Here is a 54,538-nt window from a genome sequence, read left to right on the forward strand (position 1 = left end):
TCGGTCCGTTCGCCATCGACATGTATCTTCCGGCGCTGCCTTCGATCGGCGCGGATCTGCAGGCCAGCACCGCTGCCGTGCAGATGAGTTTGCTGATCTTCTTTCTGTCCATGGGTTTTGGGCAGATCGTCGTCGGGCCGATCTCCGACATGGTCGGGCGCAAGCTGCCGCTCTATGGCGGTCTCGCGCTGTTCATGGTCGGCGGCATCGGCTCGGCGCTGGCACCCTCGATCGAATGGCTGATCGCCTTCCGTTTCCTGCAAGGGCTCGGTGCCAGCGCAGGCATGGCGGTGCCGCGCGCCATCGTGCGTGACCTGCACACAGGCACCGACGCTGCCAAGCTGATGTCGCTCTTGATGCTGGTGTTTTCGGTGTCGCCGATCCTGGCGCCGCTGACCGGTAGCGTCATCATCGAGAATTTCGGCTGGCGTGCCGTGTTCTGGACGGTGACCGGTGGGGCGGTGCTCGCCACCATCCTGCTGGCGACCTCGCTCAAGGAGACGCGGCCGCTCGAGGCGCGTGCAGGCAGTTCGTTCGGCACCGCGCTCTCGGCCTACCGCTTCCTGATGGGCGACCGCAACTTCCTTGGCCTGACGGCTATCGCCGGCTTCGGGATCGCGAGCTTCTTCGTCTATCTGTCGAGTTCCTCCTTCATCCTGATCGGCCATTACGGGCTGTCGCCATCGGTCTACAGCGTGTTCTTCTCGATCAACGCGGTCGCCTTCATCGGCATGTCGCAGTTGACGGGGGTCCTGTCCGAACGGTTCGGGCTGAGGCCCGTGGTGCGGGTCGCGGTGGTCGGCTATGCGACGACAATGGTGGTGCTGTTCGCGGTGATGGCGTCCGGCGTCGACCGGCTCGACGTGATGGCGGTGCTGCTGTTCGTCGGCTACGGGTTCCTCGGCCTGGTGATCCCGACGACTTCGGTGCTGGCCATGGAAGAGCATGGCGCGATCGCCGGTACGGCCTCGGCGCTGATGGGCACGCTGCACTTCGCCATCGGTGCGGTCGCCATGGGTATCGCCGGCGTGTTCTTCGACGGCACGCCGCTGCCGATGGTGGCCGGCATCACGCTTTGCGCGGTGATCTCGTTCATGCTGGCCAAGGTGACGCTCGGCCGCAGGCGGGAGGTTGTCGAAGCGCCGGCGGAGTAGATGCCTTCCAGCGAGAGAGTGAAAAAGGCTGGGTCAGTCCCGGCCTTTTTCATGTCTGGGGCTCAAGTCGCAAGCCTGCCTTGGCGACGACGAATCGCAGTCGCGCCTCGACCGGCGCCAAGGGCAACGGAACCAGCTTATAGCCCAATTCCGTGTAGACACTGGTCAGCGCGTGGTAGGTGCGTTCGGCTTCCTCGAGGGTCTGCTTCCGCTCGTTGTCCTGGCGAAAGATCTCCGGCCATGGTGGTGCGATGAAGACATGACTGGCGTAGCGGAAGCGCTCGGCGGCGTTCCTGACGTGGTCGGGAACCGGCAGGCCAGTGAGGCGCAGATAGCCAAGCGTGTCCGGCGCGCCGCGATCGAAGAAGACCGGATCGTTCTGTTCGAGCGCGGCTCGATAGGAGCGCAGTTCCCAGGACAGCATCAGTTCGGCGAACTGCGCCGGATCGTGCCAGGGCAGGGCCGGCCCTCCGATCGCCGACTGGTCGCGGATGATGCCGCGTCCGGCTTCGGGCGAGGTTGCAAGGCCGGCCGACCGCAAGGCTTCGATCAACGTGGTCTTGCCGGAACCCGGACCGCCGGTCAGCACGAAGAATCGATCGGAATCGTTTTGCATTTTTCAATCCTTTGGATGGATGCAGCCACCCGCATTTGCCAGCAAGACAGCTTCGCGACCGGCAACTGGCGCGGCGCAAGAATCCGGCCAGCAAGCCTGCTGCCGCGACAATATCGAAGGGGAGAAGCGGGAATCGAAGGGGGGAGAAGTGGAGGTTTCTGTTGCCAGGTACCTCCGAACCCCGCCTAGAAGTGCGAACCACTAGGGCTTGAATTGAAGCTATCGCACCGCTTACGCGGCGAGACGTGCTTCCGCATAGTTGTCGTTGGCAACTATAAGTTTAGCCCGATAACGGTGGTACAATGCCGGGCAAAAGTACGATCTTTACACCTTCGTCGATCCTATTTCGCCCCCAGCAAAAGCCGCTCTTCGACAAGAGCGGTTTTTGGTGGAGGCGCCGGGTACCGCCCCCGGGTCCGAACGGCTTATTTCATCGCCTGTTTATCGCCATAGTCGGTCAAGCCGACGATGCGAATATAGGGATCGATCATGGAAAATGAAAGGCCTCAACGGTGCTTTGTCGCTGTGTCAAACAGCATCGCCAAGGGTTGACTTGTGAACGGTCTCAACCGAAGCTTTGCGGCGGTGAGGAGTTACCGACCTAGCGCACATTTTGCGGCAGCGCGCCACAACCCTCATCGACCGGATCCGTGGCGCCGACGAGGGGAAATTTGATGGCCGACTATCTCGCAGACGTGAAGAAATACGATGCCGCGGCAGATGCCGACGCGGTCGCCAAGATCGTGAAGCATTTGGGCATTGCGCTCAGGAACCGCGATTCCTCGCTGGTGTCCTGCACGGATCCCAAGGAACTCGAGCGCGTCAAGGACAACTGGGTTGCCAAGAAGCTCGGCATCGCCGACGGCAGCAAGGCGGACGCGGCCATCGAAAAGACCTGCAAGGCGATGGAGGCCGACAACACCAAGAGCCGCGTGACCTTCTACTACCTCGTCGCCAAGGACCTGGGCAAGCTCGCCAGCCTTTGACAATCATCCTGCATCAGGCGGAATGCTGGCGCGATTTCGGCGCCAGCCCAGAGTGTAGCCGCTTGTTGGAACATTTTGCGCTTTGATATGTTCGGCCGGCAGCCAGTCGGTTATGATGGCCGGTAACCCGAATCGAGCCGAAGCCGATGCGCCAGTATCTCGACCTCTTGAAGCACGTGCTGGAAAATGGTGCCGATCGCGGCGACCGCACCGGCACCGGAACGCGCTCGGTGTTCGGCTGCCAGATGCGTTTCGACCTCGCGCGCGGCTTTCCGGTCACCACCACCAAGAAGCTTCACCTGAAGTCGATCGTGCATGAACTTCTGTGGTTCCTGGCCGGCGACACAAACATCAAATACCTCAATGACCACGGCGTCTCGATCTGGGACGAATGGGCCGACGAGAATGGCGACCTCGGCCCGGTCTACGGCAAACAATGGCGCTCATGGCCGGACGGCCATGGCGGCACCATCGACCAGATTGCGAATCTTCTGAAGGAGATACGCAAGAATCCTAATTCCCGACGGCTGATCGTTTCGGCATGGAATCCGGCCGAAGTGGAAGCCATGGCGCTGCCGCCCTGTCATTGCCTGTTCCAGTTCTACGTCTCGGAAGGCAAGCTCTCCTGCCAGCTCTACCAGCGTTCCGGCGATATCTTTCTCGGCGTGCCGTTCAACATCGCCTCCTATGCGCTGCTGACGCTGATGGTGGCGCAGGTGACGGGGCTGAAGCCCGGCGATTTCGTCCACACGCTTGGCGACGCGCATCTTTACGCGAACCATTTCGAGCAGGCACGCGAACAGTTGCGGCGCACGCCCAAGGCGCTGCCGACGCTATGGATCAATCCGGAGGTGAGAGACCTCTTTGCCTTCCGCTTCGAGGATTTCCGGCTGGAAAACTATCTCGCCGACGCGACGATCAAGGCGCCGATCGCGGTGTGAGCCGCAAACACCGGCTTCTACCTACTCAATCTCGAAATTGCTCGGCTGCGGCGCTGCCGTCCGCCCGTCGATGCCGACCACGACATCCGATGCCTGAAGGTGACGCTGTATCCACTGCTTTATCGCGGGCGGTGGCGGCAACACGCAATGCCGCTGATAATCTCATTGGCTGGGCCATTGTCCCGGTCAAGTCTGGCAAAAAGCCTTCCTTTGTTATATTCATGCGGATATATCGATTGGCAGGCTTGCGCCGATCGGATTTTCAGACCCAGGAGAGTTTCATGCTGGTGCGCGACGGTTTCGGATTGAAGGCGGCCGCCATTGGCGGTCTCGCGACCATGTTGATCGCGGCGGTGCCGGCGGCCCACGCGGATGACAGACTGATCGTCTTCGCCGCGGCAAGCATGAAGAACGCCCTGGACGCCGTGAACACTGCCTGCGAGGCCGATGTCGGCGAGGCGGCGACCATTTCCTATGCGGCAAGCTCCGCATTGGCCAAGCAGATCGAGGGTGGCGCGCCGGCCGATGTCTTCATCTCGGCCGACCTCGACTGGATGAAATATCTCTCCGACAAGAAGCTGACCAAGCAGGATAGCGAAGTGAAGTTGCTCGGCAACGAGATCGTTCTGGTGGCGCCGAAGGATTCGGCGGTCGAAACCAAGATCGAAAAGGGTTTTGATCTCGCCGGGCTGATCGGTGAGGGCAGGCTTGCCATGGGTGATTCCAAGGCGGTGCCGGCCGGCAAATATGCCAAGGCGGCACTTGAATCGCTCGGCGTTTGGTCCTCGGTGGAAGGCAAGGTGGCACAAGCCGAGAATGTGCGCGCGGCGCTCAAGCTGGTTTCATCAGGCGAGGCAGCACTCGGCATCGTCTACGCCACCGACGCGCGCGCCGAGCCCGGCGTGCAAGTGATCGGCACCTTCCCGGAGGATTCGCACCCGCCGATCGTCTACCCGGTTGCCCAGACGGCGGATTCGAAGGACAAGGATGCGCCGGCATTCCTGAAATGCCTGCAGTCCGCCAAGGCAGGCGAGCTTTTCAAGGCACAGGGTTTTACGGTCCTTACGCCAAGCAACTGAGGCACGACGCCAAAAGATGAACTGGCTGCTGGACCTCACTCCCGACGAATGGAATGCGGTCCGGCTGTCGGTCAAGGTGGCGACGGTGGCGATGATCGCCAGCCTGCCGCCCGGCATATTGATCGCGCTTGTGCTCGCCCGTGGACAATTCTGGGGCAAGACGCTGCTCAACGGGCTGGTGCATCTGCCGCTGATCCTGCCGCCGGTGGTCACCGGCTATCTGCTGCTGCTCTCTTTCGGCAGGCGCGGCCCGGCTGGGGCCTTCCTGGCCGAGCATTTCGGCATTGTCTTCTCCTTTCGCTGGACGGGCGCCGCATTGGCCTGCGCTGTCATGGGCTTTCCCTTGATGGTACGGGCGATCCGGCTGTCGATCGAGGCGGTCGACCGCAGAATCGAGGCGGCGGCCGGGACGCTTGGCGCCAATCCGCTGTGGGTGTTCGGGACGATCACGCTGCCGCTGATCCTGCCTGGCCTGATCGCTGGTGCGATTCTTTCGTTCGCCAAGGCGATGGGCGAATTCGGCGCGACGATCACCTTCGTTTCCAATATTCCCAACGAGACGCAGACGCTGCCGTCGGCGATCTACACGTTCACGCAGGTGCCTGGCGGCGATACCGGCGCGCTCAGGCTTACGCTGATCTCGATCGTCATCTCGATGGCGGCACTTGTCGCGTCGGAGGTGCTGGCGCGTCGCGTCGGGAAGCGGATGGACATCGAATGACGGTGGTAGTCGATATCAGCCATCGGCTCGGCGATTTCGGGATTGACGCCCGCTTCGAGAGCGCCGGACGGCTGACCGCGCTGTTCGGGCCCTCGGGCTCCGGCAAGACGACACTGATCAACATGATTGCGGGACTGATCCGGCCCGATAAGGGGCGGATCGAGGCAGACGGCCGCGTGCTGGTCGATACGGATGCCGGCCTGTTCGTGCCGAAGCACAAGCGCCGCATCGGCATGGTGTTCCAGGACGCGCGGCTGTTTCCGCATATGAGCGTGGCCAGCAATCTGCGCTACGGTCGCTGGTTCACGCCGACGGCGGAACGCTATGCGGAGATGAACGCCGTGGTCGACCTGCTCGGCATCGGTCCTTTGCTCGACCGGCGACCGGCAAAGCTCTCCGGTGGCGAAAAACAGCGCGTGGCGATCGGCCGGGCGCTGCTCGCCAGTCCCAGGCTGTTGCTGATGGACGAGCCGCTGGCCTCACTCGACGAAGCCCGTAAGACCGAGATTCTGCCCTATATCGAGCGGCTGCGCGACGAGACAAAAATCCCGATCGTCTATGTCAGCCATTCGATCTCGGAGGTGGCGCGGCTGGCAAGCGACGTCGTTGTGCTGGCGCAAGGCAAGGTCGCTGCCAGCGGCCCGACCGGGGCAATCATGCAGCGGCTCGACCTGTTGCCGACAGAAGAGCGCGGCGAGGGCGGCGCGGTGTTGAATACCGCGGTGCTGCGCCATGACGAAGTCTTTGGCATGACCGTGCTTGGCTCGGCGGCGGGCGAGATCCGCGTGCCGCTTCTGGCAACGCCGGTCGGTGCGCCGGTCCGCCTCCGCATCCGTGCCCGCGACGTGATGATCGCCACCGAACAGCCGACGGGCCTCAGCGCGCTCAACATCTTGCCGGGCACGATCGTGGCGATAGAGCCGGGCGAGGGGCCGACGGTCGAGATCAGCGTAGACTGCAATGGCGCAACCGTGCTTGCCCGGATCACGGAGCAATCACGACAGACGCTGGAACTTCGGCTCGGTCGACGCGTCTACGCTGTGGTCAAGACGGTGAGCTTCGACCGGGCGAACACGAGCGCCGGCTTGCCTGTCGAGGCGGATGGATGAGCGCCGGATGATTGTCGCTATATCATTTTGGAATAGCGGTATCGCCGGAGAGCTTCTAGTATTGAGGTGGCGTGACTGCGGAGGAGCAAATGCCGTCGCTGAGCTTGCGGATAAACCTCGATCCGGACGGCCGCATCGGGCCGGGCAAGATCGAGCTTCTGGAGCAGATCGCCGCCTTCGGCTCGATCTCGGCCGCGGCGCGCGGCATGGAAATGTCCTACAAACACGCCTGGGATCTGGTCGAGGACATGAACCGGGTGTTCGGCAAGCCGCTGGTCGCGGCGCAGACCGGCGGGAAAAAGGGCGGTGGCGCCCAGTTGACCTCGGTGGGGCTTGCGGTGGTCAGCCGCTTTCGCGCCATTGAACGGGCTGCGGCTTCCGCGGCGGCGACGCATATGGAGGCACTACAGGCGGAAATCGACGCCGGGTAAGAGGCCTGCGCAAACTCTACCCCACCGGACTCTACGCCACCGGATGCCCGCTTCCGGTGCTGACGGACTTGAATGTCCGCTCCGCTCCGGTTCTCGAAAATCGCGCCATCCATCGCGGCGGAGCGAATTTTCGAACGGCCTCTTGGGCTGAGCTATGAATCAGCATCCTCCGGCTCACCGGGCTTGCGCAGCAGATAGGTATCCATGATCCAGCCCTTTTTCTGGCGGGCCTCTTCGCGGATCTTCATAATCTCATCGCCGACATCGCCAAGGCGGCCGGAAATGAGAATCTCGTCGGGCGTGCCGAGATAGGCGCCCCAGTGGATGACGAGGTCCTTGTCGTCCAGCGTGTTGAAGGCGCATTTGCCGTCCAGCATGACGACGATGCTGCTGGCATTGTCGGGCAAACCTTCTTCAGTGAGCCGGCGGCCGGTGGTTATCGCAATGGCATCGCCGATGCGGTTCAATGCCATCTTGTGGCCGGCGGCAAGCGCCTGGACAGCGGTAATGCCGGGGATCACCTCCAGCTCGAAGTCGACATTGCCCCTCATGCGCACACGCTCGAGGATGCGCAGCGCGCTGTCGTAGAGCGCGGGGTCACCCCAGATCAGGAAGGCGCCGCAGCCATCTTGCGAAAGCTCGTCGCGAATCAGGCCTTCATAGATCGCGGCGATCGCCTCGTGCCAGTCATCGACGGTCGAGCGATAGGAGGGCGCCGGCTCGGCCCGCACCGGCACGTCGAATTCGACGCGGCGCGCGTTCGGGTTGGTGACGAAACGATCGCAGATATGGCGGCGCAGTTCGGCGAGATCGTTTTTCTTCGCGCCCTTGTCGGGAATGAACAGCACATCGGCGCGGTTCAAGCCGTCTATGGCCTGTATGGTCATGTGGTGGGGATTGCCGGCGCCGATGCCGATGACGAGAAGCTTGCGCATGGGCGAACTCCTGCCCGATCGCAACGTCGGTGTCCAGACAAGCCTGGCATGGCATGTGGGCAAGCGTGCGCGCTGCGCGGAAGGCTTTGAAACACCACGCCGAAACGGCTAGGGTCGAACCGGCATTCTCGCCGAGGGAGCGTCCATGTTACGTTATGTCCTGACCGCAGCGCTGGCGCTCTTGGCCACGCCCGTATTCGCCAATGATTCGATCGCCGAATTGGGTACCGGCGGTCTGATCCTGTCGCGCAGCGACGCCGTCGCCATGGAGAGCGAGGATCTCACCATCTCGCCGGAAAAGGTGACGGTCGACTATGTCTTCCGCAACAACACCGACAAGGATGTCGACGCGATCGTCGCCTTTCCAATGCCCGACATCGAAGGCGATCCCTACGAGATGCCGGCGATCCCCGACGAGGACGACAATTTCCTCGGCTTCGAGGTGACGATCGACGGCGTGGCAGCAAAACCGCAACTCGAGCAGAAGGCGTTTGCACTCGGCATCGAAATCAGCGCCGATTTGAAAGCGCAAAACGTGCCGTTCTATCCGTTCGGCGACGCGGCCAAGGCGGCGCTGGCAAAGCTGCCGCAGGCGGTTGCCGACGATTGGGTCGATCGCGGCCTCATCATCGAGGACACTGCCGACGACGGTTCGGGCATGAAGACCGTCTATGTGCCGTTCTGGCAATTGCGCTCGACCTACTGGTGGCGCTCGACCTTTCCAGCCAACAAGGCAGTCCACGTCGCGCATCGCTACAAGCCCAGCGTCGGCGGCACGTCCTCGGTCAGCTTCTTCTATGACGGCCAGTTCCAGGGCCAATACGCGGCCTACAAGACACGCTACTGCATGGATCAGACGTTCGAGAATGCGATCCGCAAGGCGGCGAAGGGCAATCCCGACGGCACTCCGAGATATTTCGAAAGCCGTATCGCTTACATCCTGACCACTGGCGGCAACTGGGCGACGGGCGCCATCGGCAAGTTCAAGCTGACCGTCGACAAGGGCGATCCGAAGAACCTGGTCTCGTTCTGCGGCGAAAACGTCAGGAAAGTCGGGCCAACGCGTTTCGAGATGACGGCAGAAAATTTCTACCCCGAGCACGACATCGACATATTGCTGCTGGAGCCTTCGGGCGATGGCGGGAGCGGCGGCTGATGGACGTCGCGATCTATGTCGCCATCGCCGAAAATGGCGTGATCGGGCGCGATGGCGGGTTGCCGTGGCGGCTTTCCAGCGACCTCAAGCGGTTCAAGGCCGACACGATGGGCAAACCTATCGTCATGGGCCGCAAGACCTATGAAGGCATCGGCCGGCCTCTGCCGGGGAGGCTCAACATCGTGGTGACCCGCGACAAGGCCTGGCGCGCCGAGGGCGTCGAAGTCGTGCATTCGCTCGATGAGGCGATCAGTCTGGCGAACGTGCGCGGGCGCTGCATGGCCGGCGCCGACGAAGTCTGCGTCATCGGTGGCGGCGAGATCTATACCCAGGCGCTACCGCTGGCTGACCGCTTGCATGTCACCCATATCCTTGCCCCGGTCGACGGCGACGCGCATTTCCCACCGATCGACCCGGAGTTGTGGCGCATGGTCCGCTCGCAGGACGTTCCGGCCGGCGAGAAGGACAGCCATGCGACACGCTATTCGGTTTACGAGCGCCGCCGCAACGTGCATTGAGAGACGACAAAGGGGTCGCGACGGTCCAAACGGACTGCGTCGACGACCGATCGCGTTGAAAGCGCGCCTTTGCGTCCCTATAGAAGGACGATACTGGATTTTTGCGTCGTCAGGCCGGCGCGTGAGGGAGCGAAAGGACATTCATGCCCTGGAATGACAAAAGCGGCGGAGGCGGCGGCCCATGGGGCGGAGGCAACAATCCAGGACCCTGGGGGCAGGGACCAAGGGGACCCAGCGGCCCACAGGGCTCGCCTCCCGATCTCGAAGACATCATCCGACGCGGCCAGGATAGGTTGCGGCGTGCTTTGCCGGGCGGCGGCGGCGCCAGCCCAGCCGTGTTCGGGCTGATCGCGGCAGCGCTTGTCGTGCTGTGGGCGTTCAAGGCGGTCTATACCGTGCAGCCTGACGAGGTTGCGGTCGAGCTCAGATTCGGCGTGCCAAAGGCGGAGCTCTCGCAGCCTGGCCTGCATTTCCATTGGTGGCCCATCGAAACGGTAGAGACGGCTACGATCGCCGAACAACTCGTCAACATCGGCGGCGGCACGGCCTCCGGCAACGGTTCAGGTCTGATGCTTTCGGGCGACCAGAACATCGTCAACGTCCAGTTCTCGGTGGCCTATCAGGTCTCCGATCCGAGGGCCTATCTGTTCGACGTGTCCGATCCCGACGGCATGCTGCGGCAGGTCGCCGAAAGCGCCATGCGCGAAGCGGTCGGCCGGCGGCCGGCGCAGGACATCTTCCGCGACGATCGCGAGGGCATTGCGGCGTCCGTGCGCGAAATCATCCAGACGACGCTGGACGGCTATAAGGCCGGCCTGAACGTCAACGCGATCTCGATCGAGGATGCCGCGCCGCCGCGCGAGGTGGCCGACGCCTTTGACGAGGTGCAGCGCGCAGAACAGGACGAGGACAAGTTCGTGGAGCAGGCCAACCAGTATTCCAACCAGAAGCTCGGCCAGGCGCGCGGCGAAGCCGCACAGATCCGCGAGGAGGCGGCCGGCTACAAGAACCGGGTCGTGCAGGAGGCCGAAGGCGAGGCGCAGCGCTTTATCTCGATCTATGATGAGTATGCCAAGGCGCCTGATGTGACGCGCCAGCGGCTTTATCTGGAAACGATGGAGAGGGTTCTGAAGGATTCCAGCAAGGTCATTATCGAGCAAAGCAACGGACAAGGGGTCGTCCCCTATCTGCCGCTGCCGGCGTTGCAGCAGAAGGCGCCGGCGCCGGTCCTCGGAGGAAACCAGTGATGGCCAACCGACTTCCCGTCATCGCCGTCATCGCCGCGGTCATCCTGTTCCTGCTTTATTCGTCGGTCTTCGTTGTCAATGCGCGCCAGCAGGCGCTGGTGCTCAGGTTCGGCGAGATCGTCGACGTCAAGAGCGAGCCGGGCATCTATTTCAAGGCGCCGTTCGCCTTCTTCGATGCCGACAGCGTGCAGTTGATCGAAAACAGGGTGCTGCGCTTCGACCTCGACAACATTCGCGTCCAGGTTTCGGGCGGCAAGTTCTATGAGGTCGACGCCTTCATCGCCTATCGGATCTCGGATCCGCGCGTGTTCCGCTCCGCGGTGTCCGGTCAGATCGAGCTGGCCGAGGCACGGTTGAGGACGCGTCTCGACGCCGCCTTGCGCCGTGTTTACGGTCTGCGCGACTTCGAGGCGGCACTCTCGGAAGAGCGCGCCGTGATGATGCGTGAAGTGCGCGATCAGCTAAGGCCCGACGCTACGTCGCTCGGCCTGCAGATCGAGGATGTCCGCATTCGCCGGACCGATTTGACGGCGGAAGTCTCGCAACAGACATACGACCGCATGAAGGCTGAGCGCCTGGCCGAAGCCGAGCGGCTGAGGGCGCGCGGCAACGAGGCGGCGCAGCGCATCAGGGCGCGCGCCGACCGCGAAGTGGTGGAGATCGTCGCCGAGGCACGGAGGGAGTCTGAAATCCTGCGCGGTGAAGGCGAAGCTCAACGAAGCGCCACCTTCGCGGACGCCTACCAGCGCGATCCGGCCTTCTTCGGCTTTTACCGGTCGATGAATGCCTACGGAACGGCGCTGGACAATACCGGCACGACGATGGTGCTGTCGCCGAATTCGGAATTCTTCCGTTTCTTCCGCGATCCCGCCGGCGGCGATACGCCGGCAGCGCCGACAGCGCCGCCCGCAGCACCTGCTGCACCGGCAGCGCAGCCAGGCACCGGCCAGTAGCGGCCGGTGCAGGATTTTCTGGCGGCAATAGGCCTGGTTCTCGTCGTCGAGGGCCTGGTCTATGGCGGCTTTCCCGGCCTCGCCAAGAAACTTGCCGGGGAAGTTCTGTCGATGCCGGAGAGTGCGCTGCGGATCGCCGGGCTGGTCGCAATCGCCGCTGGCGTCGGCCTCGTCTGGCTGGTGCGGGGCGGATGACGTGGTCGGTCTGTGATTTCGGGATAACGCAGGATTTATCCTATGCCGATAGCCATAGCCGCAAACGTGCCGTATTTCTTGCCAACATGACTCGACGCAGCGTTTTCGGCGAGCGCTTTTCTTTTCAGAGACACCGGGAGGCTTCTCGATGACATCCAACAGCTTTTTGCGCGCGGCGCGGCGGACGGTCACCGCGGGTGCTGCGGCACTTCTCATCGCCGCCTTTACCGTCCCGTCGCTGGTGTCGCCGACGGCAGCTGCGGATGGCCCGGAATCGGTCGCCGATCTCGCGCAGGGCCTGCTCGGCGCGGTGGTCAATATATCGACCTCGCAGAGGGTGAAAGGCACCGAGGGGCCTGGCGCGGTGCCGATGCCGCAGCTTCCAGAGGGCTCGCCCTTTCAGGATTTCTTCGACGATTTCTTCAAGAACCGTCCCGGCGACCAGGGCAATCCCTCGCAAAAGGTGCAGTCGCTGGGCTCCGGCTTCGTGGTCGACGCCGACGAGGGCATCGTGGTGACGAATAACCACGTGATCGCAGATGCCGACGACATCGAGGTGAATTTCTCCGACGGCGTGACGCTGAAGGCGACGCTGGTCGGTACCGACACCAAAACCGACGTGGCGGTGCTGAAGGTCGATCCGAAAGGGCACAAGCTGACGGCGGTGAAATTCGGCGATTCCAGCAAGATGCGTGTCGGTGACTGGGTGATGGCGATCGGCAATCCGTTCGGCCTCGGCGGCACCGTGACGGTCGGCATCGTCTCGGCCCGCAACCGCGACATCAATTCCGGTCCCTATGACGATTTCATCCAGACCGATGCCGCGATCAACCGCGGCAATTCCGGCGGACCGCTGTTCAACAGCGACGGCGAGGTGATCGGCATCAACACCGCGATCATATCGCCGTCCGGCGGCTCGATCGGCATCGGCTTTTCCATCCCCTCGCAGCTCGCGTTGGGCGTCGTCGACCAGCTCCGCCAGTTCGGCGAGACGCGGCGCGGCTGGCTCGGCGTGCGCATCCAGCCGGTGACGGACGACATCGCCGAAAGCCTCGGCATGGCCACCGCCAAGGGCGCGCTGGTCGCTGGCATCATCAAGGGCGGGCCTGTCGACAACGGCACCATCCTGGCGGGCGACGTCATCATCAAGTTCGACGGCCGGGACGTCAATGAAATGCGTGACCTGCCGCGCGTTGTCGCGGAAAGCACGGTCGGCAAGGCTGTCGACGTGGTCATCGTGCGCAAGGGCGTCGAGCAAACCGTGAAGGTGACGCTCGGCCGGCTCGAAGATGGCGAAAAGCTTGCCAGCGGCGAGAACGGCAACGCCGACCAGGACGATGGCGACAAGGCGCCTGCCGTTTCGACGGCTTCCGTGCTCGGCATGACCGTTGGCGAGCTCAACGACGAGACGCGGACGAAATTCGGCATCGCCGCCGAAGTCTCCGGCGTCGTCATTACCGAAGTCGCCAAGGATTCAGCGGCTGCCGAACGCGGCATCCAGGCCGGCGAGGTGATCACTGAGATCGCGCAGGAATCGGTCGCCACGCCCAAGGATGTCATGGACCGGATTGGTGCGTTGAAGGAGCAGGGACGCAAGAACGCGTTGCTGATGCTGGCGTCGAAGACCGGCGAATTGCGGTTTGTGACGATCCGGATGGATTGAGTCCGGTAAAGTCTTCAGCTCCTTGATTTTTAACAAAAAAAGGCGGCTAGCGAGCTGCCTTTTTTCTTGCCTGCCATTCTCTGCGCGAGAGCCTGTAGAACACATGCCGCTTGAGCCTGGCGTGGCTGTCCGGAATGCCGGGATGATCGAAATCGCTGGCCGGGTCGGCGATCATGCCCAGGCGCTTCATGACGGCGGTGGACCGGTGATTGTCCTCGACAGCGACGGACACGATCTCATCGAGGCCAAGCGTTTCGAAGCCATAGGCGAGCCACGCTTCGGCTGCCTCGGTGACATAGCCACGGCCCCAGAAATCGGGCGCCAGCCGCCAGCCGATCTCGATGGTGCCGGCAGGCAAGAAAGGCAAATAATCGGTTGGCGTTATGCCGACGAAACCGATGCATTGGCCGGTGGCGGCGATTTCGGCGGCTGCGAAGCCGAAACCGTCACGGTCGATGACGGCGCGCAATTCATCCATCTTGGCGTCGGCCTGGGCGCGGTCGCGGCGAAATGGAAAAAACTCCATGACGTGCTCGTCGGAATTGATCCGGTGGAAGAGCTCGCGGTCGCGATCCTCCCAGTTGCGCAGGATCAGGCGCTCGGTGCGGATCGGCGTCACTCTACAAACTCCTCCCGCCGGTAGCCCTGCAGATAGAGAAGCGCGGTCAGGTCGCCGTGGTCGATGCGGAACCCTGCCTCAGCCGCCACGGCCGGCTTGGCATGAAGTGCCACGCCGGTGCCGGCAAGGCGGATCATGTCCAGGTCGTTGGCGCCGTCGCCGACAGCGATGGCGTCGGCGGTCGCCAGTCCGAGGCGCACCGAAATCTCGAGCAGCGCATCGGCCTTCGCAGCGCGCCCCAGGATCGGCTCGGCCACCAGCCCGGTGAAGCGGCCGTCCTGCTCGATCAGGCGGTTGGCGCGGTTCTCCTGAAAGCCGAGCATGGTGGCGATGCGTGAGGTGAAGACGTTGAAGCCACCCGACACGAGCGCAGTCCATGCGCCGTTGGTGCGCATGGTCTGGACGAGCGCGCGGCCACCGGAAGCCAGCGTCAGGCGGTTGGCGATGATGCGATCGACCACGGCAGCGTCGAGACCTTTCAGCAGCGCCACCCGCTCACGCAAGGCCGGCTCGAAAGCGATCTCGCCATTCATCGATCGCGCCGTGATGGCGGCGACGTAATCCTTGACCCCGATCTCGTCGGCAAGTTCGTCGATGCACTCCTGGTCAATCATCGTCGAATCCATATCGGCGATGAGGATTTTCTTTCGCCGTCCCTCGGCCTGCTGAACGATCACGTCGACCGGTTCGGTAGCGAGCGCGGCGCGCAGGCTGGCGGTCGTTTCAACGGCTTCGGCCGCCTCGGGCAAAACGAATTCGCAGGCGATGCCTTCGGCCAGCCAGCGAACGGTGCTTGCGCCGACCGACCGTGACGCCATATTCGCAAGCGCCGGCGACAATGCACGGCCGGCGGGATGGGACACAAGCGTGGCGATCAGCGGCATCGAAAATTCCAGCGGGCAGGCGGGCGAGGGCCGCGTTAAGAACGCGATCCTGATAGCCGGGCCGACCGCCAGCGGCAAGTCGGCCCTTGCGCTCGATCTCGCCGAACGCAAGGGCGGCGTCATCGTCAACACCGATTCCATGCAAGGCTATTCGGTGCTCGACGTTCTGACGGCGCGGCCGACCGCAGCCGAGCTTGCTCGCGTCCCGCATTATCTCTACGGGCATGTCCATCCCTCCACTGCCTATTCCACCGGTGCCTGGCTGCGCGACGTGATGAAGCTGATCGACGAGGGCACGTTCTTCGAACGGCCAGTGATTTTCGTTGGCGGCACCGGGCTTTATTTCCGGGCGCTTGCGGAGGGCATTTCTGAAATGCCCGCCATTCCGCAGTCGATCCGTGACCGCTGGCGCTATGAACTCCAGGAGCAGGGCGCGGCCAAGCTGCACCGCATCCTGCTGCGCGAGGATTCCGCGGCCGGCATGATGCTGAAGCCGACCGACAGCCAGCGCATCGTGCGGGCGCTGGAGGTGCTGGACGCGTCAGGCCGTTCCATTCTGGAATGGCAGGCGGCGCGCGGCCGGCCGCTGATCGACAGGGCCAGCACGCATTTCTTCGTGATCGAACCGGACCGGGCGGCGCTGGTGGAGCGGATCGAGGCGCGGTTCGACCGCATGCTGGACATGGGCGCCCTCGACGAGGTCAGGCGGTTGACCGATCTCGGCCTCGATCCCGATTTGCCGGCGATGAAAGCGATCGGCGTTCGCGAACTCCAGGCCGCAATGGCCGGGAAGCTGGGTTTTCCCGAAGCGATCGAGCGTGCCAAGATCGCGACGCGACAATATGCCAAGCGGCAGGCGACCTGGTTCAGGCATCAATTGGGCCCGGAGTGGCTGCGATTGCACCCCGGAGATCGTGCGGAATCCACGATTTTGGATCTTCTTTCCAGTGCAACCTGAAAAGTTGGTCTTGATAGAAGATTCCCGCCGAAGTTGTCCAAGTTAACCGTCCGTAAGGCCGTCCATGCCATAAGGCCTATGGGAATTTTCCAACGGGGAGCAGATGCGCTTTCATAAGGCGGAATCAGCCTTTTTCGTCTTCATCTTCGTGATCCTGGCTGCTGGCTTGGTGACGCTTCACGCCTATGGGCTTCTGCAGGCCTTCGCGGCCGAGATTGTCACACCGCCCGGGATTGAGAAGATCGTCTATCTCAACAAGCTGTTGTTTGCGACCGGCGTTCTTTTGGCGACCGCCCTGTTCTTCGGCATTTTCTTCATCTACCCGCTGATCCGCAGGCAGGCGACGGAAGAAGGCAAGCTCCGCGCCATGACGGTTTCGCTCAGCGCCCGTTCGGAAACGCTTGAACATGCGGCGCTGACCGACAGCCTGACCGGTATGCAGAACCGGCGCTATTTCGATGACGCGCTGAAGGAGTATCTCGAGGAATTCCGTCGCATCGAGAAGCCGGTCGGGCTGATGATCCTTGATCTCGACCATTTCAAGCAGGTCAACGACACCCACGGACATGATGTCGGCGACGAGGTGTTGCGGGCGGTCGCTAACTGTCTCAAGGACATGACGCGCTATCACGACGTGGTGGCGCGCCTGGGTGGCGAAGAGTTCGCCGTCGTCACGCCCAACATGGATGCCGAACTTCTGTCCAAGTTCGCCGAGCGCATCCGCAAGGCGATCGCCAACATGTCGATACTGTCAGGCAATGTTCGCCTGAAGATCACCACCAGCGTCGGTCTTGCCGTCTGGGACCGCAAGGAAACCGCCGAGGAGTTCTATCGCCGTGCTGACCGCCAGCTTTATGAAGCAAAGAGGCAAGGTCGCAACCGCGTCTGCGCCTGAAATCCCGGAGAAGAATTCATGAGGCCGGCCGACTGACGCAGCTTTCTGCGCTTCCGGTGCTCACGGACTTGAATGTCCGCTCCGCTCCGGTTCTCGAAAGCCACGTCATTCGATCCGGCCTGATGAATTCCTTTCCGGGATTTACCCAAGTTTAGAGACTGAAAAAGTCGTCGGGATTTATCGGCCGCCGGGCTCAATCGTTTTGTGGGCGCAGGCCGAAGGTCGCCGGCTTGAGGCCATAGCGCATATCGAAATCGTCGTCCGGCTGGACGCGCGCGACGGGCGGCTTGCGATAGTCGGGATCGCCGGCCTGCCGGCTTGTGTCAACGACTTCGGCGAAGGCCATCGCCTGCTGTGGTTTCGGCACATTGCGCAGCCTCTCGACGATCGCCGCCAGGTCGACATCGTCGTTGGTTTCGGACGGCAAGGCTTCCTTGCGCTTGGCCGTGCCGGGAACCAGGTCCTCGGACAGCTTTTCGAACTTCAGCCGCATGGTCGTTGCCACGCCTTCACCGAAGGCAATGGCTTCGCGCTGGCCCATCGAAGACAGGAATGCCAGCGTTGAGGCCGAGGAATCGGCGATCGCCGAGCGGATGATTGCCTGGTCCTGCTCATTGGCAAGCCGCATGGCGAAAAAGGTCGAGCACTGCGACAGGATGGTGGGATCCAGCTCGCCCGGGCGCTGGGTGACGACGCCGAGATAGCAACCATACTTGCGGCCCTCCTTGGCGATGCGCGACAGCGCGTGCCGGGTTGGCGCGAAACCAAGGCGCGGATCGGCCGGCATATAGCGGTGCGCTTCCTCGCACAACAAAAGCAGCCGCAGCCGGCCTTCGCTCCACAGCGCCAGGTCGAAGGCCAGGCGCGCCAGCACCGAGCAGACGGAATTGACCACCTCCGACGGCATGCCGGCCATCTCGAAGCAGGTCACCGGGCGGCCGTGATGCGGCACGCGGAAAATATTGCCGATCGTCTCGTGGATGGTGTCCTCGATCAGCCGCGAGTTGAACATGAAGCGGTAGCGCGGATCCGAGGCTGCCGATTCGATGCGCGTCTTCAGCGATTTGAGCGTGGGGCGGTCGTTCTTGCTTTCCAGCAATCCGATGCGCTCGTCGATCTGCTTGATGAGATCGGCAACGCGATAGGGCACCGGCGTGTCAGCGGTCAGCGCATCGGTGCCGCGCCTGAGATAGGTAGCCGAATTCGGGTTGCGATATAGGTTCTTGGCCGCGGGAATGAGATCGCGCAAGGCATCGACCTCTTCCGGCACCGTCTCGCGCCCGCGAAACAGCACTTCGGCAAATTCCTCGAGCCTGAACATCCAGAAGGGCAGGTCAAGCGTCGTCGAATCGACCTTGACGCAATGTTCCGGCAGGGACGCGGCGAACTCGTTGTGCGGATCGAGGATGAGAACGCGCAGATCGGGTCGAGCGGCGATCGACTTGCGCAAAAGCAGCGAGACAGCGGTGGATTTGCCGACGCCGGTGGTGCCGACAATGGCGAAATGGCGCGCGAGCGTGTCGTCGATGGCGATGTTGGCGTTGATCGCCTCGTCCTGTGAAAGCGTGCCGATGGTGATCGAATGACGTCCGGCGAGATCATAGACCGCTTGCAGGTCGCGGCTGCGGATGCGGTGGGCGATGGCGCCGATATGCGGATAGATGGTGATGCCGCGGTCGAAGATCGGCTTGGCGCCGGGCTCTGCGCCGTCGCGCACCTCGCCGATGAGCTCGATGCTGACTTCGATCGGGTTCTGGCCCTCATCGCTCCAGGCGCGATCCGACTTGCCGATCTCGTAGACCAGGCCGACGGTTCGCGTGTTGCCAAGATTGATCGAGATCATCTTGCCGACGGTCCAAAGGCCGGTGACCGTGCCTTCGATATCGTCGGCATAGGCACTGATGGTCGCACGCGCGCCGTCGCACTGCACGACATTGCCCAGAATGCGCTTGTCGCTCTGCTCGGCCTTGCGGCGCTCTTGCGATGTCGGCTCTCCGACGGAGGCTTCGCGGTCGATGAACATGGCCAGGCTGTTTCCCATTCCCCAGGCGATCGACCTTACGCCGACGGGGTTAAGGTGGGGTGAGGTTGGATGGTGTAGGGGCCGTTAAGCCATTCGCGAAAATTGACTCAAACAGGCCCCTTGCTCGACTCTATGAGTTCAATATACTGGATTAATGACTGATATAGCGAACGATATCTCTTCGACCATCGGCAGGAGAATACGCTCCGAAAGAGCCTTGAGGGGCTGGTCTCTGGCGGAGCTCGCGGACCGCTCCGGCGTGTCGAAAGCCATGCTCAGCACGATAGAGCGCGGCAAGACGAGCCCGACCGCAGCACTTCTCGTGCGCATCGCGGCGGCCTTCGGCATGACGCTTTCCACCCTCATCGCGAGGGCCGAGCTGCAGGGCGGTGGGCTGCTTCGCGGAAGCGATCAGCCGATCTGGCGCGATCCCGCCACGGGTTATATCAGGCGGCATCTTTCGCCGGTCTCCGACATGCCGCTCGAACTGATCAGGGTGCAGTTGCCGGCGGGAGCCAGGGTGAGTTTTCCGGCAGCGTCCTATGCCTTCATCAGACAGCAGATCTGGCTGATTTCCGGACGGCTGGAATTCACCGAGGGTGATGTCGTGCACAATCTCGAACCGGGTGACTGCCTGGCGCTTGGCGCGCCGTCGGATTGCACCTTCCACGCCCCGGCACCGGACGCCGCCGACTATCTGGTCGCGCTGGCCAGAGGCTGAGGCGATGGCGCGTCGCCCGAAACGTACCGACAATGGCGGCCCGCCTCTCGACGACTATGATGGTCCGCCATGGGGCGAGGGCGATGCCTACATTTTCTTTGCCTGGCAGGCCGCCCACGCCAAGGCTTGGAAGGCGCCAAGCCGTGACGTCATGCTGATGCGGCTGGACAAGGCCGAGCGGCTGGGCCTGACCTATGAGGAATACACGCTCGAACTCTTGGAGCGCGGGCGGCATTTGCAGGAAGAAGATGCCGAGCGCATCACCGAGATCAAGGCGGCCCGCAAGCGCCGCCGCCCCAGATAAAGATATCAGCCACAAGCCAAGCCAGGCGTAACGTCCTATCCTTTGTGGTGGACCTGCTGCAGCCCGTAGACCGGCGTCGCGATGCCCTCATGCCGCGCCTTCAACTGCAGCGACAGGAACTGCGAATAGTGGCGTGACTGGTGGAGATTGCCGCCATGGAACCAGAGTGCTTCCTGTTGCGTCGGCTTCCACATGTTGCGCTGTTCGCCCTCCCAAGGACCGGGGTCCTTGGTTGTGTTCGAGCCGAGGCCCCAGCACTTCCCGACCTTGTCGGCGACCTCTTGCGAGATCAGCTCCGCCGCCCAGCCGTTCATCGAGCCGTAGCCGGTGGCATAGACGACGCCATCGGCCGGCAGCTCGGTGCCGTCGCTGAGCAGGACCGAATGTTCCTTGATCTCCTCCACGTCGACGCCGCTCTTCAGTTTGATGGCGCCGTCGATGATCAGCTGTGAGGCGCCGATATCGATGTAGTAGCCGGAACCGCGCCTGAGATACTTCATGAACAGGCCGGAGCCGTCGTCACCCCAGTCGAGCAAGAAGCCGGCTCTTTCCAGTCCCTCGTAGAATGCCGCATCGCGCTTTTTCATCTCCTCGTAGAGCGGGATCTGGAATTCGTGCAGGATCTTGTAGGGCAGGGAGGCGAAGATGAGATCGGCCTTGGCCGTGGTCATGCCGTTTTGCACGGCTTGCTCCGAATAGAGAGCTCCGAGCCCGACATCCATCAGAGTATCGGATTTGACGATATGCGTGGTCGAGCGTTGTACCATGGTGACGTCGACGCCGGCTTCCCAGAGGGCGGCACAGATGTCATGCGCGGAATTGTTCGAGCCGATAACGACGACCTTCTTGCCAGCGTACTTATCCGGACCGGGATGTTTCGAGGAATGGTGCTGATCGCCTCTGAAATTCTCCATGCCCTTGAACTTAGGAAGGTTAGGCCGGCCCGACATGCCGGTGGCCAGCACCAACTGCTTGGGCTTCAGCGTGATGTCCTTGCCGTCGCGATGGACGACCACCGTCCATTCTTTTTTCTCGTCGTCATAGGTGGCGCTCTTTGCCTCCGTGGAGGACCAATAATTCAGCTCCATGACCTTGGTGTACATTTCCAGCCAGTCGCCGATCTTGTCCTTGGGCGAGAAGACCGGCCAGTTCCTGGGGAAGTCGATATAGGGCAGATGGTCGTACCAGACCGGGTCGTGCAGGCAGAGCGACTTGTAGCGCTTGCGCCATGAATCGCCGGCGCGCTCGTTCTTCTCGACGATGATGGTCGGCACACCGAGTTGCCTCAGCCGGGCGCCGAGCGCGATGCCGCCCTGGCCGCCGCCGATGATGAGTGTGTAGGGTTGCGTCTTGAAGCCGAGTTCAGCCGCCTCCTTCTCGCGCTCTTCCTTCCAGGTCGGCCGGTTTTTTCCATGGCCATGCTTGGCGCCCAACGGCCGGGCGAAGCCGGCGGGTTCCTCATGACCCTTGAGCTCGACCATGGTGGTGAGCAGCGTCCAGATCTTGCCGTTCTTCAGCCTGATATGGCCGAAGCCGCGCGCGACTTCTGTTTCGAAGCTGATCCAGCCCTCCAGCAGCTCGCCGCTTTCGCTGGCGTCCTCGCCCTTGGCGATCGCCCAATTCGAAGGTTTTGTCTTCGCCAACTGGCTCACCAGCATGTCGCGCACCTTGTCGCGACCCTCCATGGTCTTGATGTTCCAGGTGAAGGTCACCAGGTCGCGCCAGTAGCAATCTTCCTGAAAGCATCCGACCGCCTTGTCGATGTCGCCGGCGGTAAGCGCTGCGCCGAATTGGTCGAGCAGGTCGGACAGTTTCTTGGCTGGGGCCTTGTCGAGCATCAAATTTCCTCCCGTGAAATCTTGGTCGTCATTGTGGCTTTGCCGGACCCTCCCAGCCCGTCGATCGGAGTATCGCGGCAAACAATGCGTCGCGTCACGTCGTCAAATAGTTTGGCGTGATTTCAATGGTTTATCGAAAAATCGTGGCGTGCGCATGGTCCATGCGGCGGCGAACCATTCGCCCGCATTTCGCGCGCACCGCGGAGCCGAGAGTTTTCCGGCGACGATCGTGGCTGCCCGAAGGCCAAAGATGCACCTTTGCAACACCCCATCAGACCATCGTAGATGTTGAAAGAATGACCTTGCGTCAAGTTTTCTGCGAGCTTATGGAAGCCGCCCATTCTAACCCGTCGTCCTGAAAGGAGACCTGTCAATGACCCGGCAATCCAGATCGACACATTCCGTGCCGACGCTGGAATTGCGTGCGGCTGACAGGGGTCCAATCAGGAAGAACGGCCATGGCGAAGTCCATGATCCAGCGCAGGCAGGAAGCCGAGCGCGAACGCATTGAAGCATATGCTGTAACGCTGCGGCGGGTTTCTGCCGTCCCGCGTCCCGCTCCGGATTTCGCGCGGGCGCTTGACGAGGCACGCCGGGGCTTTGCTGGTCTAGCGATCCGCGACGGCGCGCTGTGGCGTCCAAAGCTGAAGACGCGCGACCGCGCGCGCTTGCGACTGGCTGCGGCGCGCCATCTTTATGCGCGCTACCCGGTTTCGGCCGCGCTCGAGGGCATCTGGCTGGACAGTTCGGGGCTGGATCCCGACGAGATTGCGCTCCGCAAGGCGTGGTATATCGCGGTTGCGCGGGGCAACTCGCTCTACAAGGCGGGCGCCAATGCCTGGCTATCCCGCAAGGAGGTGCATTGCTTCCTGAACGTGTCCGGCGATTTCACTTTCGACGAGGCGTTTTGGGTGGCGATCGCCCGGTCCTATACGCATGACCCGGGGTTGGCAGCCCGACTTGCGCGGACGAAAATCGCGCGCACGCCGCGCGGGGAGCTGGTCTTCTGGCGCGAGGTGACGCGATTTTTCTGCGGGCATCCAGCGTCGAAGGAGGAGATCGATGATCTGTGCGACTATATCGGCGCGATGCACCAGCGCGATGCAGCGTACAGCCTGAAGGGTCGCACGCTCGCCTCGCTGCGTCGGCAGATGTCGGAATGGCACCGCGACATTGCCGCGATCGAACGCATCGAGGCAATGCGCCGCCGCGCTGCCGGGCGGGCTCCGCGTACTGCCGGAATGCAGTCGCAGGGCCGCACCTGGGACGGCTCGCGCCTCGAGGACTGGGACTGGCAGCCATCGACCAAGGAGGCGAAGGCGCATGGCGAGCGTTTCTTTGTTCGCCAGCTGAAGACGGCCGAGGATCTGGTTGCCGAGAGCCGGGCGATGCATCATTGCGTCTCGATGTATGCAGCCAAATGCATCGCCGGCAACGCCTCGATCTGGGTGCTGCGACGCACGGCGCTCGGCAAGATCGAGCGGTTGCTGACGATCGAGCTCGACCCGCAAAACCGTGCGGTGCAGGTGCGCGGTTTCGGCAATCGTCTCGCCTCGCTGGAGGAGCGCAAGATCATCGAGCGCTGGGCCAAGGCGAGGGGCGTGGCGCTCAGGGCCTGAAACGGAAGAACCGCGCGACCGAGAGGCCGCGCGGTTCATACACGGGCGGATGTGAGTCTTGAGTTCGCCGACAAGCGTGAGCCAAGCGCACATTCGCCGTTGACAGCGGCGCAAAACCAATTCTATTGTCCGCCACCATGAAAACGGCACTTATTCTCGTAGTAGGAAGGCGCGTGGGCAAGGCGGTGTAACCGCCGGGCGAAAACCTCCCATGCGCAAGACACAGGCTCCCCCGGGGGCCTTTTTTATTGCCCGAAACACGACTAAACGACCAGCAATCGCCGATGGCGGACAGTACGGGACCAGACCGATGAGCAGTGGACAGAACGAGCGGCGCGAAATGCCAAGAACCGAAATGACTGGCGCCGAAATGGTGGTGCAGGCGCTGAAGGACAACGGCGTCAAGCATGTTTTCGGCTATCCGGGCGGCGCGGTTCTCCCGATCTATGATGAGATATTCCAACAGGACGAGGTCGAGCACATCCTCGTCCGCCACGAGCAGGGCGCGGGTCATGCGGCGGAGGGCTATGCGCGCTCGACCGGCAAGGCCGGCGTCATGCTGGTGACCTCGGGGCCGGGCGCCACCAACGCGGTGACGCCGCTGCAGGATGCGCTGATGGATTCGATCCCGCTGGTCTGCCTGACCGGTCAGGTACCGACTTCGCTGATCGGCTCGGATGCTTTCCAGGAGTGCGACACGGTCGGCATCACGCGCCCCTGCACCAAGCACAACTGGCTGGTCAAGGATGTCAACGAACTCGCGGCAATCATCCACGAGGCCTTCCATGTCGCGACGACCGGGCGTCCAGGTCCGGTCGTGGTCGACATCCCGAAGGACGTGCAGTTCGCCAAGGGCATCTACGTGCCGCCACAGACGGCGCCGCGCACGAGCTATCAGCCGAAAGTCCAGGGCGATCTGGAGAAGATCAAGGCGGCGGTCGAACTGATGGCCGGCGCCAAAAGGCCGATCCTCTATACGGGCGGCGGTGTCATCAATTCCGGCCCGGAAGCCAGCCATTTGCTGCGTGAACTGGTCGACCTCACCGGCTTCCCGATCACCTCGACGCTGATGGGCCTTGGCGCCTATCCGGCGTCGGGCAAGAACTGGATGGGCATGCTCGGCATGCACGGCACCTATGAGGCCAACATGGCGATGCATGATTGCGACGTCATGGTCTGCATCGGCGCGCGCTTCGACGATCGCATCACCGGCCGGCTCACCGCGTTCTCGCCAAACTCGAAGAAGATCCATATCGACATCGATCCGTCGTCGATCAACAAAAACGTCCATACCGACGTGCCGATCCTTGGTGATGTCGGCCGGGTGCTGGAGGATCTGGTGCGGCTGTGGCGGGCGACCGCCAAGGCCGACAAGAAGGCGCTCCACCCGTGGTGGGAGCAGATCGCGAAATGGCGCGCGCGGGATTCGCTCGCCTACAAGATGAATCACGACGTCATCATGCCGCAATACGCCATCCAGCGGCTCTACGCGCTGACCAAGGATCTGGACACCTACATCACCACCGAGGTCGGCCAGCACCAGATGTGGGCGGCGCAACACTATCATTTCGAGAAGCCGAACCGCTGGATGACTTCCGGTGGGCTCGGCACGATGGGCTACGGCCTGCCGGCGGCGCTCGGCGTGCAGATCGCGCATCCGGACGCGCTGGTCATCGACATCGCCGGCGACGCCTCGGTGCAGATGACGATGCAGGAGATGAGCGCGGCTGTGCAGCACGAAGCGCCGATCAAGATCTTCATCCTCAACAACCAGTATATGGGCATGGTGCGGCAGTGGCAGCAGCTTCTGCACGGCAACCGGCTGTCGCATTCCTACACCGAGGCGATGCCGGATTTCGTCAAGCTCGCCGAAGCCTATGGCGGCCACGGCATCCGCTGCGAGAAGCCGGACGAGCTGGACGACGCGATCAAGGAGATGATTTCGGTGAAGAAGCCGGTGATCTTCGACTGCCGCGTGGCGACGCTTGCCAACTGCTTCCCGATGATTCCGTCGGGCAAGGCGCATAACGAGATGCTTCTGCCGGACGAGGCGACTGACGAGGCGGTGGCCAACGCCATCGACGCCAAGGGCAGGGAACTGGTGTAACGCCGAAGCCGAGGCAGGGCTTGCCGGAAGAAGCCGTGCGAAAACAGAGAATTAGCGCAAAGTTTGAAATCGAGATTCATGTCATGAACGCACACCTTCAACCCACCGGTTCCGCCTACTTCATTGCCAAGGAGACGGAAAGACCGGAAAACCACACGCTTTCCGTGCTGGTCGACAATGAGCCGGGCGTGCTTGCCCGGGTCATAGGCCTGTTTTCGGGACGCGGCTACAACATCGAGAGCCTGACGGTCTCCGAAACCGAGCATGAGAAGCACCTGTCGCGGATCACCATCGTGACGCGCGGCACGCCGCATGTGCTGGAGCAGATCAAGCACCAACTCGAGCGCATCGTGCCGGTGCACCGCGTCGTCGATCTCACCGTGCGCTCGCATGAGCTCGGCCAGGAACGGCCGCTGGAGCGGGAACTCGCGCTGGTGAAAGTGGCGGGCACCGGCGAAGCCCGCGTCGAGGCGCTGAGGCTGGCCGATGCCTTCCGCGCCAGCGTCATCGACGCCAACACCGAGCATTTCATCTTCGAGATCACCGGCAAGGGCTCCAAGCTCGACCAGTTCATCGCCATCATGAAGCCGCTCGGCCTGGTCGAAATCTGCCGAACCGGCGTGGCGGCGATGAACCGCGGTCCGCAGGGAATGTAGTCGTCCGGCGCTTGGGTCCGATGCTCTGGCGCCGCCTGTATTCGTTCTGTCGCTTTGCAATCCTGATCCTTTGGCCCGGCTGCCGCCGTGAGGTGGCTTTCTGTGCGTCTGGGATAAAAGGACAATAATGCTGACCTACCTGGGGGAAAACCATGACCCTCGACGCATTCTTCGCCCTTCTGGTCTATGCCTTCGTGACCTCGATCACGCCGGGTCCGAACAATTTCATGCTTCTGGCATCGGGCGTGAATTTCGGTTTCGCCAAAACCACTCCGCACATGCTGGGCATCAGCATCGGCTTCCTCGTGCTGCTGCTTGCCGTCGGCTTCGGTCTGGGCGCGGTGCTGACGGCATTTCCGGTTCTCCACACCGGATTGAAAATCGCGGGCGGCGCTTACCTGCTCTATCTCGCCTGGAAGATCGCCATGTCGCGCTCGCTCAGCGGCAAGAGCGAGACCAAGGCGCGACCGATGCGCTTCGTCGACGCGGCGGCTTTCCAGTGGGTCAATCCCAAGGCATGGGTGATGGCGATCACCGCCATGGCCGTCTACGCCAATCCGGAGCATCCGTTCCTGTCGGTGGCGTTGATCTCGATAGCCTTCACCATCGTCAACCTGCCGAGCGTCTCGGTGTGGGCAGGTTTCGGCACGGCGCTGCGCGGTTTTCTGTCGGATCCGATACGGCTGAAATGGTTCAACATCGCCATGGGCGTGCTGCTGGCGGCGACGCTGTGGCCGATGCTGCGGTAGCTGCCGGGTTTTGGGTCCAAGCCATCGCGCTTGCGGTCGGGGGCTCGCGATCGTATTTTGAGGCCATGTCCCATGACCATGATCACGACAACGAGCTCGATCCTTTTGCGGCGCGGGTGCGCGCGCTGGAGACGATCCTCACCCAGAAGGGGCTGATCGATCCAGCCGCGGTCGACGTCATCGTCGACACCTACGAGACAAAGATCGGCCCGCGCAACGGCGCCAAGGTGGTGGCGAAGGCCTGGGTCGACCCCGACTTTGCCACCTGGCTGAAACGCGACGCGACGGCGGCGATCGGCTCGCTCGGCTATACCGGCCGGCAGGGCGAGCATATGCAGGCCGTGTTCAACACGGCTGACACGCATAACCTCATCGTCTGCACGCTGTGTTCCTGCTATCCGTGGTCGGTGCTCGGCCTGCCGCCGGTGTGGTACAAGGCGCCGCCCTATCGTTCGCGCGCGGTGATCGATCCGCGCGGCGTGCTCGAGGAATTCGGGCTGACCTTGCCGGCAACGACAAGAATCCGGGTGTGGGATTCGACAGCGGAGCTGCGCTATCTGGTCGTGCCGATGCGGCCGAAGGGCACCGAGGACTGGAGCGAGGAGCGGCTGGCGGAGCTGGTGACACGCGACGCGATGATCGGCACCGGCCTGGCGCGGGAGACGGCATGAACGGGCCGCAGGATCTCGGTGGGCAGATGGGGTTCGGGCCGGTCGCTCCCGAAAAGGACGAACCCTATTTCCATGCTGCGTGGGAAAGGCGGGCGCTTGGCGTGACGCTCACCGCCGGCGCCATGGGCGCGTGGAATATCGATGAGAGCCGGCATGCACGCGAATCGCTGCATCCCGCTGACTACTATGCCTCAAGCTACTACCAGATTTGGATTAAGGCGCTGGAAATCTTGCTGAAGCGGCATGGCTTCGTTAGCGACCGCGATCTGGCCGCGGGCAAGGCGGTCGATCCAGCGGCAACGCCCAAAAGGGTGCTGAAAGCGGACGACGTGCCGGCTGTGCTAGCCAAGGGCGGGCCTTGCGACCGGCCGGTCGCCACGCCGGCGCGGTTCAAGGCCGGCGACCTTGTGCGGACGAAGAATTTTCATCCGACCGGCCACACGCGGCTGCCGCGCTACGCACGCGGCAAGCAAGGCCTCGTCGAGGCGGTGCGCGACGGTTTTGTCTTTCCCGATACGAATGCGCACGGCCGGGGCGAGAACCCGCAATGGGTCTATACGGTGGTCTTCGACGGCGCGGAGATCTGGGGCGAGAGCGCCGACCCGACGCTGACAGTATCGATCGACGCTTGGGAGAGCTATCTTGAACCGGCGTGAGGCGAACTCACGCGCTGCCATGCTGTCGGCGGGCGTCGATGCGCCGGTTTTCGCCGAGCCTTGGCAAGCGGAAGCCTTCGCCATGACGGTCGCGCTTCACGACAAAGGCCTGTTTTCCTGGAGCGAATGGGCGGAGGCATTGTCCGCCGAGGTCAAGAAGCCCGGTGCCGCGAGCGATGGCCACGACTATTACGAGCACTGGCTGGCGGCGCTGGAAAAGGTGCTGTCGGCCAAAGGCGTTGCCGGCAAGGGCGACGTCGATGCGCTCGCCGCCGCTTGGGAACGCGCCGCGCATGTAACACCGCACGGCAAGCCGATCCTGCTCGAGAACGATCCCGGCCCGACCGAAGGTCGTGGCGGCCCGACCGGATAGGATCGTGGCGGCTCGATCTTTTGTTCCCTTTACGTTCCGATCCTTGCCTGATAGCCTGATTTATCGCGGTGCCATGGTGCGAACGATAGCATCGATGTGACGGCCGACCTTGTCTTTCCCTTGCGAATCCGGTCTCTCGCGCTGATGGAATTCTCTCCTCAACAGGACGATGCGCTGAAAGCGGTCGCCAACTGGCTCAAGACCGGAAAGCCGCAGCTCTTTCGGCTGTTCGGCTATGCCGGCACCGGCAAGACGACGCTGGCGCGCTATTTCGCCGAGCATGTCGACGGCCAGGTGCAGTTCGCCGCCTTCACCGGCAAGGCAGCGCAGGTGCTGCGTTCCAAGGGCGCGGTCAACGCCCGCACTATTCATTCGCTGATCTACCGGCCGAAGGGCGAGGAATCGGTAGCAGACGAGGTGACCGGCAAGACCTCGATGTCGCCGACCTTTTCGCTCAACCGGCAAAGCCCGATCTCGCGGGCGAAACTGGTGGTCATCGACGAATGTTCGATGGTCGACGAACAGCTTGGCCGCGACCTGATGAGTTTCGGCACGCCGATCCTTGTTCTCGGCGACCCCGGCCAATTGCCGCCGATCTCGGGCGGCGGCTTCTTCACCGACCATGAGCCGGATATCCTGCTCACCGAAATTCACCGACAGGCGCGCGACAACCCGATCATCCGGCTGGCCCTCGACGTGCGCGAAGGTCGCGAATTCATGCGCGGCGACTACGGCACGGCACAGGTGATCGGCAAGGAAGACGTCACCCAGGAGCTGGTATTAAAGGCGGACCAGGTGCTGGTCGGCACCAACAGGACGCGGCGTCGCTATAATCAGCGGTTGCGCGAGCTGAAGGGGTTCAATGCCGACTACCCGCAGGCCGGCGACAAGCTCGTCTGCCTGCGCAACGACCCGGCCAAGGGGCTGCTCAACGGCTCGCTGTGGAAGGTGATGACCTCGTCGCGCGAGACGGTCAAGCCCGGCATCAATTTGCTGGTCTCACCCGAGGAGGACGACCCGGACCGCGGCGTTGCCAAGATCAAGCTGCTCAAGGCGGCGTTCGAAGATCCGGACGCTGACATTCCCTGGCAGCAGAAAAAGCGCTTCGACGATTTCGACTACGGCTACGCACTGACCGTGCACAAGGCGCAGGGGTCGCAGTGGAACGAGATCGTGCTCTTCGACGAAAGCTGGGCGTTCAAGGAAACCCGCCAGCGCTGGCTCTACACCGCGATCACGCGCGCGGCCGAGCGGCTGACGATTGTCAGGTAGGCCGGTCGAGCCAGCAGCCGGGGAACCGCGTTACCGCGGGACAATCGGCCTGGCGTCGAGCCATTCCCAGGCGGCCGCTTCGTCCTCGCTCTTGAAATGCCTGAGTTCGATTGGCAACGAAGCAGGCAGCAAACCCCGCGCGTCGGGCACCCAGTTCGGCTCGCCGACCGCCGCGCAGCGGCCGACATGCTCCACGGCATGGGCCGTGCCCTGTTCGAGCGTTTCGTCCGACACATCGGCCCAATCGACGCCGTCATGGTCGACCAGGCGCACCAGCACGTCGATTCTCGGGTGCAGCGCATAAGCCGCCTCCAGCAATCCGAACAGGTTTTCCGCATCGGCCGCGGTGACATGGCCGACGACGTCGATGGCGAAAAGGTCGTCGCGGTCGGTGTCGACGCGGCGAACTGCCGGCACTTCTTCAAGATAATTCACGAGGGCTTCCTCTTGCTGGACATTATCCGCCCTTCTGGAACACCGAAAACCCCCTGTCTGTTCCCACCAAAGGCGGTATAGATGGCCGCAAATACATCCGGACCCGAGAAGCCATGCCCGCAAAGCTCTCCGTCAATCTCAATGCCATCGCCATGCTGCGCAACCGGCGCGACCTGCCGTGGCCAAGCGTCATCGGGCTTGGGCGTCTGGCGCTGGCCGCGGGAGCGCATGGGCTGACGGTGCATCCGCGGCCCGATGAGCGGCACACCCGGCATTCCGACCTGCCGGAGATCAGGGCGCTTATCGATGACGAATTCCCCAAGGCTGAATTCAACATCGAGGGCTATCCGACGGAGGAATTCCTGGCGCTTGTGGAAAAGCACCAGCCGGAGCAAGTGACGCTGGTGCCCGACGACCCTGCCCAGGCTACCTCGGACCATGGCTGGAACTTCGCCGCCGAGACTGCGTTCCTGACACCAATCGTCAAGCGCCTGAAGAAAGGCGGCTTTCGCGTGTCATTGTTTTCTGACGCGGACCCGGCAGGCGTGAAGGCCGCGCGCGACACCGGCGCCGACCGGATCGAGCTCTACACGGGGCCGTATGGCAGCTACCATTCCGATTCTGCAAAGGCGGAGAAAGAGCTGGAAAGATTGGGAAAAACCGCTGACGCCGCGCTTGCCGCCGGACTTCAGGTCAATGCCGGCCACGATCTGGTGGTGAGCAACCTGCCGGCACTGGCAAAGCGCATCCCGGCATTGGCCGAAGTGTCCATCGGACATGGGTTGACAGCCGATGCATTGGAGTATGGCATGGCCGGCACGGTCAAGAGATATCTGAAGGCCTGTGGGTGGTAGAGATGGAAGCCTCGCATTGCGGACATGGCAGCCATCACGTCGGGGCACTTGATATTGCATCGCAGCAAGCGTAGAGCACCGCCCGCTTATCGGAGTGTCGCCTATGGCCCTTACCAACACTGGTAGTGAGGCAGAACCCGTCGAACAATCGAGCCATCCTGAGGTCGAAAAGCACAGCACCAAGGTCTTGATGCTGGGCGCGCTGGGCGTTGTCTACGGCGACATCGGCACCAGTCCGATCTATGCGCTTCGCGAAGCACTGCATGCTTCGTCCGGCACCGATCCGCGCAGCGCCGTTCTGGGCGTTCTGTCGCTGATCGTCTGGGCGTTAACGATTATCGTGACAATAAAATATGTCGCCTTCGTGCTTCGGGCGGATAACAAGGGTGAAGGCGGTACGCTGTCGCTTATGGCGCTGGCCCGGAAAGCTTATCCGGCTGGTTCCAGCATCATTCTTGGCATTGGTCTCTGCGGAGCCGCACTGTTTTTCGGTGACGCGATCATAACGCCGGCTATCTCGGTGCTTTCAGCGGTGGAAGGTCTGAGCGTCGTGACCCCGGCGTTCGATCCGTACGTGGTTCCCATTACATTGGTGATTCTTGCCGTCTTGTTTGCCGTGCAGCGCTTCGGGACTGGTAGAGTGGCCTCCGTTTTCGGGCCGGTCACGGCGCTCTGGTTTCTGGCGATCGGCATTGCCGGATTGCTGCACATCCTCGACGACCCCTCGGTGCTTTTGGCAATCAACCCCTATTATGCGGTCGTCTACCTTGCCGAAGCCAAAACGGGCGCATTTCTTACGGTCGGCGCGGTTTTTCTGGCGGTCACCGGTGCTGAAGCGCTTTATGTCGATCTCGGCCACTTCGGTCGCCGTCCAATCGTACTCGCCTGGTTCTGGATCGTCTTCCCTTGCTTGCTACTCAGCTATTTTGGGCAAGGCGCATTCGTTCTTGCTCACGGTGGGCTGCCCGACAATCCGTTTTTCCAGATGCTGCCAGATTGGGCACTGATACCGATGGTCGCGCTCGCAACAGCAGCGACCGTCATCGCCAGTCAAGCCGTTATCTCCGGGGCGTTTTCGCTGACCCGGCAGGCGGTGCAGCTCAATCTTCTGCCCAGAATCGAGGTTCAGCATACGTCCGAGATGCAGCTCGGCCAAATTTACATGCCGCGCGTGAACCTCATTCTCGCACTCGGCGTGATGCTGCTGGTCGTCGGCTTCGGCAGTTCGAGTTCCCTGGCTTCCGCCTATGGAATTTCGGTGACCGGCGAGATGCTGATGACGACTATTTTGCTATTCGTGGTGATGCGGTGGCAATGGAAATGGCAGGTCGCACTCGCTGCGGCGCTCGCGCTGCTCTTTGGCACGATAGATACCGGCTTCTTCCTGGCAAATGTCGTGAAATTCGTGGAAGGCGGATGGGTTTCGATCGCTGTTGCCTGCATCATGGGGCTGATCATGGGGACCTGGATACGCGGCAGCCGCTATCTGTTCGACAAGACGCGCAGGAACGAGATTCCGCTCGATTTCCTTGCCGGCAATTTGTTGAAGAAGAAGCCGCAGTTGGTGTCAGGTACGGCCGTGTTCCTGACCAGCGATCCACTCAGCGCACCGACCGCGCTGATGCACAGCCTGAAGCACTACAAGGTGTTGCACGAACAGAACGTCATCCTGTCGGTGGTGACGGCGCAGCAGCCTCTCGTGCCCGATAGCGATCGGGTCAAGATGGAAACGATCAACGAGCTGTTCATGCGGGTGACGCTGACCTTCGGCTACATGGAGCAGCCCAACATCCCGCGTGCGCTGGCGATTTGTCGCAAGCAGGGCTGGAAGTTCGATATCATGACGACGTCCTTCTTCCTGTCGCGGCGCTCGCTCAAGGCGTCACCCAATTCCGGCATGCCGGTGTGGCAGGACAAGCTGTTCATCGGACTGGCGCGCACGGCGGCGGATGCGACCGAGTATTTCCAGATCCCGACCGGGCGTGTGGTCGAGATCGGCACGCAGGTGGCTATTTAGGGCACGCCGATATTCAGGTGATGCCGGTCCGCGAATGGCGGGTTCCTGCGCTTCCGGTACTCACGGACCAAATGTCCGCTCCGTTCCGGTTCTCGGAACCCACCATTCTCGACTCGGCCTGACCTGAATCTCGACATACCCCGGCGGATCGGTGAAGGGCTGTGCCTGACAGCAAGGCCCTTGCCACACCCGGCGAAGCCGCCGACTTCAGCCAGCCAAAGCTGCCTTGTTCGCCTCGAGGAAATGCCTGAGCGATTGCGGCTTCTTGCCTGAAAGCGTCTCGATCGCGTCGGTTACCATGCCGATACGGCCCGAGCGCGTGTTGGTGTCGAAGGAAACGATGACAGGGGCAAAATCCGAGGGAGTGCCCGCCGCCTTCAGTCCTTCGGTCAGCGCTTCGTCCGAAAGCTGGACGACTTCGATGGGCTTGCCGGTGACGTCGGTCACCAGGGCCGCGATCTCGGCGACCGTATGGGCCTGCGGACCCGTCAGCGTGTATGTGGTGCTTTCGGAAGCGCCCGAAGCAAGGCCGGCGGCGATCGCCGCGGCCATGTCGTCGCGGGCGCCATGGGCAATGCGGCCGTCGGCAGCGGATGTATACCAGTATCCGGATGCAATGGCGTGGGGCAGCGACATGAACAGGTTCTCCTGGTACCAGCCGTTGCGGAAGATCGTATAGGGGATGCCGCTCGCCTTGATCGCCTGCTCGGTCCCGTAGTGATCGCCCGCAAACAGCACCGGCGATCCTGGCTCCGGGTTTGGCATCGAGGTGTAGAGCAGATGTGAAACGCCGGCCTTCCTGGCAGCGGCGACTGCATTCTCATGCTGCTTGAGGCGCTTGCCCCCGAGGTCGATCTCGCCGGTCGAGATGATCAGGACCCTGTCGGCGCCCTTGAATGCGTCGACGAGCGACGCTGTCTCATCGAAATCGGCTTGCCTGATGGTGACGCCGCGCGCCGCCAGGTCGGCGAGGGTTTCCGGATTACGCGTGGCGGCGATGATGCGCGCGGGCGCAACCTTGAGCGTGTCCAGCAGATGATGGATGACGCCGCGGCCGAGCTGGCCGGAGGCGCCGGTGACGAGAAGGGTTTCGGTCATGGGAAGTCCTGTCGTTGCGCCGGGAGCGGCGGGTGCCTAGATAAGTCTCGAAAAGAGACCAGCACTAAAATAGGAATTGACCAACCCTCGTAAAGAAGGCAGTTTTGCGGGAGGTAGGCAGGCTCAGGGAACCAGCAATGGACAGCAAGATCGTCAATCTGAGATCGAAGCTCGAGATCTACAAAGCGGGCAGCGGTGGGGGCAACATTGCGGATTGTCCGGTTCGCGATGTGATCCAGGGCATCAGCAACAAATGGAGTTCGCTGCTGATGATGGCGCTGGCCGAAAAACCGTACCGGTTCGGCGAATTGCGGCGGCTGGTGCCCGACATCTCACAGCGCATGCTCACCCAGACGCTGCATGATTTGCAGCGCGACGGTTACGTCCATCGCGAGGTGTTCCCGACCAAGCCGCCGAGCGTCGAATACAGTCTGACCGATCTCGGAAGCTCGATGTTCGGACCCCTGCACCAACTGCTCCAGTGGGCCGAGCGCAATCATGGCGCCGTGCGCGACGCGCGGAAAGCTTTCGATGCAGCCCAAGCCTGATTCCTTCAATACCAGCGGCAATGGCCTGATTTGGCGATACCGCTGAAGGATGGTGCCCGCCGGTTGGGCTCGGCGGACAATGGGCATTTCTCTGGACATCGCGATTGCCGGCGCCGCCTTGCCTCGATGGTGGCTGGAACCGTGATCGATCGGTCAGGCGGATCGGGACCAAGGAAGCGCAGTGGCCGCCTCGTTGCGGCGGATGATTTTCGAAAGATGCGAACCCTTCGCTTCCAGGAATGCGTGAAGCCGCTGTGGATAGTCCGGGGTGACAGCGTCCTTCACCGACTTGCGTTCGTGCAATCCCTTCCGCCAGGCCTCGACAAGCGGCTTATCGCTCAAGATGCCGAAATCGCCGATCAGATCGAAGGTGTCGAAATAGCGGAAGATTGGCCCATAGACCGCATCGACCAGTGAAAAGCGCTCGCCGGCGAACCAAGGTCCGGCTCGGCCAGCCGCCAGTTCGGCTTCGAGACGATCGAACATCGCCGACAGACCTTCGCTTTCGGCAAGGAAGGCGGCCTCGGTCGGTGCGGAATAGAGTCGGCCAATCGCGTTGAGGATGGCCGAGCCGAACTCGATCCAGGCGCGATGCCGGGCGCGGGCCAGCGGGTCGGCAGGATGGAGTGGGTTGGCCTGCGTTTCCTCGAGGAATTCGAGGATGACCGCAGATTCGAAGACCACCGTTTCTTCGCCGTTTTGCTGCACGCACAGCAGCGGCACCTTGCCGAGCGGCGATATCGCCTTGAACCAGGCCGGCTTGTTGGCGAGATCGATGGTGATCCGCTCGAACGGCACGCCCTTCTCGCGGAGCGAAATGGCAGCGCGCTGCACGTAGGGACAAAGATGGTGACTGACGAGAACGAGCTTGTCGGTCATTTCATTCTCCAGACATTGGTTCAAGGCGCCGGCTGCCCGTGTCCGGGATGTCGGCGGTCTTGCAGATTTCCTGTTTCATTGCAGTGTCGTCCGATATTAATGCAATTGCATCTACATATGAATGCATTTGCATCTATTGTCAACCTTGATGCAATTGCATCTATCGCCTATGCTGCAACCATGACGGAGAAAGCCATCCCTTCGCCTGCGGCTATCAAGGCCTGGGCGCGCCTGATACGCGTTTCGCGTCAGTTGGTGGAAAGAGCCGAAGACGCGCTGAAAGACAGCAGCTTACCGCCGCTTGCCTGGTACGACGTGCTGCATGAGCTTGCCGAAGCGGGCGAGGGCGGGTTGCGGCCATTCCAGCTGATCGAGCGCACACTGTTTGCGCAATACAACATCTCCCGCTTGCTGGCGCGGCTCGAAGCGGACGGGCTGGTCGAGAAGCTCAGGGTTGCCGATGACGGCCGAGGACAGACAATCCGCATTACAGGGAAGGGGCGCGAGACGCGGCGCCGCATGTGGGCCATTTACGGACGATCGATCGCGGAACTGGTCGGCGCCAAGCTTTCCCATGACGACCTGGACGCATTGTCGGCCCTGCTTGGACGGCTGCGCGATCCTGCCACCCTGGAATGATGCTGCCTTGGCACCCAAGATCGAGGTGTATTGCAGCGGCGTCAGGCGCTGCCCCAGAGGAATGCCAGTGCCGCCAGCACGCCAAGCATGACGCGAACCAGATGCAGATTGCCCCATTTGACGATCAACGTCCTGGCCTGCGGATTGGTGGCGGCCGCATCCATTGTCTCTAGCAATCGGTTTGACGGCATCATTACGACAAGCGTCCATGGCCAAGGCAGGATGATCAGCACCGCCCCGACCAGATAGGCGAGACTGCCGGTCTGCCACCAGGCAACGGCACCGAGAACACAGGCGACGACCGCGATCGACGCCTGCATGGCGGCGCCGCGCTTGTAGGATGGCTGCCATTCCTGCAGCAACGCCCTGTCATCAAGACGAAGCCGCGCCGGCTGCTCGGCGACGCTGACATAGATGGCGGCGCCGGCGAAAGCGGCGGCAACGGTCAAGGCAAGCAGGCCTATGAACATCTTCCTTCCGCGGCATATGTTCCGGTAAGACCGTTCCCGTAAAAGGCCGTTCCGGAAGGCGCCAAAAAAACGGAGATAGGGCTTGCACCGTCTCGGACAATACGCCATAGACATGCCGAACCGTAACGTACGGTACGCACTGGGCGAGCGGCGCCATCATCGAACGGGAAAAGAGTTTGTTGCAGGCAAGCGTCGACATCGACACTGGCGAAACGCTGACGGAGCGGCAGAAAGCGGTGCTCGACGCCGCACTTCGCCTGCTGGTCGAAGAGGGCGATCACCTGACCATGGCCGCCGTGGCGCGGCGGGCGAGCTGTTCCAAGGAAACGCTCTACAAATGGTTCGGCGATCGCGACGGGCTTTTGACGGCAACGGTGCAATGGCAGGCCTCCAAGGTGCGGGTGGTGCCGGTCGACCGCAAGGGGCTTGACCTTGCTTCGCTGACGGCGAGTCTCGAACGCTTTGCGTCCGACTGGCTCAAGGTGATTTCGAGCGACACTTCGATCGCATTGAACCGGGTGGCGGTCGGTCACGCTGGCCCACTCAAGCGGAAGGACGGGAAGGACGATCTCGGCGCCATCGTGCTGGAGAACGGCCGCTTCGCGCTGGCCAGGCGCCTGAAGCCGGTGCTGGAAGCAGGCCAGCAGGCCGGGCTTCTCGAGTTCTCGGATGCCGAAACGGCATTCCGCACCTTTTTCGGGCTGGTCGCCCGTGACGTGCAGATCCGCCTTCTGCTCGGCGACCGGCTGGAATTGACTGATGCGGCGATCGGCGGCGATGCCGTCCGGGCGACGCAGCAGTTTCTCGCTCTTTACGGAGCAAAAACCGGGCCGCAAGGCCTCTGAATTCAAAAACGGGAAGGAAGAAAAATGCGTGTCTATTACGATCGCGACGCCGATCTCAACCTGATCAAGGGCAAGAAGGTCGCCATCATCGGCTATGGCAGCCAAGGCAGGGCGCATGCGCTCAACCTCAAGGATTCCGGCGTCAAGGACATCGCCATCGGCCTCAAGGCCGGCTCGGCGACAGCCAAGAAGGTCGAGGCCGACGGGCTCAAGGTGATGAGCGTGGCGGAGACCGCCAAATGGGCCGACCTGATGATGATGGCGACGCCCGACGAACTGCAGGCCGACATCTACAAATCCGAGATCGCACCGAACATCCGCGATGGCGCGGCGATCGCCTTCGCCCACGGCCTCAACGTGCACTTTGGCCTGATCGAGCCGAAGGCCTCGGTCGACGTCGTCATGATCGCGCCGAAGGGGCCCGGCCACACGGTGCGTGGCGAATACCAGAAGGGCGGCGGCGTGCCGTGCCTGGTCGCCGTCAACCAGGACGCTTCGGGCAATGCGCTCGATCTGGCCCTGTCCTATGCCTGCGGCGTCGGCGGCGGCCGGTCCGGCATCATCGAGACCAATTTCCGCGAGGAATGCGAGACCGATCTGTTCGGCGAGCAGGTGGTGCTGTGCGGCGGCCTGGTCGAACTCATCCGCGCCGGTTTCGAGACGCTGGTGGAAGCCGGCTACGCTCCGGAAATGGCCTATTTCGAGTGCCTGCACGAGGTCAAGCTGATCGTCGACCTGATCTATGAGGGCGGTATCGCCAACATGAACTACTCGATCTCGAACACCGCCGAATGGGGCGAGTATGTTTCGGGTCCGCGCATCATCACCGCCGACACCAAGGCCGAGATGAAGCGCGTGCTGAAGGACATCCAGACCGGCAAGTTCACCTCGGAGTGGATGCAGGAGTACCGCGCCGGCATGTCGCGCTTCAAGGGCATCCGCCGCATCAACGACAGCCACCAGATCGAGGAAGTCGGCACCAAACTGCGCGCGATGATGCCGTGGATTTCGAAGAACAAGCTGGTCGACAAGGCCAAGAACTGATTGAACTCCACGGTCATTTCCTTGCGCGTCCTCAGGCTTTGCCCTGCGGGCGCGCGGAGATTTCGAAGAACAAGCTGGTCGACAAGGCCAAGGACTAAGGAAGCGCGCACCAATTCTGCCCTGCCGGCCATCTGATGCAGGTTTCCGCGCTTCCGGTGCTCACGAACTTTGTGTTCGCTCCGCTCAGGGTCTTGAAACCTGTGCCACCTGACCCGGCAGGGCGAATTCGCATCGGACTTTCCCGTGTCGAAACATCAAACCGGTGGGCGACCCGCTGGCGCCAACACTGTGTTCAGCCGTAGTGCCAGTGGGGCTTCCGTTCCGTACCGGTGAACATCACGCCGATGCGGTCTTCGCGGCGCCAGCGGACCACTGCCTTGTAGGCGATGCCGTCGGTCGGCACATAGAGCAGGAACTCGTCGGGCACGCGTGCGTCGATCGAGACCCTCAGTTCGGCGCCGCCGTCATGCATGTTGCGCACCGTGCATGTGACCTCGGAATGGGTCATGCCGGTCAGGATCGTCGCGCCCTTGAAGACGCGCTGCCTGCGTTTGCTCCTGTTTTCCTCTTCAGTCATCGCGCACAATTCCCGGGCGATCGTCGCATATCAGGTCGTATTGGCAAGATGATTAGGCCTGCCTGATAAACATAGCGTTATCATCGGCGGCGACGAAAACAATTTCCGCAGGCCCGGCCGAACGGGAAACGGCGCCGCGAGAGGCGGCGCCGTCTGGAATGCATCAGTCGATCAGCTATAGGGCGACCAGCACTGCCGGCGCGGACCGCCATAGGGTTGGAACGTGTTGTCCCAGGCGCGATATGACCGGTAGCGGTCGTAGCACCAGCGGACATGGGCGCTGGAAAGCCTTTGCGTCCGATAATGACGCCGAGGCTCATAGTAGCTCGGCCCGTCATAATAGTTGTAGGCCGGCAGCCCGAGGCCCAGACCGAAATAGATCGCGGAATCACTGTAGTGACGGCGATGATGACGATGGTGGCGCCGCCAGCGCCAATAGTCGTTGTCGTCACGCCATCTCCAGGCTTCGTGGCGACCGCGCCACCTCCAACTATCATTGCCATGCCGCCACTGCCGGGCACCGTGCCGACTGCGCCAGCGCCAATCGCTATACACCCGCCTGTCGTTGCCGCCGGCCCAACTTTCGCGGACCGGCACGATCTCGGGCGCCACGGCGTTGACCGGGACCGGCAAGACGGGTTTGGCGATCGGTCCGGCAAGCGAGGGAGCCGAGAGACCGGCCAGAAGGCCCAGCGCCAGCAGCCCGGACCTGACGGAAAAAGAAAAGAGCGGTTTCATTGCACTCTCCAAGAGATTTCAGGCCCCACGCCCGGAGCACCCCGAGGAAGAACGCCATTCATGGAACTTCCCGCCTGAACGGAGGATGAACGAAAGGTTTTGTCAACCATAGCGGGCAAGGGGCAGGGCCTTGTTTTCGGGCGCGCTTGCGGGCAAAGGTCACGGCTATGTCGCTGCGCCTCGCCACGTTCAATGTCGAAAACCTGATGAACAGGTTCGATTTTTCCGGATATCGCAATCAACTCAACGAAGATCGCACGCTGACGCTCTTCGATATCCGGAGCGAGGCCGAATACAAGATGCTGGAGCAGGCGCGGGCGATCGCGCAATCCGACGATACGCGGCAACTGACGGCACTGGCGATCGCGGCCACCCGCGCCGATATCATCTGCATGCAGGAGGTCGACAATATCGAGGCGCTGAAGGCCTTCGAATACGGTTACCTGTTCAAGATGATAGGGCATGGCTACCGGCAGAAATACACCACTGCCGGCAATGATTCGCGCGGCATCGACGTCGCCGTGATGATGCGCGATGAGACCGCGCATGGCCAGCCGATCGAATTCGTGCGCATGACCAGCCATGCCCATGTCACCTTCGAGCAGTTCGGCCTGCACACGCCGGAACTGGCAGCACTTGGGCAGCAAGCCAACGAGCGCATCTTCCGGCGCGACTGCCTGGAGGTCGACCTGACCGTGGGCGGCGTGCCGCTGACGCTCTATCTGGTGCATTTCAAGTCGATGGGGCCGCCCCGCAACGGCCTCGACGGACGCGAGGCGACGATGCCGGTCCGCATTGCCGAGGCGCAGGCGGTGCGACGGATCATCGAGGAGCGCTTCGGCAAGGATCACGCCGCCGACAAGCGCTGGGCGATCTGCGGCGACATGAACGATTACCGGCAGCGCGTGACGATCGCTGGCGACGCCTTTGACGGTTACCGCTTCGAGGTGGTCGACGAGAGCCAGTCCTGCCTCAACGTGCTCACCGCCGGCGGTTTTTGCGAAAACGTGGTCGAGCGGCGTCCGGAGATGGACCGCTGGACCTTATACCACACGCGCGGGCCGCAAGAGCGGCATCTCTGCCAGCTCGACTACATCCTGTTGTCGAGGGCGCTGGCAGCCAGGAACGCAACGACCGTTCCCGATATCATCCGCAACGGCCAGCCCTGGCGCACCATATTTCCGATGGGCCAGGAGGTGGACCGCTTTCCGCGTGCCGGCTGGGACCGACCGAAAGCGTCCGACCATTGCCCGGTGGCGATCACCCTGGACATGGCATGAGGCGCAGGTGAGCTTCGACCTGCCGCGCAACATCATCCTGCCGGTCGACGCCGTCGACGTCAGGCTCGACCCCGGCCCGCATCCGTTCGAACGCGACAATGCGCAGGCGATCGCCGAGAATTGGGATCGTGAGATCGCGGCCAACCCGGCGCTGTTCGACGGCACCGTGGTCCTGCTTTCCGCGCTCAGCTATCGCGACAACAGCCTTGTAGGCCGCTGCCACGCGGTGCGCTACTCGACCTTCATGCTTTGGCGCGGCAATCGACAGGTGGCTGGCGCCGAGCACGCCTATGCCCATGCCGTGCTGGTCGCTGGCGACAATGCGCTGGTGGCGATCCGCATGGCGTCGCACACGGTCAATGCCGGTCGCGTCTACTTCGCCGCCGGCTCGTTCGAGCCAACCGATTTCCGCGACGGCCTTGTCGATGTCGACTTCAACATGATCCGCGAGGTGCGGGAAGAAACCGGCCTCGACCTTGCCGGCGCGACACGCGGCAGGCGCTGCTATGCGCTGTCGACGGCAAGCGGCACGGTGATCTTTCGCCGTTATCGCGAGACGGCATCCGCTGACGAGATCGCGCAGCGCATCAGCGCTTTTGTCGCGACCGAGACAGAGCCGGAAATCGAAGGGCCTGTCATCATCCGCGATGCCGATAACCTGCCGGACGGGCTGATGCCGCACATGAAGCCACTGATCGAGTGGCATTTTGCCGGCAAGGGCTAACGACGCGTCTTGTCTTCGAGCGCCTTGCGATCATTGCGGGCGGCGACGAAAAACAGAATGACGCCGACACCCAGCAGCGCACCCATCGCCGTTCCCATCGTCCGACCGACAACCTGCTGGAAATCGGCGGTGACATGATCGGGATTGGCCATGCCAGAGCTGGCCAAATACCACCACAGCCCTGCTAGTGCGGCCTCAAGGATCACCGTCACCAAAATCACTCGCTCTCTCTTGCTCATCCCACCATTCCCCTTATCCCCAAGGCGATTCTATCACCACAGACTGTGCCGCGACAGGGGCAGGCAGGGCGGCGTCAAATTTCGGGGTTCTGGCGGCGGCGCACCGCTCTATTCGTGCCTCAGCGCGTCGATCGGATCGAGCCGTGCGCCGCGCAGGGCTGGGAAGAAACCGAACACCATGCCGATCAGCGCGGAAAAGCCGACCGCGAGCAGGATGACCGCCGGGCTGGGGGCGAAAGGAATGGCCAGCGTCAACGAGGCGAGACCAGCCAGCGCCAGGCCGATCAGGATGCCGACGATGCCGCCGAGCAGCGACAGCACGGTCGCTTCGACCAGGAACTGGATGAGGATGTGTTTTTCATGCGCACCGATGGCCAGCCGGATCCCGATCTCACGGGTGCGTTCGGTGACCGATACCAGCATGATGTTCATGATGCCGATGCCGCCGACGAGCAGGCTGACGCCGGCGACCGCGCCCAGCATGCCGGTCATTGTCGTGGTGGCGCTGGCCATGGCATCGGCGATCTGGGTCATGTCGCGTATCGAGAAATCGTCCTCGCGGTCGGGCGTGATGCGGCGTGTGTCGCGCAAAATGTCCTCGACGCGTGGCAATAGCTCGGTGGTCGGCGTCCTGTCATCGGCGGCGACGTAGATCGAGTCGATATCGCGGTTGCCGGCGATGCGGCGCTGGTAGGCGGCGAGCGGCATCAGCACGACATTGTCCTGGTCCTGACCGAAGCCGGTATAGCCCTTCGGCTCGAGCAGGCCGATGATCTTGCACGAAGTGCGATTGACGCGGATGATCTCGCCTTCGGGGTCGCCGGCGCCGAAGAACTGCTGGCGGACCGTCTCGCCGATCAGGCAGACCCCGGTGCCCGAGCGGGTCTCCGAATCGCTGAACGGCCGGCCTGAGACGAGTTTCCAGTCGCGCGCATCGAGATAGGCGCTGTCGGTGCCAGTGACGCCCGATGTCAGGCTTTCGGTGCCAAAGATGACGCGCACCTGCTTTTGCGAGGCGGGCGAGATGGCGCGGACGCCGCTCAGGTGTGCAACGAGCGCGGCAAGTTCCTTGCTGCCGAGCGGACGGGTGGCCTGGTCAAGCCCGCCTGGCCCGCCGGGACCGGCAGGGCGCCCAGAACGGACAACGAGCAGATTGCTGCCAAGCTTGGAGATATCGGCCTTGACCTTTTCGGTGGTGCCCGAGCCGATGGTGAGCATGGCGATGACCGCGGCGACGCCGATGACGATGCCAAGCAGCGTCAGAAACGAGCGCAGCACGTTGCGGCGCACCGAAAGCAGCGAGAGGCGGACGGTTTCCCAGACCATGGCTAAGCCATCTCAAGGTTTATGGTGTCGGAGGCGACGTGGCCGTCGAGGAAGCGGATTGTGCGCTCGGCATAGCTGGCGACATCGGCCTCGTGCGTGACCATGGCGATGGTGAGGCCAAGCTCGGTATTCAGCCGCGTCAGGAGTTCCATGATCTCGTGCGTGCGTGCGGTATCGAGGTTGCCGGTCGGCTCGTCGGCGACGAGCAGGGTCGGCCTGGTGACGATGGCGCGTGCGATCGCCACGCGCTGCTGCTGGCCGCCGGAGAGTTCGGCCGGCGTGTGGTGCTCGCGGCCGACAAGGCCGACTTCGGCCAGCGCCTTCATGGCAAGGTCGTGGCGGTCACGGGCGGCGACGCCGCGATAGATCAGCGGCAGTTCGACATTTTCCACCGCCGTGGTGCGCGGCAGGAGATTGTAGCCCTGGAAGACGAAGCCAACATAGAGATTGCGCAGCATCGCGCGGCGGTTGCGGTCGAGACGGCCGGCGTCGATGCCCATGAAACTGTAGGTTCCGGCCGTCGGCGTGTCGAGGCAGCCGATGATGTTCATCGCCGTCGACTTGCCTGAACCCGAAGGACCCATGATGGCAACGAACTCACCGCGGCGGATGGCAAGATCGACGCCGGCCAGCGCATGGACCTTGGCTTCGCCCTGGCCATAGCTTCTCCAGACCTTGTCGAAGGAGATGAGCACGGAGCCCGACATGACGTCAGCCCCGCTGCTGCGACGCGGTGATGACTAGTGCGCCTTCGTCGAGGCCCGAAATGATCTCGGTCAGTTCGCCGTCGGTCGAGCCGGCCTTGACGTTGACCGGCCGCGGCCGCCCGTTCTCCAGCACGTATAGCGTGCGCGAGCCGTCGGTGGGCTGCGCCGTTGCCGCCTGGCGCTGGCGGTTGCCGCCTGGGCGGCCCATACGGCCCGTGAACAGGTCGCTCAGGCTCCAGGCACGGGCGGTTGTTTGCGCCGGCCGATAGCGGAAGGCAGTGGCAGGCACGGTGAGCACGCCCTTGGCCTCTCTGGTGACGACCGAAACGGTGGCGGTCATGCCGGGCCGCAACAGAAGCTCGTTGTTGTCGACATCGAACCGCGCGTCGTAGGTGACGACGCCGTCGGTGGTGACCGAAGCATAGGAAATGTCGCGGATCTCGGCATCGAACGGCCGTTCCGGGAAAGCGTCGACGGTGAAGCGCGCATGCTGGCCGGGCTTGACGGCGCCGATGTCGGCCTCATCGACCGCCGCCTTCAATTCCATGTTCTTCAGGTCGGCGGCGATGACGAACAGCACCGGCGCCTGCAGCGAGGAGGCAACCGTCTGGCCGGGATCGACCGAGCGCGTCAGGACGATGCCGTCGATGGGCGCATAGATGGTGCTCTTGGCCAAGTCCGTCTGCTGCGCCTTGAGATCGGCATTGGCGATGGCAAGACTGGCCCTGGCGCTGTCGAGTGCCGCCTTGGAGCGGTCACGGGTAGCGGTCGCCGCCTCAAGCGACTGGTCCGTCGCCATGCCGCGCTTGGTGAGTGCCACCGCCCGCACAAGCGCCCTTTCATTTTCGGTGAGGGTTACGGTGGCATCCTCGACATTGGCGGCAGCTGCCTTGGCGGAGGCCTCGGCGCGCTCGATCTGCACCTCCAGCTTGGCCGTGTCGAGCGCCGCCAGCACATCGCCCTTCTTCACCTGCTGGTTCTCGTTGACCGAGACGGAGCGCACGACGCCGGACAGTTCGCTGGAAATGTCGACCTGGGTGAGCGGCTGCAGCGTGCCGGTGGCCGATACCGCGACCGTGAGGTCGGCAACAGCGGCCGGCACCGTGGTGTAATCTAATTTGGCGGGAGACGCGGCATACCATTGATAGCCGGCAAGGCTCGCAACGACGACAATCAATGCAAGCAGGCCATAGAGCCAGCCGCGACGCCGTTTCTTCTTCAGACCCTGGTGGTCAAGCCCGAGCGCCGTCTCGATGGCGGGAGTGGATTCCGTCGTTGGCAGATTGACAATTTGGTCCACGCCGGACCCCTATAATATCGGTGATGTCCCAATCTGTGCACAGATCAGGCCTAATGGTTCAAATATCAAATTAAATTTCGCTCATGTTGGGATTGAGGCAGAGGGCTTTCTACAATGCTGACCCGGACTTACTTACTTTACGACGTGTTCACGACCGAGCGGCTGGCCGGCAATCCGCTGGCCGTTGTGCTTGACGGCAAGGGGCTGGACACGGCCGCGATGCAGGCCGTCGCACGCGAGTTCAACCTGTCGGAAATCGTGTTCGTGCTGCCGCCTGACAATCCCAAGCACCGCGCCCGAATCCGCATCTTCACGCCCGATTACGAGATGCCGTTCGCCGGCCACCCGACCATAGGGACCGCGATCGCGTTTGCCGAAATGGCTGGGGATGGCGACACCGCCGGCATCTTCGTCCTGGAGGAGAATATCGGCCCGGTGCGCTGCGCCGTCAGCAAGCGCGATGGCGCCACCTTCGCCGAGTTCGACCTGGCCAAGCTGCCGGAACCACTGGAACTCGTCGCCGACCCGGAGGCGATTGGCGCGGCGCTTGGCCTGGGGCCGCACGAAATCGGCTTCGAGAATCACCGCGTCTCGTTCTGGTCGGCCGGCGTGCCCTATGTGACCATTCCGGTCGCCGATCTGGAGGCGGCCGCCCGGATAAGGCTGGACAACCAGGCATGGTCGGAATTGGCACCCCGCAAGAACGAATGGGCGTTTGCCAGCCCGTATGTCTACTGCCGCGAGACGGTGAACCACGACAGCGCCTTCCATGTCCGCATGATCGTGCCGGGCAGTCCTTCCTATGAAGATCCGGCGACCGGTTCGGCGGCGGCCGCCTTCGCCGGCGCGATCATGCATTTCGATGGCCCGACGGACGGTGTTTCGCAGCTTTGGATCGAGCAAGGGCTGGAGATGGGCCGGCCTTCGCGCATTCGTCTCGAACTGAATGTCGAAGGCGGCAAACTGGCCGCCGCCCGCATCGGCGGCCATGCCGTCAAGGTGGCGGAAGGCCGGTTGTTCGTCTGAGCGCGATTGGCTCAAGCCGATTTGTCGGGAAATGAATCCAGCAGGGCTGGACATGGCGGATGGCGGCGGCTATATGCCCGCCGACGCTGGTTTTACCGGCGAGTGGGTGCGTAGCTCAGTTGGTAGAGCAGCTGACTCTTAATCAGCGGGTCACAGGTTCGATCCCTGTCGCACCCACCAAAGATTTCAAAGACTTAGGTGGATAGGCCCTGAAACAGGCGAGAACGTGAGGCGTGGAATTCGCGCCTAACGCCTCACGTGGGACTTTGCCTGTTCACGGCGCGTTCTTACGGCGGATGCGCATGTCGGATCCGGTATGAGTTTGCGAGCCCTCACTTCTCCGACACGCCGGCCTCAGCAAAACTTGCCATGCGGGCATGGCATTCGAGTGCCGAGCGGATGATGTTGACGGCGAGGCAGGCGCCGGAGCCTTCGCCGAGCCGCATGCCGAGATCGAGCAGCGGCGGCAGGCCGAGTGCTTCGAGCAGGCGGCGGTGGCCGGATTCGGCGGAGACATGAGCGGCCAGCGTGTGGGCGAGACCGGCGGGGTGCAGTCTTGCCAGGGGTGCGGCGGCGGCGGTGCAGACGAAGCCGTCGAGCAGCACGGGTACGCCCAAGTGACGCGCGGCCAGCGTCGCACCGAAAATGGCGGCGAGTTCGCGCCCGCCAAGGGCTGCCGCGATCTCCAGCGGGTCGGCAAGGGCCTCGGCGTGGCGCTTGAGGCCGGCCTCGATGGCGGTGATCTTGCGCACAAGGCCGGCATCGTCGACGCCGGTGCCGCGCCCGGTCCATTTTTCCGCGCCGCCGCCGAACAAGGCGGCCGAAATGGCTGCCGCCGGCGTGGTGTTACCGATGCCCATTTCACCGAAACAGACGAGGTCGAGGTCTTTCGTCACCGCACCGTAGCCGGCCGAGACGGCGGCGAGGAAGGCTTCGTCGTCCATCGCCGGCATTTGCGTGAAATCGCCGGTCGGACGGTCGAGGTCGAGCGGGATGACGTCGAGTTCGGCGCCGGCAATGCGGGCGAGCTGGTTGATGGCGGCACCGCCGCCGGCGAAGTTTGCCACCATCTGCACGGTGACCTCCGACGGGAAGGCCGACACGCCTTGCGCAGTGACGCCGTGGTTGCCGGCGAAGACGAAGACTTTGACGCGATCGAGCTTCGGCATGTCGCGGCCCTGCCAGCGGGCAAGCCATGCGGCTATTGCTTCCAGCCGGCCGAGACTGCCTTGCGGCTTGGTCAGCGTGTCCTGGCGGCGGGCGACGGCATTGGCCGCGGCGTCGCTGCCGGCGGGTAGATCAAGGCAGGCGGCGCGCAGTTCATCAAGCGATTTGAAAGACATGGGGGCAAAATCTCCGAAACAGAGTCAAGGAATGGAAACGGAAGCGACGAGCAGGATTGCGATCTCGCCAAATTGCTGCAGCGCGCCGACCGTGTCGCCGGTCTGGCCGCCGATCTGGTTGAGGCACAGAGCGCGGAAGGCGATAAACACAAGGCCGAGCAGGATGAGCGCGAAAACGGCGCCGCCGAGACCTAGCGCCAGCAGCGCGATGGCGCCGAGTACGACGCCGGCAATGGCGGTTTCGGCCGACACGGTGCCTGCATCGGCCGAGAGGCCGTCGGCGCGAGCCGGCGGCAACAGATGCATGAAAGCGCCGAGCAGGGCGCGCGAGGCGGCTTGTGCGGCAATCAGAGCCCAGAAAACTTGCACCGGGCCGGCGAATTCCGAAAGCACGCTCCAGCGGATTAGCAGCGAAATACCGAGCGCGCAGGCGCCATAGGTGCCGATGCGGCTGTCGCGCATGATTTCGAGCTTTCTGTCGCGCGTCTTGCCGCCGCCAAAGCCGTCGGCGACATCCGAAAGCCCGTCTTCATGCAGGCAGCCGGTGGCGAGCAAGGTTGCGGCAAGGGCAAGAGCCGCTGCCGGACCGGCGGCGAGGCCCAGCCATATGCCGACAGCGTAGGCAAGCGTGCCGACGACCGCGATGGCGAGACCGGCGACGGGCGCTGCCCAGATCGCACCGGCAAGGCTTCGGTCCCGAAAATCGAGGACCGGCAACGGCAATCGCGTGAAGAAGACGAGGCAAAGCGCGATATCGTCGAGCGCTTGCCGGGGCGAGGAGATCGTGTTCTGGAGTTTGAGCATGATCTATTCCGAAAACCGGTTCCCACTTTTCGCTGACGCGGTCCTTCGGTTCAGGATCATGCTCTCGCCCCTCGCAATGGCATGAAAGAACGTGCCGCTGACGCAGCCGCGCCGGTAGCCGGTGGCGCCGAGCGGATTGCCTTGCCCGTCGGCGAGGTCGGCCAGCGGTTCGTCATTGCCGGCCGCAATCATCTGCGCATAGTGGAATTCATGACCGCGGATCAGCGTGCCTTGGAGGCCCAATGGGCAAGCGGCGCGCAGCCGCGCCTCGCGGTAGCCGAGGTTCATCTTTCGCTTAGCAAAGCTGGTCGAATGACCGAGCAGGCCGAGCATCCTGTGCGTCTCACCCGATGCGTCCTCCAGCGCTTCGCCGAGCACCATGAAGCCACCGCACTCGCCGTGCACCGGCCGCGTCTCGGCGAATTTTGTCACGCCCGCCCTGAAGTTCGCAGCAGCAGCCAGGCGGCCGGCGTGAAGCTCGGGATAGCCGCCGGGCAGCCAGCAAACGTCGCAATTCTCGGCGGGCGCTTCGTCGGCGACCGGCGAGAACGGGACGATTTCCGCACCGACCCTGCGCCAATGCGCGGCGACATGCGGATAGAGGAAGGTGAAGGCGATGTCCTCGGCCAGCGCGATGCGCTGGCCGGGCGGCGGCAGCGCGTCGTCGAAACTGCCGGGAGCAGGTTCAAATGGCGCCGCCAGCGCCATGATGGCGTCGAGGTCGAGCGAGCGCTCGACCATGTCGGCCAGCCGGTCGAGATGCGCCATCAGATTCTCATACTCGCCGGCCTGGACGAGGCCGAGATGGCGCTCCGGCAGGTTCAGCGAGGGATCGCGCAGGATAGCGCCGACAACCGGCAGGCCGAGCGCCTCGATGGCATCGCTGCAAAGCCGGCGGTGGCGCTCGCTGCCCAGCCGGTTGAGCACGACGCCGGCCATGCGCACATCCGGATCATAGGTGGCAAAGCCCTTGGCGACGGCTGCCGCCGTGGTTGACTGCCCGGAGACGTCGAGCACCAGCAGCACCGGCAGGCCGTAGAGCCGCGCGAGGTCGGCGGCCGAGCCGGAGCGGCCTGGAGCAGCGGGTATGCCATCGAACAGGCCCATGGCGCTTTCGAGGAAGATGAAATCGGCATCTTCGGTTGCGTCACCGGCAAGCGCGTTCAGCAGGGCAGGCGGCATCGCCCAGCTGTCGAGATTGACGCCGGACAAGCCCGTGGCGGCGGTGTGGAAGCCGGGGTCGATGTAGTCGGGGCCGGATTTGGCGCCGCGCACCTTCAGGCCGCGCCTAGCGAGTGCGCGCAGGATGCCGATGGTGACGCTGGTCTTGCCCGAGCCGGAGCGCGGTGCGCCGATGATGATCGCGCGGGTCATGGCTCGCCCGTCAATGCCGCGCGCATCGCGACGATGCCGCCGACGACGATCAACGCGGGCGAAGACAGCCCGGCGGCGGCCGCTTCCTCGGCGATGGTGGCGAGCGTAGCGACGACCATACGCTCTTGCGGCGTCGTTGCGGCGACGATCACCGCGGCTGGCGTCGACGGCGCCAGGCCGCCCTCGAGCAACGCTCCGGCGATCAGCGGCAGATTGGCCATGCCCATATAGACGACGACCGGCTGGCCGGTGCGGGCGATTGCCGCCCAGTCGAGATCGTCATCGGTGCCGGCGGCGTGGCCGGTGGTCAGAATCACCGCCTTGTTGATGCCACGCATGGTGGCGGGGATGCCGGCACCGGCAAGCGCGCTGAGACCCGAAGTCAGGCCGGGTAGGACGCGGAAGGGAATGTTTTCGCGCGCCAGCGCCAGCGCCTCTTCGCCGCCGCGTCCGAAAATATAGGGGTCGCCGCCTTTCAGCCTGACGACGCGGCGACCTTCCCGCGCCAGCCGGACCAGCAAAGCGGTGATGTCGTCCTGCTTCATGGACGGCTGGCCGCCGCGTTTGCCGGCATAGAACAGTTCGGCGCCCGCGGCGACGGCGACGATGTCGGACGAGACCAGCGCGTCGTAGACGAGGGCATCGCACTGCCCAAGTGCAGCCAGCACTTCCAGCGTCAGGCAGCCGGGGTCGCCGGGGCCGGCGCCGGCCAGCCAGACATGACCCGGTTCCAATTGGCGCGGCTTGAAGTTCAGCCGGGCCAGAGCCTGTTCGACCGTGATGTTTCCGCCTCTGTTTCCGGTGCCGTCGTTCACAATCCGTCCCGTCCGCGAAAACGCCGCTGGTAGTGGGCGTCGTAAAGTGAACTCTCGCCAAAACCTTCCGCCGCCAGCGAACGGCCGACGAAGATGATCGCTGTGCGCTCCATCGGATCGGCGGCCAGTTGCGCTTCGATCGTCGCCAGCGTGCCGGTCAGCACGCGCTCGTCCGGCCAGGAGGCGCGGAAGACGACCGCCACCGGGCAGTCGGCGCCATAGAACGGCGTCAATTCGGCGACGACACGGTCGATGGCATGGATGGCGAGATGGATGGCGAGCGTGGCGCCGGTGCGGCCGAAACCGGCCAGGGTTTCGCCGGGCGGCATTTTCGAGGCGCGGCCGGAAATGCGGGTCAGCACAAGGCTCTGCGCGACCTCGGGAATGGTCAGCTCGCGGCGAAGTACTGCCGCTGCCGCGGCGAAAGAGGGCACGCCCGGCGTCAGCGTGTAAGGGATGCCGTGCTTCTCCAGCCGGCGGATCTGCTCAGCGACGGCGCTCCACACCGAGAGATCACCGGAGTGCAGACGGGCGACATCGTGGCCATCGCGATGAGCATCAAGATATGCCGCCTCGATCTCGTCGAGAGACATCGGGGCCGTGTCGATCAATTTCGTGCCGGGCGCGCAGTGCTGCAACAGCTCAGGGGCGACGATCGAGCCGGCATAGAGGCAGACCGGGCAGCTTGCCAGCAGCCTGCTGCCGCGCAGTGTGATGAGGTCGGCAGCACCCGGTCCGGCGCCGATGAAGTGGACGGTCATGCCGCGTCTCCACTGATGGCGATGGCGCAGGTGACCGGGCCGAGCATGGTGCGCGGCCCGAGCAGTTTGGCGTCTTTTCCGGCGGCGGCAAGCGCTGACGCCTCGGAGACCGACGGCGTACCGGCACGCTCCTGCGACAAATCTGAGTGACTGATTGTGCGAGACGACGCGGCCTTGAGCGCCTCGTCCTCGACAACGATCACTGGCAGGGCGAGTTCGCGCCCCGCAGAGAAGATTGCCGGCTCGTCCTGCTTCAGAGAAGCTGTTGCGAGCGCCGAAAGCGCCGTCAGCGCCAGCCCATGTGCATCCAGCGCGATTTCTATCGCTGCAAGCACATCCTGCTGACTGACGCCCTTGCGGCTGCCGATGCCCGCGACCATCATGGCTTGACCCAGCTCCATTGGGTGACTGGCATAGCCGGCCGCCAGGCCTGCATCGAGCCAACCGGCGAAGCACGGGATATGGCGATGTGGGTGAGATCGCCGCCGAGCGAAGCGTGGCGCGAAAGAAGCAGCGACTCCATTTCCAGTGTCACCGCGTTGGCGACGAGCCGGCCACCGGCGGGCAGGGCATCAATGGCCGCATCCAGCACACTGAGATCGCTGCCGCCACCGCCGATGAAGATGGCATCCGGTGTCTCCAATCCGACGAGCGCCTGCGGTGCCGAACCTTCGACGACGGCAAGACCGGGCACGCCGCAGTTGGAAGCGTTGCGGCGGATGCGGGCGGCGCGGGCCGGATCGGCTTCGACGGCGATGGCGCGCATCGAGGGATGGGCCAGCATCCATTCGATCCCAATTGAGCCCGACCCGGCGCCGATATCCCACAGCAATTCGCCGCGCCTGGGGGCGAGGGCGGACAGGGTGATGGCGCGGATCTCGCGCTTGGTGATCTGGCCGTCATGCTCGAACAAATGATCGGCAAGGCCTGAAGCCAGCGGCAGGATGCGTGCCTCCGAAACGGATTCAACTTCGATTGCCAGCACGTTGAGCGGATTGATCTTTTCGAGGTCGAAGACGTCGGCCCGCGCCGGGCGCAGCCTTTCGTTCGGGCCGCCCAGCGCCTCCAGGATTGTCAGCCGCGACGCGCCGAAGCCGACTTCGGTCAGCAGGTGCGCGATCGCTGCCGGCGCGTCGCTATCCGAGGTCAGCGCAAGGATGCGGGCGCCCGGATGCAGAAGCGGCCGGATCAGGTCGAGCGAGCGGCCATGCAGCGAAAGGGTCTCGACATCCTGCAGCGCCCAGCCGAGGCGGGCGGCGGCCAGCGACATGGCCGAAGGGGCGGGGATGACGCGCATTTCTTCTATCGCAATTTTGCGGGCAAGGATGACGCCGACGCCGTGGAAGAATGGATCGCCGGAGGCCAGCACGCAGACTCGTCTGCCCGCAAGTGCCAGCACGTCGCGCATTTCTGTATCGAAAGGGGTCGGCCAGGCGCGTGCTTCGCCTTTGGCGAGTGATGCGACGAGGGCAAGGTGGCGCGTGCCGCCGAAGACGAATTCAGCCTCGGCGATCAGCCGCTTGGCCTCGTCGCCGAGACCCGCTACACCGTCCTCGCCGATGCCGATCACCGTCAGCCATTTCGACGTGCATCTGGTGCCTCGCGGACCCTCAGCAAGCATGATGACCCACCGTACTCTGATCCTCGGCGGAACCACCGAAGCCCGGCAACTGGCCGGAAAGCTGGTTGCGCGCACCGATCTCGCGGTCACGCTGTCGCTGGCCGGCCGCACCGGTAATCCCGCCGCACAAGGTGTGCCGACGCGGGTCGGAGGCTTCGGTGGTGCCGATGGGCTGGCGGCATATCTCCACGAGGCGCACGTCGACCTGCTGATCGACGCCACGCATCCCTATGCGGCGCAGATCTCCGCCAATGCGGCGGAAGCCTCGCGCAAGACTGGCGTGCCGATCTTTGCGCTCAGGCGTTCGGGCTGGGAGCCTGTCGATGGCGACCGCTGGGTCTCGGTTGATACCGTAGCCGAAGCGGTCAAGGCGCTTGGCCCTGCGCCGCGCCGCGCCTTCCTGGCGCTCGGCCGGCAGGAGGTCGCCGCTTTCGAGGCCGCACCCCAACACCATTATCTCATCCGCAGCGTCGATCCGGTCGAGCCAAAACTCGCCGTGCCCAATGCGACCTATCTCCTGGCGCGGGGGCCGTTCCGGGAAGCGGACGAACACGCGCTGCTTCAAGAGCACCGTATCGACGTCGTCGTTTCCAAAAACAGCGGTGGCGAGGCGACCTACGCCAAGATCGCCGCGGCACGGGCGCTCGGTATCGAGGTGGTCATGATCCGCAGGCCGGTGCTGCCGAACGTTGCGTCGGCTGAGACCGTCGAATCCCTCGCCGCGATGGTCGATCATTTTCTCAAGCCTGCTGCGGAACGCGGCGTGTAGACCAGCGCCGGTTTTTCACCGCGCTTGATGATCCTGGTTTCCGGCGACCCGATGATGATGCAGGTCGCCATGTCGGCCTTTTGCGCGTCAGCGTCGGCCAGCAAATAGACGTCGATGCGCTCGTCGGGACGGCCGGCGGCGCGGCCGAAGACGACAGGCGTGGTACCGGGCAGGATCGCCGCCAGGCATTCGAAGGCGCGGCCAAGCTGCCAGGGGCGTGCCTTGCTGATCGGATTGTAGAGCGCGATGACGAAAC

Annotated in this window: 59 protein-coding genes, 1 tRNA gene and 1 other RNA gene (2 of these 61 only partly in view); 36 read left to right on the forward strand and 25 right to left on the reverse strand. The window is 63.3% G+C overall.

Annotated features, from left to right (window positions below; genetic code table 11):
• Positions 1 to 1,154 carry the 3' portion of a multidrug effflux MFS transporter gene (locus tag E5X88_RS10025; RefSeq protein ID WP_292160885.1) on the forward strand. Its footprint begins 52 nt before the window's first position, so 1,154 of the gene's 1,206 nt are visible here — the last part of the coding sequence; its start codon lies off the left edge, out of view; its stop codon occupies positions 1,152 to 1,154.
• A 49-nt stretch (positions 1,155 to 1,203) separates the two neighbouring features.
• Here the strand turns inward: E5X88_RS10025 and E5X88_RS10030 are convergent, their stop codons facing one another.
• Entirely contained in the window at positions 1,204 to 1,770 is a 567-nt protein-coding gene (locus E5X88_RS10030; RefSeq protein ID WP_292160888.1) for an AAA family ATPase, read from the reverse strand.
• 147 nt (positions 1,771 to 1,917) lie between these two features.
• Positions 1,918 to 2,276, reverse strand: a transfer-messenger RNA (tmRNA) gene (gene ssrA, locus E5X88_RS10035).
• A gap of 168 nt (positions 2,277 to 2,444) precedes the next feature.
• Between ssrA and E5X88_RS10040 the strand changes: the two genes are divergently transcribed.
• The 6 genes from E5X88_RS10040 (at position 2,445) to E5X88_RS10065 (ending at position 7,037) form a co-directional block, all read left to right on the forward strand.
• On the forward strand, positions 2,445 to 2,756 hold the full coding sequence (locus E5X88_RS10040; protein WP_292160890.1) for a DUF2853 family protein: 312 nt from the start codon (positions 2,445 to 2,447) through the stop codon (positions 2,754 to 2,756).
• A gap of 146 nt (positions 2,757 to 2,902) precedes the next feature.
• Complete coding sequence (locus tag E5X88_RS10045; RefSeq protein ID WP_292160893.1) at positions 2,903 to 3,697, forward strand: thymidylate synthase; 795 nt, start codon at positions 2,903 to 2,905, stop codon at positions 3,695 to 3,697.
• A 281-nt stretch (positions 3,698 to 3,978) separates the two neighbouring features.
• Positions 3,979 to 4,776: a molybdate ABC transporter substrate-binding protein gene (gene modA, locus E5X88_RS10050; RefSeq protein WP_292160896.1), complete on the forward strand. Its 798-nt coding sequence runs from the start codon at positions 3,979 to 3,981 to the stop codon at positions 4,774 to 4,776.
• 16 nt (positions 4,777 to 4,792) lie between these two features.
• The gene (modB, locus tag E5X88_RS10055) at positions 4,793 to 5,497 is read left to right on the forward strand and encodes a molybdate ABC transporter permease subunit (protein WP_292160900.1); all 705 of its coding nucleotides are present in this window, start codon (positions 4,793 to 4,795) and stop codon (positions 5,495 to 5,497) included.
• Complete coding sequence (gene modC, locus E5X88_RS10060; protein ID WP_292160903.1) at positions 5,494 to 6,606, forward strand: molybdenum ABC transporter ATP-binding protein; 1,113 nt, start codon at positions 5,494 to 5,496, stop codon at positions 6,604 to 6,606. Before modB ends, modC begins: the two co-directional genes overlap by 4 nt.
• Positions 6,607 to 6,695: 89 nt before the next feature.
• Positions 6,696 to 7,037: a winged helix-turn-helix domain-containing protein gene (locus tag E5X88_RS10065; RefSeq protein WP_292160906.1), complete on the forward strand. Its 342-nt coding sequence runs from the start codon at positions 6,696 to 6,698 to the stop codon at positions 7,035 to 7,037.
• A 152-nt stretch (positions 7,038 to 7,189) separates the two neighbouring features.
• On the opposite strand, the gene cobF is transcribed toward E5X88_RS10065, so the two are convergent.
• The gene (gene cobF / locus E5X88_RS10070) at positions 7,190 to 7,972 is read right to left on the reverse strand and encodes a precorrin-6A synthase (deacetylating) (RefSeq protein WP_292160909.1); all 783 of its coding nucleotides are present in this window, start codon (positions 7,970 to 7,972) and stop codon (positions 7,190 to 7,192) included.
• Positions 7,973 to 8,117: 145 nt separating this feature from the next.
• Here cobF and E5X88_RS10075 point away from each other — a divergent pair, with 145 nt between their 5' ends.
• From E5X88_RS10075 to E5X88_RS10100, 6 genes are all read left to right on the forward strand, one after another.
• A complete protein-coding gene (locus E5X88_RS10075) occupies positions 8,118 to 9,128 on the forward strand; it encodes a DUF4424 domain-containing protein (RefSeq protein ID WP_292160912.1) in 1,011 nt (336 codons plus the stop codon).
• Positions 9,128 to 9,646 (forward strand): dihydrofolate reductase, encoded by a 519-nt coding sequence (locus E5X88_RS10080; protein WP_292160915.1) that lies wholly within the window; start codon positions 9,128 to 9,130, stop codon positions 9,644 to 9,646. Before E5X88_RS10075 ends, E5X88_RS10080 begins: the two co-directional genes overlap by 1 nt.
• A gap of 143 nt (positions 9,647 to 9,789) precedes the next feature.
• Positions 9,790 to 10,893 (forward strand): FtsH protease activity modulator HflK, encoded by a 1,104-nt coding sequence (gene hflK / locus E5X88_RS10085; RefSeq protein WP_292160918.1) that lies wholly within the window; start codon positions 9,790 to 9,792, stop codon positions 10,891 to 10,893.
• Positions 10,893 to 11,846, forward strand: coding sequence for a protease modulator HflC (locus tag E5X88_RS10090; RefSeq protein WP_292160920.1), 954 nt, complete (start codon positions 10,893 to 10,895; stop codon positions 11,844 to 11,846). Before hflK ends, E5X88_RS10090 begins: the two co-directional genes overlap by 1 nt.
• 6 nt (positions 11,847 to 11,852) lie before the next feature.
• Entirely contained in the window at positions 11,853 to 12,041 is a 189-nt protein-coding gene (locus tag E5X88_RS10095) for a DUF2065 family protein (RefSeq protein ID WP_292160923.1), read from the forward strand.
• A gap of 148 nt (positions 12,042 to 12,189) precedes the next feature.
• Complete coding sequence (locus tag E5X88_RS10100; RefSeq protein WP_292160925.1) at positions 12,190 to 13,704, forward strand: DegQ family serine endoprotease; 1,515 nt, start codon at positions 12,190 to 12,192, stop codon at positions 13,702 to 13,704.
• Positions 13,705 to 13,750: 46 nt separating this feature from the next.
• Here the strand turns inward: E5X88_RS10100 and E5X88_RS10105 are convergent, their stop codons facing one another.
• On the reverse strand, positions 13,751 to 14,323 hold the full coding sequence (locus E5X88_RS10105) for a GNAT family N-acetyltransferase (protein WP_292160928.1): 573 nt from the start codon (positions 14,321 to 14,323) through the stop codon (positions 13,751 to 13,753).
• Complete coding sequence (gene serB / locus E5X88_RS10110; protein WP_292160930.1) at positions 14,320 to 15,207, reverse strand: phosphoserine phosphatase SerB; 888 nt, start codon at positions 15,205 to 15,207, stop codon at positions 14,320 to 14,322. Before serB ends, E5X88_RS10105 begins: the two co-directional genes overlap by 4 nt.
• On the opposite strand from serB, the gene miaA reads away from it, so the two are divergent.
• Both miaA and E5X88_RS10120 read left to right on the forward strand, forming a co-directional pair.
• The gene (gene miaA, locus E5X88_RS10115; RefSeq protein WP_292161045.1) at positions 15,197 to 16,165 is read left to right on the forward strand and encodes a tRNA (adenosine(37)-N6)-dimethylallyltransferase MiaA; all 969 of its coding nucleotides are present in this window, start codon (positions 15,197 to 15,199) and stop codon (positions 16,163 to 16,165) included. The genes serB and miaA overlap by 11 nt on opposite strands.
• Before the next feature lie 103 nt (positions 16,166 to 16,268).
• Positions 16,269 to 17,060, forward strand: a complete 792-nt coding sequence (locus tag E5X88_RS10120; protein ID WP_292160933.1) for a GGDEF domain-containing protein — start codon at positions 16,269 to 16,271, stop codon at positions 17,058 to 17,060.
• A 193-nt stretch (positions 17,061 to 17,253) separates the two neighbouring features.
• Here the strand turns inward: E5X88_RS10120 and E5X88_RS10125 are convergent, their stop codons facing one another.
• Entirely contained in the window at positions 17,254 to 19,083 is a 1,830-nt protein-coding gene (locus tag E5X88_RS10125; RefSeq protein ID WP_292160936.1) for an ATP-binding protein, read from the reverse strand.
• A 154-nt stretch (positions 19,084 to 19,237) separates the two neighbouring features.
• Between E5X88_RS10125 and E5X88_RS10130 the strand changes: the two genes are divergently transcribed.
• Together E5X88_RS10130 and E5X88_RS10135 are read left to right on the forward strand one after the other, a co-directional pair.
• Positions 19,238 to 19,804, forward strand: coding sequence for an XRE family transcriptional regulator (locus E5X88_RS10130; RefSeq protein WP_292160939.1), 567 nt, complete (start codon positions 19,238 to 19,240; stop codon positions 19,802 to 19,804).
• Between the two features lie 4 nt (positions 19,805 to 19,808).
• Entirely contained in the window at positions 19,809 to 20,108 is a 300-nt protein-coding gene (locus tag E5X88_RS10135) for a hypothetical protein (protein ID WP_292160941.1), read from the forward strand.
• A gap of 35 nt (positions 20,109 to 20,143) precedes the next feature.
• Here E5X88_RS10135 and E5X88_RS10140 read toward each other — a convergent pair whose 3' ends face one another.
• Positions 20,144 to 21,946 (reverse strand): NAD(P)/FAD-dependent oxidoreductase, encoded by a 1,803-nt coding sequence (locus E5X88_RS10140; protein ID WP_292160943.1) that lies wholly within the window; start codon positions 21,944 to 21,946, stop codon positions 20,144 to 20,146.
• 458 nt (positions 21,947 to 22,404) lie between these two features.
• Between E5X88_RS10140 and E5X88_RS10145 the strand changes: the two genes are divergently transcribed.
• The 8 genes from E5X88_RS10145 to E5X88_RS10180 all read left to right on the forward strand — a co-directional run bounded on the left by E5X88_RS10145 (position 22,405) and on the right by E5X88_RS10180 (position 30,049).
• Positions 22,405 to 23,565, forward strand: coding sequence for a PcfJ domain-containing protein (locus E5X88_RS10145; protein WP_292160945.1), 1,161 nt, complete (start codon positions 22,405 to 22,407; stop codon positions 23,563 to 23,565).
• A 310-nt stretch (positions 23,566 to 23,875) separates the two neighbouring features.
• A complete protein-coding gene (locus tag E5X88_RS10150) occupies positions 23,876 to 25,672 on the forward strand; it encodes an acetolactate synthase 3 large subunit (protein ID WP_292160947.1) in 1,797 nt (598 codons plus the stop codon).
• An 83-nt stretch (positions 25,673 to 25,755) separates the two neighbouring features.
• Positions 25,756 to 26,328, forward strand: a complete 573-nt coding sequence (gene ilvN, locus E5X88_RS10155) for an acetolactate synthase small subunit (RefSeq protein ID WP_292160949.1) — start codon at positions 25,756 to 25,758, stop codon at positions 26,326 to 26,328.
• Positions 26,329 to 26,480: 152 nt separating this feature from the next.
• Positions 26,481 to 27,077 (forward strand): LysE family translocator, encoded by a 597-nt coding sequence (locus E5X88_RS10160; protein WP_292160952.1) that lies wholly within the window; start codon positions 26,481 to 26,483, stop codon positions 27,075 to 27,077.
• Between the two features lie 65 nt (positions 27,078 to 27,142).
• Positions 27,143 to 27,748: a nitrile hydratase subunit alpha gene (gene nthA, locus E5X88_RS10165; protein WP_292160954.1), complete on the forward strand. Its 606-nt coding sequence runs from the start codon at positions 27,143 to 27,145 to the stop codon at positions 27,746 to 27,748.
• Entirely contained in the window at positions 27,745 to 28,404 is a 660-nt protein-coding gene (nthB, locus tag E5X88_RS10170) for a nitrile hydratase subunit beta (RefSeq protein ID WP_292160956.1), read from the forward strand. Before nthA ends, nthB begins: the two co-directional genes overlap by 4 nt.
• A 19-nt stretch (positions 28,405 to 28,423) precedes the next feature.
• A complete protein-coding gene (locus tag E5X88_RS10175) occupies positions 28,424 to 28,777 on the forward strand; it encodes a nitrile hydratase accessory protein (RefSeq protein ID WP_292161047.1) in 354 nt (117 codons plus the stop codon).
• 144 nt (positions 28,778 to 28,921) lie between these two features.
• Positions 28,922 to 30,049 carry an ATP-dependent RecD-like DNA helicase gene (locus E5X88_RS10180; RefSeq protein WP_292161049.1) on the forward strand — a complete coding sequence of 376 codons (1,128 nt, stop codon included), beginning with the start codon at positions 28,922 to 28,924 and terminating at the stop codon, positions 30,047 to 30,049.
• Between the two features lie 30 nt (positions 30,050 to 30,079).
• On the opposite strand, the gene E5X88_RS10185 is transcribed toward E5X88_RS10180, so the two are convergent.
• Positions 30,080 to 30,484 (reverse strand): STAS/SEC14 domain-containing protein, encoded by a 405-nt coding sequence (locus tag E5X88_RS10185; protein ID WP_292160959.1) that lies wholly within the window; start codon positions 30,482 to 30,484, stop codon positions 30,080 to 30,082.
• A gap of 113 nt (positions 30,485 to 30,597) precedes the next feature.
• Between E5X88_RS10185 and E5X88_RS10190 the strand changes: the two genes are divergently transcribed.
• Positions 30,598 to 31,338: a pyridoxine 5'-phosphate synthase gene (locus tag E5X88_RS10190; protein ID WP_292160961.1), complete on the forward strand. Its 741-nt coding sequence runs from the start codon at positions 30,598 to 30,600 to the stop codon at positions 31,336 to 31,338.
• A gap of 103 nt (positions 31,339 to 31,441) precedes the next feature.
• Positions 31,442 to 33,355 carry a potassium transporter Kup gene (locus tag E5X88_RS10195; protein ID WP_292160963.1) on the forward strand — a complete coding sequence of 638 codons (1,914 nt, stop codon included), beginning with the start codon at positions 31,442 to 31,444 and terminating at the stop codon, positions 33,353 to 33,355.
• 207 nt (positions 33,356 to 33,562) lie between these two features.
• Here the strand turns inward: E5X88_RS10195 and E5X88_RS10200 are convergent, their stop codons facing one another.
• Positions 33,563 to 34,453, reverse strand: coding sequence for an SDR family oxidoreductase (locus E5X88_RS10200; protein WP_292160966.1), 891 nt, complete (start codon positions 34,451 to 34,453; stop codon positions 33,563 to 33,565).
• Positions 34,454 to 34,590: 137 nt separating this feature from the next.
• Here E5X88_RS10200 and E5X88_RS10205 point away from each other — a divergent pair, with 137 nt between their 5' ends.
• Positions 34,591 to 35,001, forward strand: coding sequence for a helix-turn-helix domain-containing protein (locus E5X88_RS10205; RefSeq protein WP_292160969.1), 411 nt, complete (start codon positions 34,591 to 34,593; stop codon positions 34,999 to 35,001).
• Positions 35,002 to 35,154: 153 nt separating this feature from the next.
• Here E5X88_RS10205 and E5X88_RS10210 read toward each other — a convergent pair whose 3' ends face one another.
• Entirely contained in the window at positions 35,155 to 35,880 is a 726-nt protein-coding gene (locus tag E5X88_RS10210) for a glutathione S-transferase family protein (protein ID WP_292160972.1), read from the reverse strand.
• A 180-nt stretch (positions 35,881 to 36,060) separates the two neighbouring features.
• Here E5X88_RS10210 and E5X88_RS10215 point away from each other — a divergent pair, with 180 nt between their 5' ends.
• Positions 36,061 to 36,519 carry a MarR family winged helix-turn-helix transcriptional regulator gene (locus tag E5X88_RS10215; protein ID WP_366664783.1) on the forward strand — a complete coding sequence of 153 codons (459 nt, stop codon included), beginning with the start codon at positions 36,061 to 36,063 and terminating at the stop codon, positions 36,517 to 36,519.
• Positions 36,520 to 36,560: 41 nt separating this feature from the next.
• Here the strand turns inward: E5X88_RS10215 and E5X88_RS10220 are convergent, their stop codons facing one another.
• The gene (locus tag E5X88_RS10220; RefSeq protein WP_292160977.1) at positions 36,561 to 36,989 is read right to left on the reverse strand and encodes a DUF1772 domain-containing protein; all 429 of its coding nucleotides are present in this window, start codon (positions 36,987 to 36,989) and stop codon (positions 36,561 to 36,563) included.
• 179 nt (positions 36,990 to 37,168) lie between these two features.
• Here E5X88_RS10220 and E5X88_RS10225 point away from each other — a divergent pair, with 179 nt between their 5' ends.
• A complete protein-coding gene (locus E5X88_RS10225; protein WP_292161051.1) occupies positions 37,169 to 37,834 on the forward strand; it encodes a TetR/AcrR family transcriptional regulator in 666 nt (221 codons plus the stop codon).
• A gap of 24 nt (positions 37,835 to 37,858) precedes the next feature.
• Positions 37,859 to 38,878 (forward strand): ketol-acid reductoisomerase, encoded by a 1,020-nt coding sequence (gene ilvC, locus E5X88_RS10230; protein WP_292160979.1) that lies wholly within the window; start codon positions 37,859 to 37,861, stop codon positions 38,876 to 38,878.
• Between the two features lie 292 nt (positions 38,879 to 39,170).
• Here ilvC and E5X88_RS10235 read toward each other — a convergent pair whose 3' ends face one another.
• Positions 39,171 to 39,455 (reverse strand): PilZ domain-containing protein, encoded by a 285-nt coding sequence (locus tag E5X88_RS10235; protein WP_292160981.1) that lies wholly within the window; start codon positions 39,453 to 39,455, stop codon positions 39,171 to 39,173.
• A gap of 171 nt (positions 39,456 to 39,626) precedes the next feature.
• Positions 39,627 to 40,193 (reverse strand): BA14K family protein, encoded by a 567-nt coding sequence (locus E5X88_RS10240; RefSeq protein WP_292160983.1) that lies wholly within the window; start codon positions 40,191 to 40,193, stop codon positions 39,627 to 39,629.
• A 167-nt stretch (positions 40,194 to 40,360) separates the two neighbouring features.
• On the opposite strand from E5X88_RS10240, the gene E5X88_RS10245 reads away from it, so the two are divergent.
• On the forward strand, positions 40,361 to 41,473 hold the full coding sequence (locus tag E5X88_RS10245; RefSeq protein ID WP_292160985.1) for an endonuclease/exonuclease/phosphatase family protein: 1,113 nt from the start codon (positions 40,361 to 40,363) through the stop codon (positions 41,471 to 41,473).
• 7 nt (positions 41,474 to 41,480) lie between these two features.
• Positions 41,481 to 42,197: a hypothetical protein gene (locus tag E5X88_RS10250; RefSeq protein WP_292160987.1), complete on the forward strand. Its 717-nt coding sequence runs from the start codon at positions 41,481 to 41,483 to the stop codon at positions 42,195 to 42,197.
• Here E5X88_RS10250 and E5X88_RS10255 read toward each other — a convergent pair.
• The 4 genes from E5X88_RS10255 to E5X88_RS10270 form a co-directional block, all read right to left on the reverse strand.
• Positions 42,194 to 42,436, reverse strand: coding sequence for a hypothetical protein (locus tag E5X88_RS10255; protein WP_292160989.1), 243 nt, complete (start codon positions 42,434 to 42,436; stop codon positions 42,194 to 42,196). The two genes, E5X88_RS10250 and E5X88_RS10255, sit on opposite strands and share 4 nt — an antisense overlap.
• Positions 42,437 to 42,544: 108 nt before the next feature.
• Positions 42,545 to 43,762: an ABC transporter permease gene (locus tag E5X88_RS10260; protein ID WP_292160991.1), complete on the reverse strand. Its 1,218-nt coding sequence runs from the start codon at positions 43,760 to 43,762 to the stop codon at positions 42,545 to 42,547.
• Between the two features lie 2 nt (positions 43,763 to 43,764).
• Positions 43,765 to 44,469 carry an ABC transporter ATP-binding protein gene (locus E5X88_RS10265; protein ID WP_292160992.1) on the reverse strand — a complete coding sequence of 235 codons (705 nt, stop codon included), beginning with the start codon at positions 44,467 to 44,469 and terminating at the stop codon, positions 43,765 to 43,767.
• 4 nt (positions 44,470 to 44,473) lie between these two features.
• Positions 44,474 to 45,769, reverse strand: a complete 1,296-nt coding sequence (locus E5X88_RS10270; RefSeq protein WP_292160994.1) for an efflux RND transporter periplasmic adaptor subunit — start codon at positions 45,767 to 45,769, stop codon at positions 44,474 to 44,476.
• Positions 45,770 to 45,883: 114 nt separating this feature from the next.
• On the opposite strand from E5X88_RS10270, the gene E5X88_RS10275 reads away from it, so the two are divergent.
• Complete coding sequence (locus E5X88_RS10275) at positions 45,884 to 46,795, forward strand: PhzF family phenazine biosynthesis protein (RefSeq protein ID WP_292160997.1); 912 nt, start codon at positions 45,884 to 45,886, stop codon at positions 46,793 to 46,795.
• Positions 46,796 to 46,899: 104 nt separating this feature from the next.
• Positions 46,900 to 46,975 (forward strand) — tRNA-Lys (locus E5X88_RS10280).
• A gap of 152 nt (positions 46,976 to 47,127) precedes the next feature.
• Here E5X88_RS10280 and cobT read toward each other — a convergent pair.
• The 7 genes from cobT to cbiE are packed head-to-tail and all read right to left on the reverse strand — an operon-like array spanning position 47,128 to position 53,513.
• A complete protein-coding gene (cobT, locus tag E5X88_RS10285; RefSeq protein WP_292160999.1) occupies positions 47,128 to 48,138 on the reverse strand; it encodes a nicotinate-nucleotide--dimethylbenzimidazole phosphoribosyltransferase in 1,011 nt (336 codons plus the stop codon).
• Positions 48,139 to 48,162: 24 nt separating this feature from the next.
• Positions 48,163 to 48,942 carry an adenosylcobinamide-GDP ribazoletransferase gene (gene cobS, locus E5X88_RS10290; RefSeq protein ID WP_292161001.1) on the reverse strand — a complete coding sequence of 260 codons (780 nt, stop codon included), beginning with the start codon at positions 48,940 to 48,942 and terminating at the stop codon, positions 48,163 to 48,165.
• Positions 48,943 to 48,945: 3 nt separating this feature from the next.
• A complete protein-coding gene (locus E5X88_RS10295; protein ID WP_292161003.1) occupies positions 48,946 to 50,316 on the reverse strand; it encodes a cobyrinate a,c-diamide synthase in 1,371 nt (456 codons plus the stop codon).
• Positions 50,313 to 51,131 (reverse strand): uroporphyrinogen-III C-methyltransferase, encoded by an 819-nt coding sequence (cobA, locus tag E5X88_RS10300; protein WP_292161005.1) that lies wholly within the window; start codon positions 51,129 to 51,131, stop codon positions 50,313 to 50,315. Before cobA ends, E5X88_RS10295 begins: the two co-directional genes overlap by 4 nt.
• A complete protein-coding gene (gene cobM, locus E5X88_RS10305; protein ID WP_292161008.1) occupies positions 51,128 to 51,892 on the reverse strand; it encodes a precorrin-4 C(11)-methyltransferase in 765 nt (254 codons plus the stop codon). The genes cobA and cobM overlap by 4 nt, the downstream gene beginning before the upstream one ends.
• Positions 51,889 to 52,275: a cobalamin biosynthesis protein gene (locus E5X88_RS10310; protein ID WP_292161010.1), complete on the reverse strand. Its 387-nt coding sequence runs from the start codon at positions 52,273 to 52,275 to the stop codon at positions 51,889 to 51,891. The genes cobM and E5X88_RS10310 overlap by 4 nt, the downstream gene beginning before the upstream one ends.
• Positions 52,272 to 53,513, reverse strand: a complete 1,242-nt coding sequence (gene cbiE, locus E5X88_RS10315) for a precorrin-6y C5,15-methyltransferase (decarboxylating) subunit CbiE (RefSeq protein ID WP_292161012.1) — start codon at positions 53,511 to 53,513, stop codon at positions 52,272 to 52,274. The genes E5X88_RS10310 and cbiE overlap by 4 nt, the downstream gene beginning before the upstream one ends.
• A gap of 1 nt (position 53,514) precedes the next feature.
• Here cbiE and E5X88_RS10320 point away from each other — a divergent pair, with 1 nt between their 5' ends.
• On the forward strand, positions 53,515 to 54,282 hold the full coding sequence (locus E5X88_RS10320; RefSeq protein WP_292161014.1) for a cobalt-precorrin-6A reductase: 768 nt from the start codon (positions 53,515 to 53,517) through the stop codon (positions 54,280 to 54,282).
• On the opposite strand, the gene E5X88_RS10325 is transcribed toward E5X88_RS10320, so the two are convergent.
• Positions 54,246 to 54,538, reverse strand: partial view of a precorrin-3B C(17)-methyltransferase gene (locus E5X88_RS10325; protein WP_292161016.1) — the final stretch only. Its footprint extends 472 nt past the window's final position; only the last 293 of its 765 coding nucleotides appear in the window; its start codon lies off the right edge, out of view; it ends in the stop codon at positions 54,246 to 54,248. The genes E5X88_RS10320 and E5X88_RS10325 overlap by 37 nt on opposite strands.

It is taken from the genome of Mesorhizobium sp. (genome assembly GCF_004962245.1).
Taxonomy (GTDB): Bacteria; Pseudomonadota; Alphaproteobacteria; order Rhizobiales; family Rhizobiaceae; genus Mesorhizobium.

What these genes read in the sequence shown, in the direction of transcription:
- E5X88_RS10145 (WP_292160945.1), top strand. Translation starts at nt 22,405, where the DNA reads ATGGCGAAGTCCATGATCCAGCGCAGGCAGGAAGCCGAGCGCGAACGC.
- E5X88_RS10130 (WP_292160939.1), top strand. Translation starts at nt 19,238, where the DNA reads ATGACTGATATAGCGAACGATATCTCTTCGACCATCGGCAGGAGAATA.
- E5X88_RS10220 (WP_292160977.1), bottom strand. Translation starts at nt 36,989, where the DNA reads ATGTTCATAGGCCTGCTTGCCTTGACCGTTGCCGCCGCTTTCGCCGGC.
- nthA (WP_292160954.1), top strand. Translation starts at nt 27,143, where the DNA reads ATGTCCCATGACCATGATCACGACAACGAGCTCGATCCTTTTGCGGCG.
- E5X88_RS10275 (WP_292160997.1), top strand. Translation starts at nt 45,884, where the DNA reads ATGCTGACCCGGACTTACTTACTTTACGACGTGTTCACGACCGAGCGG.
- E5X88_RS10195 (WP_292160963.1), top strand. Translation starts at nt 31,442, where the DNA reads ATGGCCCTTACCAACACTGGTAGTGAGGCAGAACCCGTCGAACAATCG.
- E5X88_RS10080 (WP_292160915.1), top strand. Translation starts at nt 9,128, where the DNA reads ATGGACGTCGCGATCTATGTCGCCATCGCCGAAAATGGCGTGATCGGG.
- E5X88_RS10265 (WP_292160992.1), bottom strand. Translation starts at nt 44,469, where the DNA reads ATGTCGGGCTCCGTGCTCATCTCCTTCGACAAGGTCTGGAGAAGCTAT.
- E5X88_RS10310 (WP_292161010.1), bottom strand. Translation starts at nt 52,275, where the DNA reads ATGATGGTCGCGGGCATCGGCAGCCGCAAGGGCGTCAGTCAGCAGGAT.
- nthB (WP_292160956.1), top strand. Translation starts at nt 27,745, where the DNA reads ATGAACGGGCCGCAGGATCTCGGTGGGCAGATGGGGTTCGGGCCGGTC.
- modB (WP_292160900.1), top strand. Translation starts at nt 4,793, where the DNA reads ATGAACTGGCTGCTGGACCTCACTCCCGACGAATGGAATGCGGTCCGG.
- E5X88_RS10090 (WP_292160920.1), top strand. Translation starts at nt 10,893, where the DNA reads ATGGCCAACCGACTTCCCGTCATCGCCGTCATCGCCGCGGTCATCCTG.
- E5X88_RS10205 (WP_292160969.1), top strand. Translation starts at nt 34,591, where the DNA reads ATGGACAGCAAGATCGTCAATCTGAGATCGAAGCTCGAGATCTACAAA.
- E5X88_RS10190 (WP_292160961.1), top strand. Translation starts at nt 30,598, where the DNA reads ATGCCCGCAAAGCTCTCCGTCAATCTCAATGCCATCGCCATGCTGCGC.
- E5X88_RS10030 (WP_292160888.1), bottom strand. Translation starts at nt 1,770, where the DNA reads ATGCAAAACGATTCCGATCGATTCTTCGTGCTGACCGGCGGTCCGGGT.
- E5X88_RS10255 (WP_292160989.1), bottom strand. Translation starts at nt 42,436, where the DNA reads ATGAGCAAGAGAGAGCGAGTGATTTTGGTGACGGTGATCCTTGAGGCC.
- E5X88_RS10245 (WP_292160985.1), top strand. Translation starts at nt 40,361, where the DNA reads ATGTCGCTGCGCCTCGCCACGTTCAATGTCGAAAACCTGATGAACAGG.
- cobS (WP_292161001.1), bottom strand. Translation starts at nt 48,942, where the DNA reads ATGCTCAAACTCCAGAACACGATCTCCTCGCCCCGGCAAGCGCTCGAC.
- hflK (WP_292160918.1), top strand. Translation starts at nt 9,790, where the DNA reads ATGCCCTGGAATGACAAAAGCGGCGGAGGCGGCGGCCCATGGGGCGGA.
- E5X88_RS10075 (WP_292160912.1), top strand. Translation starts at nt 8,118, where the DNA reads ATGTTACGTTATGTCCTGACCGCAGCGCTGGCGCTCTTGGCCACGCCC.
- cobM (WP_292161008.1), bottom strand. Translation starts at nt 51,892, where the DNA reads ATGACCGTCCACTTCATCGGCGCCGGACCGGGTGCTGCCGACCTCATC.
- E5X88_RS10150 (WP_292160947.1), top strand. Translation starts at nt 23,876, where the DNA reads ATGAGCAGTGGACAGAACGAGCGGCGCGAAATGCCAAGAACCGAAATG.
- E5X88_RS10045 (WP_292160893.1), top strand. Translation starts at nt 2,903, where the DNA reads ATGCGCCAGTATCTCGACCTCTTGAAGCACGTGCTGGAAAATGGTGCC.
- E5X88_RS10160 (WP_292160952.1), top strand. Translation starts at nt 26,481, where the DNA reads ATGACCCTCGACGCATTCTTCGCCCTTCTGGTCTATGCCTTCGTGACC.
- E5X88_RS10180 (WP_292161049.1), top strand. Translation starts at nt 28,922, where the DNA reads ATGGAATTCTCTCCTCAACAGGACGATGCGCTGAAAGCGGTCGCCAAC.
- ilvC (WP_292160979.1), top strand. Translation starts at nt 37,859, where the DNA reads ATGCGTGTCTATTACGATCGCGACGCCGATCTCAACCTGATCAAGGGC.
- E5X88_RS10135 (WP_292160941.1), top strand. Translation starts at nt 19,809, where the DNA reads ATGGCGCGTCGCCCGAAACGTACCGACAATGGCGGCCCGCCTCTCGAC.
- cobT (WP_292160999.1), bottom strand. Translation starts at nt 48,138, where the DNA reads ATGTCTTTCAAATCGCTTGATGAACTGCGCGCCGCCTGCCTTGATCTA.
- serB (WP_292160930.1), bottom strand. Translation starts at nt 15,207, where the DNA reads ATGCCGCTGATCGCCACGCTTGTGTCCCATCCCGCCGGCCGTGCATTG.
- cobF (WP_292160909.1), bottom strand. Translation starts at nt 7,972, where the DNA reads ATGCGCAAGCTTCTCGTCATCGGCATCGGCGCCGGCAATCCCCACCAC.
- E5X88_RS10100 (WP_292160925.1), top strand. Translation starts at nt 12,190, where the DNA reads ATGACATCCAACAGCTTTTTGCGCGCGGCGCGGCGGACGGTCACCGCG.
- E5X88_RS10320 (WP_292161014.1), top strand. Translation starts at nt 53,515, where the DNA reads ATGACCCACCGTACTCTGATCCTCGGCGGAACCACCGAAGCCCGGCAA.
- E5X88_RS10260 (WP_292160991.1), bottom strand. Translation starts at nt 43,762, where the DNA reads ATGGTCTGGGAAACCGTCCGCCTCTCGCTGCTTTCGGTGCGCCGCAAC.
- E5X88_RS10215 (WP_366664783.1), top strand. Translation starts at nt 36,061, where the DNA reads ATGACGGAGAAAGCCATCCCTTCGCCTGCGGCTATCAAGGCCTGGGCG.
- modA (WP_292160896.1), top strand. Translation starts at nt 3,979, where the DNA reads ATGCTGGTGCGCGACGGTTTCGGATTGAAGGCGGCCGCCATTGGCGGT.
- modC (WP_292160903.1), top strand. Translation starts at nt 5,494, where the DNA reads ATGACGGTGGTAGTCGATATCAGCCATCGGCTCGGCGATTTCGGGATT.
- E5X88_RS10175 (WP_292161047.1), top strand. Translation starts at nt 28,424, where the DNA reads ATGCTGTCGGCGGGCGTCGATGCGCCGGTTTTCGCCGAGCCTTGGCAA.
- E5X88_RS10065 (WP_292160906.1), top strand. Translation starts at nt 6,696, where the DNA reads ATGCCGTCGCTGAGCTTGCGGATAAACCTCGATCCGGACGGCCGCATC.
- E5X88_RS10120 (WP_292160933.1), top strand. Translation starts at nt 16,269, where the DNA reads ATGCGCTTTCATAAGGCGGAATCAGCCTTTTTCGTCTTCATCTTCGTG.
- E5X88_RS10240 (WP_292160983.1), bottom strand. Translation starts at nt 40,193, where the DNA reads ATGAAACCGCTCTTTTCTTTTTCCGTCAGGTCCGGGCTGCTGGCGCTG.
- E5X88_RS10140 (WP_292160943.1), bottom strand. Translation starts at nt 21,946, where the DNA reads ATGCTCGACAAGGCCCCAGCCAAGAAACTGTCCGACCTGCTCGACCAA.
- cbiE (WP_292161012.1), bottom strand. Translation starts at nt 53,513, where the DNA reads ATGCTTGCTGAGGGTCCGCGAGGCACCAGATGCACGTCGAAATGGCTG.
- ilvN (WP_292160949.1), top strand. Translation starts at nt 25,756, where the DNA reads ATGAACGCACACCTTCAACCCACCGGTTCCGCCTACTTCATTGCCAAG.
- E5X88_RS10040 (WP_292160890.1), top strand. Translation starts at nt 2,445, where the DNA reads ATGGCCGACTATCTCGCAGACGTGAAGAAATACGATGCCGCGGCAGAT.
- E5X88_RS10125 (WP_292160936.1), bottom strand. Translation starts at nt 19,083, where the DNA reads ATGTTCATCGACCGCGAAGCCTCCGTCGGAGAGCCGACATCGCAAGAG.
- E5X88_RS10295 (WP_292161003.1), bottom strand. Translation starts at nt 50,316, where the DNA reads ATGACCCGCGCGATCATCATCGGCGCACCGCGCTCCGGCTCGGGCAAG.
- E5X88_RS10210 (WP_292160972.1), bottom strand. Translation starts at nt 35,880, where the DNA reads ATGACCGACAAGCTCGTTCTCGTCAGTCACCATCTTTGTCCCTACGTG.
- E5X88_RS10235 (WP_292160981.1), bottom strand. Translation starts at nt 39,455, where the DNA reads ATGACTGAAGAGGAAAACAGGAGCAAACGCAGGCAGCGCGTCTTCAAG.
- E5X88_RS10200 (WP_292160966.1), bottom strand. Translation starts at nt 34,453, where the DNA reads ATGACCGAAACCCTTCTCGTCACCGGCGCCTCCGGCCAGCTCGGCCGC.